Below are 57,671 nucleotides of genomic sequence, written 5' to 3'. Positions count from 1 at the left end.
TCATCGGCGGCGGCATGGCATTCACCTTCAAGAAGGTGATCGACAATATCGAAATCGGTTCTTCTCTGTTCGACGAAGAAGGCGCAAAGCTGGTTCCGGAACTGATGGCTAAGGCTAAGGCTGCTGGCAAGGAAATCATCCTCCCGGTTGACTACATCGCTGCTGACAAGTTCGCTGCTGACGCTGCTACCAAGGCTGTTTCTGACGCTGAAGGTATCCCCGCTGGCTGGATGGGTCTGGACGTTGGTGCAGAATCCACCAAGAAGTTCGTTGAAGCTATCAAGTCCTCCAAGACCATCGTTTGGAACGGTCCTGCAGGCGTGTTCGAATTCGAAGCATTCGAAAAGGCTACCAAGGCTATGGCTGACGCAATCGTCGAAGCTACCGCAGCTGGTGCAATCACCGTAATCGGTGGTGGCGATACCGCTACTGCAGCTAAGAAGTACGGCGCAGACAAGAAGGTCACCCACACCTCTACCGGTGGTGGCGCTTCTCTCGAACTCCTGGAAGGCAAGGTCCTGCCGGGCGTCGCAGCCCTGACCGACAAGTAACTTGCGATGATAAGCGGCGCATTGCCGCGTTGCTCGCCCCCTCACGTACGAAAGTACGCTACGGGGGTTCGCGCCTTGCACTGCTTGCTTCTAATCGCAAATTACATTTGCGTTTTAGAGAAATTGTGAATTGAAAAAATCCCGATGAAAGTCGGGATTTTTTTGTATTTGGGGGAGGTGGGCTTGCGCCTTGCGGACCACTACGGTTGAATTGAACGGAAATGACTTTGATAACCGTAGTCAAGCTCTAAGTCATTGTTGGCTGGCGTTGGGGTTGACGGTTTCGTCGTGCTCCTCGAATTGGCTCACTTTCTTGAACCAGTAGTCTTCACTGTTGATGGAGCTCATGTTGTTGATGATGGCGTCCAGATCCAATTCTTCATTGTTGTTGTTTTCGTTAGGCATGTGCTGAATATAGTATTATCTGTTTAATTTTGTATTTTTGCAGTCATGAACAAATTGATTTGGGGGTTAGTTTTGTTGATTTCTGTAGGGGCGGCTCAGGCTCAGCTTGTTCCCAAGGGTATGGCTATCTACGGCAGTGTGGACGGGACTGATGTTGTGCCGCAGGAGGAGTCTTCCTATGGGTCGGAAAATTCTGTGCCTGATTCGTTGCTGAACTGGAACGAAGACCGTGCCGTTTTTGCGGATAGTGTGTCCATTTACATGAAGGATTACAACTACAATATTGGCAATAAGCAGTTTGCCCGCTATGGTGGGATTTGTGGTAGGGCAGGGCTTGGTATCGCCCTTATCGGTATTGATATGCTGTCCGCGGGACTTGCCATGGATAAACGCAGTTTTGATAATGCGCTCAGTTATGGCGGTGTTGCAATGATTACGGGCGGAATTCTTTAAGCAGAAAAAGATTGATTACCAGCGGAGACATTCCGTTTTGCAGACAAATGACTATTAAAACGTGAGGTTTTTATGGCAGAAAAGATTTCTGAAATTTCAAAGGTGTATCACAAGGAACACGGCAACTGCGCTGTGTCTGTGACTTATGGTTATTGGCGTGCCCAGGGCAAGTCTGAAGCGGAAGCTCTGGAACTGGCCATGGCTGTAAAGCAGTTCAGTGGCGGTCGTGCTCCGGAGGGAACTTGCGGCGCCTTACATGCGGCAAAGCTGTTGGCTCCTGCCCAGTCTGATGCCATTGTGGAGTTCTTCAAGAACGGTGCCAAGGGCTGCACCCTGTGTAGTGAAATTCGCCCCAATGGGGTGATTCCCTGCAACCGCTGTGTGGAATTGGCGGGCGAGGCGCTGGACTCCTTGAATAAATAGGGCGGTCTGGGGTTTTATTTTGCGATTCCATTAAGTATCTTTGTGTCGGTGTTCGGGTATTTAGGAAAAGGAGACTTGATGAAGAATCGTTTTGGACTTTTGGCCCTTACGCTTTTTGTGGCGGGTTGTAGTTTTTTCGTGGCATGTGGCGAGTCAGCCTCTGAAGCAGAAAATTCGGATCCGGTTCCTCAGGCGGAATCTAGTTCTGCCATGGGAACGGCTGACCCCGCTGAAGTTTTTTCGTCGGCTGTAGTAGAAGTCCCCCAGACCTTGCCCTGCGCTCCCGAGGAGGAGGGCGGTTTTGTGTGGATCGAAACGGGTAAGAGTTATTACCGTTGCGAGTCCGGTTTGTGGACTGCGTATGACGTGGCGCCTCATAAGAGAGGTTTCGATCCGTGCCAGTTTAATTTTGGTGCGGCCTGGAGTACCGACAAGGAACGCGATTCTACGAATTACGCCGGCCTGGACTATATTGCGGTCTGGCTTGGTGATAACGATTTCTATAACGGCTTTGAAGAACGTATGGTAAAGATGAGCGTGGAAATTGGCGCGACTCCCATGATTTACGCTTACGTGATTGCCGAGTTCGACAAGGATCATGGAATTGACGACTGCAATATTTCCAAGGCAGAAAAGACCCATTGCTCCCATGGGGCCCAGATGATTCGCGAATATTTTGCGGACTCCATTTTGTATCGTTATGCGGCTTATGCCAACGGTATGCGTGAACAGCTGATTTACCGTCTGGAGGTGGATGCGGATACTTATGAATCCATCTGGCTGATTGAACCGGATTTTTATCAGTATTCCGAAACGGCTTCAAGGCAGAAGGAAAGATACGATGGAACTGTCCAGGAAGGAGGCGGCATTCCCGATTCCCTTATGGGCGTGTACTTCAAGCAGATCGTGGATACCATTCGTGCCTACTTGCCTGCGGCAAAGATTGCCATCGATATTTCACCCTGGATTGGCGATAAGGATACGGCCCTGTTTGCCCAGTGGTATTCCAACTTTGACATGAGTATCGTGGATTTTGCGGGAACTTCCGGCGGTTCGTCCCTGGCGACATCCGAGAAGATTGTGGCTGCCAATTCTGCCTCCTGGGCGAAGATTCATGAGGTGACGGGCAAGCCCATTCTTGCGGATGCGGGCTATGGTGCCGGTGGCGCAAGTAACGGCCACAAGAAGCCTTGGGATGATGTCCAGAACATCAAGGCCAGAATGGCCAACGGTGTTGTGGGTATTATGCAGATGAATGCCGCTAACGATTTCCCGGTAAGGGCTGATACCATCAGGCCGCAGCTGAATTATACGTTCCCCTGGTGCAATAACTAGGGCGGCACTTCGACGGTTTTAATCTTTTTTCTATCTTTGCGGTTGTAAAAACGAGGTTTCTATGTCTATTATCGTAGTTGACTACAACGCTGGCAACTTGACGTCTGTGATGAACGCTTTGGAACACATCGGTGCCGATGCTGTTTCTAGCCGCGATCCCGAAGTGATTGCCAAGGCTGATCGCCTGATTTTCCCTGGCGTTGGCGCTGCGGCTTCGGCTATGGAAACCTTGACTAGGACCGGAATCGGTGAGGCTATCAAGACGGTGGTGAAGGCCGGCAATCCAGTGCTTGGTATTTGTATCGGTTGCCAGATCATTCTGGAAGAATCCGAAGAAGATGGCGGTGTCAAGACTTTGGGTCTGATTCCCGGCAAGGCTGTGCGCTTTAAGGATGAACCGGGCCTGAAGATCCCTCACATGGGTTGGAACCAGGTGGAATTTACCCGCGAACACCCCATTATGAAGGGCATCGCCAGCGGTAGCGATTTCTACTACGTTCATTCCTATCACCCGGTGGTGCCTGCGGAGTATAGCTTTGCTGAAACTACTTACGGCACCCAGACCTTCCAGGGCCTTATTGGCAAGGATAACCTGATTGCTTCCCAGTTCCATCAGGAAAAGAGTGGTGATGTGGGGCTTGCCATGCTGAAGAACTTCTGCGACTGGAAAGTTTAATTCGCCTTAGCCAATTTTTTACTTTATAGTTAGACCGTGTTAATCCGCGGTCTTTTTTTATAATAAAAAAATATGGATTCTTGGTTAAGAGTCTGGTAGTTTACGTCTATTTTAATTGATAAAATAAATTTTGTATCATTGATTTATTGACGAATGATACAAAATAAATTATGTTTGCCTTCGCCGTCAAGGCAGGTAAATTTTTGAAGCCCATAACCGATTATCAAAGCTATCGCTGCTATATGCAGGAGTTTTATGAGGAGCGTAAGCGAACGGATTCGTTTACGTGGCGAGAATATGCCCGTCTGGCAGGGTTTTCTTCGCCTACCTACCTGAAGTTGGTTTGCGAGGGCAAAAGTAGCCTTAGCGAGGCGGGAATCGGCAAGGTGGCCGACGCCGTGGGGCTGAAGGGTTTTGATTACGTCTATTTCCGTTACCTGGTGCAGTTTAACCAGGCTAAAGATGACGAGTCCCGCAAGAAGGCGTTCGGTGCCATGCAGGAAGTGGCCAAGTCAAAAAAGATCCGCGTGCTGGATGGCGACGCCTACGCTTATTTTGAGTCCTGGAAGAATCCGGTGCTGCGTGAATTAGTGGCCATGATGCCGGGTGCCACTCCCGAGGCTATGGCAGCCATGTGCTGGCAGCCGGTAAGTGCCGACGAAGTCTGCGCTTCGCTTGATTTGATGGTAAAGTTGGGTTTGTTACAGAAGAAGGGCCGTAATGTTTATGTGCAGACGGATAAGGCTCTCGTGGGGAATTCCGATGCGATTCCCGTGGCTGTACGGACGATGCATCGGGAAATGGCTGCGCTTGCTCAAAAATCTATAGATGCGTTTGATGTGAATGATCGAAATATTATGGGTGTTACAATGAGTGTTGATCGTGAAGCTTACGAACAAATTGTGGAGGAACTGCTTTCGTGCCGACGAAAAATAGCCTCCATTGCCAATGCCAGCAGAAAGCCGGATCAGGTATATCGTTTGAACTTACAATTGTTTCCTTTGACAAAGAAAATCTAGAAAGCTGATTTGGGACGGCTAGGATGACTAAAAAAAATATTGCATTCTCTATTGTTTTAACTAACGCGTTTTTACTGGGTGGTTGCGGATCGGACCGCCACATGGTTTTTGACGAAGGATCCACCGAAGAAAACAATGCTTCTGTTGAAGTGGTCCACATTGAAGATGTAAACGTGGTGGACGTACCCGGAACATGGTCTATGTTGGATGGCGGTGAAGGGTCTGAAATTAAATGGGACGTTGACGGTGATAAAGTCTTTTCAAGGACTTGGCTGAAATCGGCTCAAAAGAAATGTGGCGGTTTCTGCGGAACGGTTGTTCTTGGAAAGAGCTCGTCTGACAAGGTGGCTTCCGTTGGGTTTAATCTGGATCTTTCCAAGGAACGGAATGATACGCTGGTTTTGGCGGATGTTTCGTCTTGGGGACAGTTGTGCGTGGAATATGCTTCTGGCCTGGATGTTCGCGTCGACCTGGAATCAATGGATTCGACAGGTGTTGTCGTTGAGGATTCTCCGACGGCCTTGTATAAAAAGACGTCTGGCGATTCGGTCGAAGTTCGTTGTGTTGGCTGGGAAAAATTCAAACCGAAAAAGTCCGGAAAAATTCCGGGTCTTGAAGCGGTGAAACGTCTGGTTTCCCTTTCGTTCTACTTTGAGGGGTCTCCTGGGATGAGTGGCTATTTTAACATCCGGAAGCTGGGGGCCCTGGTGGTCGGTAGTTTCAAGGAGACTCAAGAAGAAAAAATTGATGACCCTCCAGCAGATTCTCTAGCAGATTCACCAGTGGATGATTCTGTAAATGTTCCTGTAGATTCTTCTGGTGGAGATACGTTGCTTATTACGTCGGCGGAATCTAGCTCGGGAGAAATAGCGTCTTCGGCGGAGTCCAGCTCCGGAGAGATTGACTCATCAGCGGAAACTAGTTCGGCGGAATCGACCTCTTCGGCGGAATCAAGTTCGTCAGCGGACACAACCTCGTCAGCGGATTCAACTACGTCGTCGGAATCTAGTGTGGATGCGTTGATCACTCCTGCGAAACGGACGATTGATACAAATGATTTGGTGGAGTTATGGGATGGATCAATAAGTTATGAGGTAAAAACAGAATTTTGGGAAATGGATGAATACGGAGCTCCCTGGTATGCTTTTGATGATCATGTTTATGAAGGTTCTTCTACGATTACGTGGCCGGTCTCGTTAGGAGGCGGCTTTGATTCGGAATCTTTAGATGAAGTCATCGAAGAATGTCTGGGTATTTGTGGTACGATTGAATTTGGCGATGTGGCTAAAGGAAAACCACCGTTTGTGGGGGTTGGCTTTGACGTGAAGGGATCTTCTGATTTAATTGCGACGGCTAGGCCTGTTGATGTGACTCCCAAATGGGATGGCGTGTGCGTCGTGTACAAGTCCGACATGAGCGGAGCTATCGTTCTGGACCCGGGATTAGAAAAGGCGGGAACGATGAGCTTCCAATTGCCTGAGGCGGTTTTTGAAAGCTCTTCTGAAATTGTCCGTAAATGTGCTTTGTGGAGTGATTTTACCAAACCCGATTCAAAAGAACCTTCCGACGAAAACGTGGAAGAATCTTTGGCGTCCGTTAGAATCAAGTTTGACGGAAGCTCGGGTAGTGGTGGATCTTTCGCAGTCTATCGAGTGGAAGCTGTCAAAGTCACTGAATAATTACGGCAGTTCACCGCCAATCAGTTCCATCTGCTTTTTATAGATGTCCTTGCAGGCGTTTTCGCCCAGGTCAAGGAGGGTGTTCAGCATGGCGCGATCGAAGCTGGCGTGTTCGCCGGTGCCCTGGACTTCGATGAAGTTCTTGGCATCCTGCATCACCACGTTCATGTCGACGTCGGCTGCGGAGTCTTCTACATAGCAGAGGTCGCAGAGTGGCTTGCCGTTTACGACGCCGACGGAGATGGCGGTAATGGCGTGCTGGAGGATCTGTTCGGTGAGGCCCAGACGTTCCTTGATTTTCTTCAGGGCGATGGCCAGGGCTACAAATCCGCCGATAATGCTTGCGGTACGGGTGCCGCCGTCGGCTTCGATGACGTCACAGTCAATCACGATGGCGTTTTCGCCAAGGGCGGCCAGGTTTGCGGCTCCGCGGAGGGAACGACCTACGAGGCGCTGGATTTCCTGGGTGCGTCCGCTGGCACCTTTACGTTCGCGTTCGACGCGCTTGCCGGTACTCTGAGGCAGCAAGCTGTATTCTGCGGTAATCCAGCCAGTGCCGCGGCCAGCCAGCCAATCCGGAACCTTGGGGAGCAGGGTGGCGTTGCAGATCACGCGGGTGCGACCCATTTCGATAAGGACGGAACCGTCGGCGGAACTGATAAAGCCGGTGGTCATTTTCAGGTTTCTGTATTCGTCAAACTTTCTGTCGGTGCGTTCGTATGCCATAGAAAAATCCTTTTTCAATTATGATTTATGAATTATAAATTATGAGATTTAGTTTGGCGCCTACGGCGCGATTATTAATCTCGTACCTCGTAATTTGTAATTCGTAATTAGAACTTAAGCGTTTCTACCACGCCTTTCTTGAAGGTGCCAAGGATGTACACGAAGCTGGTGTAGTTTTTGAGTTCTGCCAAGGCGGCCTGAGCGTTCTCGTCCTTGATGTTTGCTTCAAAGGAAACGTGGAAGATGTAACCCCAGGGTTTATCGGGGTGGGGGCGGCTTTCGCAACGGGTCAAGTTCAGACCTCGCTTGGCGAAACAGCCCAGGGCGTTGTAGAGGGCGCCTACGGCCTTGTCGTCGGCCAGTTCGAAAAGGATGGTGGTCTTGGCGTTCTCGCTTTCGGTGAAGTCTGCGGGAGTTTTCTGGATAGCGTAGAAGCGGGTGAAGTTGGTTCCCTTCAGGTTTTCGAGGCCAGCCTTCAGAATGTCCAGATTGTAAATCTTGGCGGCGTATGCGCTGGCGATGGCGCCTTCGTCGCGGTTACCGCGGGCGGCCAGTTCTTCGGCAGAACCTGCGGTATCGAATGCAGGGATTGCCTTGATCTGGGGGTTTTCTGCAAAGAAGTGTGAGCACTGGGCCAGAGCCTGGGGGTGGCTGTAGACGCGCTTCAAGTCTTCAACTTTTACGCCGGGCATAACGCAAAGGGTGTGCTCGATGCGGAGCATGACTTCGCCAACGATGCGGTGACGCCACTTGTAAAGCAGGTCGTAGTTCGCTTCGATGGAACCTGCCGTAGAATTTTCGATAGGGATTGCACCGCCGTCGGCTTCACCAGTTTCAATGGCCTGGTAAATTTCTTCGAAAGTGTCCATGGGCAAAGTTTCGATGTCTTCGCCAAAAAGGTAGTGGGCTGCGCAATCGCTGTATGCGCCCTTGCGGCCTTGGAATGCAATTTTCTTCATGACGTTAAGTTAGAAAATTTGCGGTTCCTGTTGCGAACCCCCTATTTAAAACGCTTGGCTCCCTTGTACTTGGGACTCCAGTATTTGTCGTTCATGGGGCTGATCATTACGCCCTTGCTGGTGCTGGCGTGGGTAAACCGGTCGCCGCTCATGTAGATGCCAATGTGGCTGATGCCCCAGAAGTCTCCGAAGAAGACCAGGTCTCCTTCCTTCAGGTCGCCGCGGCTCACCTTCTTGCCGCGTTCATCCTTGTAGATGCCTTCGGCGTTATGTTTGAGGGCGATGCCGTAAAGCTCCTTGTAGATGACCATGACGTAGCCGGAACAGTCGATGCCCGATTTGCTGGTGCCGCCCAGTTTGTAGCGGGTTCCCAACCAGGGCTTGATGACCCCTTCTAGGGTGGTTGCCTTCTTGGGGGTGGCGCGTGCTACTTCTTTCTTGTTGATGGCGGCGTGGGCCTTGGCCGAGGAATTCTGACGAGGCGGTTTTACCGTGTCTTGGGGAGTTGTTGCTGCTGTTGCGACAGCTGCAGGTTCAGAGGTGGTCTGTGGGGCTGGCTGCTGAGCCTGCGCTGTTCTAGCGGGCTTGTAGCCTCCAATTCGCCGATCGTACCCAGTACGAACAGGAAAGGAGCAAGCCGAAAGGAATGCCAGGGTTAAAGCAAGAAATAGAATATTTCTCAGGAGAGCCATCAAGCGAAATCTAAATATTTTTCGCTAGTCCAGGAATCCGTGAGGTTCGAATCCGAGGCTCTTTACCAATTCGAAATCGGTGGCGCTGTTGACTCCGGCGGTGGTCAGCATGTCGTCGGTGATGGTGGCGTTGGCTCCGCTCTTGAATGCCTTTGTACCGTAATCGCCTAGAACGCCGCGGCCACCGGCCAAACGCAAATAGGCCTTGGGATTGATAAAGCGATAGATGGCGACGATTCTGCAGAATTCGTCGTTGGTCATCTTGGGCAGATTTTCGAAAGGAGTTCCCGGAATGGCGTTCAACACGTTGATGGGGGTGGACTTGGCACCCAGTTCGCGGATGTCGATGCACATGTCGATGCGGTCTTCCATGGTTTCGCCAAGGCCCATGATTCCGCCGCTGCAAATTTCAAGGCCTGCGGCTACGGCATTCTGCAACACTCCGATTTTGTCATCGTAAGTGTGGGTGGTGCAAACGTCAGGGAAATGACGGCGGTAAGTTTCCAGATTATTATGGAAACGGGAAAGGCCCGCTGCCTTCAATTGATCAAACTGCTCGCGGTTCAGAAGACCGCTGCTGAGGCAAACGCTAAGCCTGGTTTCTTTCTTGAGGCGACGAATGGTTTCGCAAATCTGTTCTACGTCATTCTTGGTGAGAGTTCTGCCGGAGGTGACGATAGAATAGCGGGGGATGCCTGCGGCTTCCTTCTTCTTTGCGTCGGCTACGATTTCGTCGGCGCTGAGCAACTTGTATTCCGGAGCGCCGGTGTGGTAGTAGCTGGACTGTGCGCAGTACTTGCAGTTTTCGGAACAGCGACCGCTGCGGGCGTTGACGATGGAGCAGAAGTCGAAATCGTTGCCGTGGAGTTTTTCGCGGATTTCGTTGGCGGCGGCGGTCAATTCTTCCAGGTCAGCGTCAAGTAGCTTGATGGCATCTTCACGGGTGGTAACGTAACCATCATTCAAAATCTTGTTTTTCAGTTCCTGGACGAAAGACATAAAAACTCCTTGGTTCGCGGCATGTCCCGACGGCTCAAAATATAGAAAAAGGCGAGTGTCGCGACAGAAAATTTATTTTCTGGCATGACCTAGCCGCACTATATGCACTGGAAGAGTGCCATATAGAAAAAGGCGAGCTGTGCCCGCCTATACTATTTCTAATGCACGGCGATAACCGCACTCTATTAGAAAGAAATTTCCTTTACACCATCCTCGATGAGGTAAGGCATTTCTTCGTGCATGGTGACGCCTTCTGCAATCTTGCTCATGTCCAGATGGATGTAGTTGATGTCGCCATCGGCAAGGACGGTTCCGCTCATATCCATGATGCTGGCGTGGGTGATAAAGAATCGGGGAGTGATCTTTACGATCTCGCCGCGGCCGATCAACTGTTCGCCATAGGGAACGGGTTTGCGGTACTTGGTTTCAAGGGACATGGTGACGCCCCAGATAGATTCGTCGCCGCCTTCCTTGGCCCACACTGCGCGAAGTCCCATTTCGTCTAGCATGGCGGTAATGAGGCCTCCATGAACGCGACCGGGATAACTCTGATGCTGTTCGCGATACTGGAACAGACTCATGACGCTTCCGTCTTCCATATTGTAGAACGGAGCGCGGACCCCGTATTCGTTGTCCAGTCCGCACATCATGCACATCTTGCTGTTGTGCTGCTTGCTAACCACTTTGATGATGTTACTCATTCTAAAACTCCGTATCCTGTTGCGATTACTTTTTGGCCAACATAAAATCCAGGATCTTTACCAGGGTGTCGTTGTTCTTGCCGATGTTTTCGGCGCATGTTTTTCGGATGTCCTCGACGCTCTGAACGTACTTGCAACCGGATGCCGATTCAATTTCTTCGGCCCCGTTTTTCAACATGCTTTCCATAGATTCCAAGGTGGTTTCCAGATGGAACTGCAATGCCAATGCGCTGCCCAGGCGGAATGCCTGACGGGGGCATGCTTCGCTACGGGCCAAGGCTACGGCCTGTTTGGGAATGTCAAACGTTTCGCCATGCCAATGGAATGCTGTCATAGATTCGGACATTCCGTTTTCCCATTCCACGGGGAACCAACCGATTTCCTTTTCGGGGCTTCTGCGGATGGCGGCACCGAAAGCGCTGGCAATCATCTGCGCGCCCAGACAGATGCCGAGAATGGGCTTGCCCAACTGAACCATGTCGCGACACAGTTCCTTTTCACGAACGAAATAAGGATAGTCGGCTTCGTCCAGGACGCTCATGGGACCGCCCATCATGATGGCGAAATCCACTTCGTCTTCGTGGGGAATCCTGTCACCGGCGTAGAGACGGACTACATGAACTTTATGACCCTTGGCCTGCAAATAGGGGAGAATGGCTCCCGGGCCTTCGTATTCCACATGCTGAAAAATATAGACGTCCATAAAAATACCTTTGACCGAAATATAATAAACGCCTGTAATGTCAAAAATTAAAAGCAGGATTCCGAATAGTTCAATTGCATTTGTCTGTTGGAGGAGTAGAGCGTGTCTATGGTACAAGAACCATTGGTGGAAACATTGACATTATTTTTTTTTCGGAGAGACTTGATTCGTATCTCTCCTGAATATCTTCGCAATAGTCTAAAATTGACTCTCTGATATAGCTCTTGATTTTGTTTAAGCTAAGCCCTGTTTGGAATTTCTGAATGAAAACCTGCTAACATGATTGACGAAGGGTAAAGGTAGTTAATGAAATGCAAAAAGTCCCCGAGGCGTAACCTCGAGGACTTTTTAATGTCAGAGTCGCGACGGATGCCGCGGCTTTCACTTGCGTTTGACTAGCGAACGACCTGGCGATCAGCTTCGGTCATAGCCAGGAATTCAGCGACGGTCATGGAACCCTTATCGCCTTCCTTACGCTTGTTGACGGAAACCTTGCCTTCGGCCATTTCCTTCTCGCCAACGATGATCTTGTACGGAACCTTCTGGAGTTCGCACTGACGGAACTTGTAGCCCAGCTTTTCGTTGGATTCGTCGATGTCGCAGCGGACGCCGGCGTTCACCAGTTCGCGTTCCACCTTGTGGGCGTATTCAGCGAACTTTTCGGAGATGGGGAGGACGCGTGCCTGGACCGGAGCGAGCCACAGCGGGAAATCGCCCATGAATTCTTCGATAAGAATGCCCAGGAAGCGTTCGATGGAACCCACGGCTGCGCGGTGCAGCATAACGGGGATGTGCTTCTGGTTGTCCTTACCCACATATTCAGCACCGAGACGCTGGGGCAGGTTGAAGTCCACCTGGATGGTACCGCACTGCCAATCACGGCCGAGAGAGTCCTTCAAGGTGAATTCAAGCTGGACGCCGATGGCGTCCGCTGCTGCCCTCGGTCATGCCGAAATGCAAGCATTTCGTCGCGACGCTCGGTTTGCAAGCTTTTCGGGCCGTAGAAGGCGCCTTCGCCCGGGTTCAAGATGTAGTCGAGGCCAGCAAGCTTGGTGGCTTCTTCGAGAGCGGCTTCAGCCTTGTCCCAAAGTTCGTCAGAACCCACGCGGCGTTCCGGACGGGTAGAGAACTTCACCACGATGGAATCGAAACCGAAGTCGTGGTAGATTTGACGCCTACGGCGTCCGCGGCGGCGCCTCGGTCATGCCAAAATAGCGTAGCGCAAGCATTTTGTCGCGACACTCGGCTTGCACGCTTTTCCTTCACGAGGGCGCAGAAGTCGGCCACTTCGCTGGCGATTATTTTGAGCGTTCCCCACTTCGTGGGTCGGGCTATATTCTGGGGGTGATCGGCTGCGCTTACGCTTGCCACTCACCTCCCAGAACCAAGCCTCGCTCCGCGAGTCTTGTCCCCAAGGGGTCACTATCCCTAACGCGAATGCGGATTTTTGCTATCTGTCGCCATATTTCTGACGGTTCAATTCATCTCGAATTACATATTTTAAACTTTCGAAGTATTCCGCATCGTCTTTTGCTTTAAAGCAAAAAGCAATTGCAATAGGAGCATAAACAAAAAAGAGTATTGCTATAATTCGTAAGAAAAAATAACGTCCCATTTCAGAAAACCCTGTGATGCATCCTGCTGCTATACATCCTGCGATGAACGCGATTGTGAAAGTTGTAACGTATTTGGACATTTTTTCCTCATTTAATATTGATTTTCTCGTTTAACTTTTTCATTATAGGCTTTGCATTGGAAAAAGCCCATTAATGCCCAAGCGGGTCCTGCTAACCAAACAAGGAATCCCAAATCGGCGTTTATGGCGACAGCATAAAGGATGATTACAGCAATCGCTCCAACCCATCCTCTACAATAAAGACTGCCGATTGGGGCGAAGAATAAATTCAGCAGACTTGCTGCAGCAACAGATTTTTCTTTCATAATATTTACTCCTGTATTTTTAGTGGTTTTAATTACATTCCATATTTTCTGCTCCTGTTTTCTGGACTTTTCCGTTTTTGGAAAAACATTTCTTTTCTGATACAGCGTCGCCGTTTTCGTATGTAATGGTACTCTTTAATTTACCATTAGGGTAAAACTCTTTGACCATCCCGTTCAAAATTCCGTTTTCGTAGGGGCTCTCCTTTGACTTTTTATTTAAGCCTATATGATTGCCGTCACTATCACAGGGTCCGTAGAAAAGTGTTTCAATACCTTGTTTTTTCCCGTTTTGGAACAAAGTCTGTTCAATAACAAAGGCTTTGCTTTCATATTTTTTTGCACAACGGCATTTCTTTTCTATTCGTTCATAGCAATCCGACAAACATCCGAATATTGGCACGTGCGCTGCAGCGCAACTCAGTCCCAAAACAGGCTTCGTCCAATCGGAATAGTTTCCATATTGCGTAGAACTTTCTATTTCTCCATTCTTATATAGCGACTCTTTTGTTTTATTACCTTGTTTGTCATATTCAGTAGCAGTTCCATTTAGTACATCATCAGAAAATAAAAATACTTGTTTCAATGAGCCGTCTTCAAAATATGTTTTTTCTTCTCCGTCTTGAATTCCATTTTTGTAGGAAACCGTCTTGACAAGTTTTTCATCGTAATCGTAAAATTTAGACAATCCATTCAATTTACCTTCAGAAAATGAACGAATTTCAGACAGCCTGTTGTGATCATAATTTCTTTCATTGCCATCACGCAAACCATTTTTGTACATAATGCTTTTTACAAGATTTCTATTTGAGTAAATTTCGGATATTCCGTTTAACAAACCCTCGCTAAAAGATCGGTTCATTTGCAATCGATGTGAATGTTTTCCATAATCATATGCAACTTGTCCATCCTTTGCAAACCATCTAGAACGAACTTTTGTTGTTATTTCTACGGCTTGGTAACCCTTGCCAGTCGCAATGCATGAATATTCCAATTTATCCGAATGCAATGGAGGGTTAGGCGACTTATTTTGTCCTGTAAAAGTATATTCAAAATAGAAATGACACGTATCCTGCAATAACGAATCCTTATTGTCTATTTTTTTTACAATCCAATTTTTTTGAGCGATAGAATCTAGTTCTGTTTGAGTAAAATTCTTGACCATAGAAGACATGTCCATATCGCAAGGATAAAAATCTAGGGGTATGCACTGCTGAGTTGCCGGTTTGTCATTAGCCATTGCAAAGATGCATAGACTTGCCAAAACGATAAGAATCTTTTTCATTTGTATTATCCTTTAAAAAAAATCGTCCTTTAGGGCAACCTCAAGCGGACTTGCGGCGACAATCAGCGCATAAAAAAAGGCGTGGTGTCGTTGGATCCGAAGCAGAGGCCCTAGACAAAGCCTGTTCATGAATCTACAAACGACCCACGCCCCAGTGGGGGCGTGAGCATCTGCATCTTATTCTCATGAACTAAAAGAAATTGTCTAGGTTTCTGCGTCAAGAACAAGAGCGTTGCTCTACTAAAATGTTATTTCGTTTTCTATGTGCTTATAAAAACTCCATTTATTATGTTTTTAAATATATATAAAATCATAAAGTTCAGTTTCTTTCATTGGCTGCAGAACCGTTCTTATTTTGCAATTTCCATTGAAAACTGTCGAAATACTGTAGCTGAATAGCCCTTTTAATTGAAAAAAGATGGTGAAAAAGGGCTTTTTATGGTGTTTCAAATCAATCAGCGGGGGGACATTGTTGGCGTTTTTGAAGAAAAAATGTATTTTAAGGGCGAGGATTTTTATGGAAGATCTTGTTCTGACAATTCCGACCCAGGATTTGGGTATCATGGAAACGCTAGCGAATCGCATGGGCTGGACCGTGCGGTCAAAGCGGAGCATTGTCCAGAAATTCGTCGATTCATGTCCCAAGACTCCGATGATGACTGATGAAGAAATCGCCGCTGAAGTCAACGCGGTCCGTTACGGGAAATGAAGGTCCTGTTCGACACAAATTTGTGGATATCATTCATGATCGGCAAGCGGCTTGCTTCGCTTGCCGATGTTTTATGCCGTAATGATGTTCAGGTTTATATGAGCGAGCTGTTGCTAGATGAAATTCAAACTGTGATAGCTCGTCCGAAATTTAACGTTATTATTTCTCAAGAATCTCGGCAAGCGTTTGTTGATATGGTAGATAATGTTTGTCATTGGACTCCAATCACAAAACAAGCTGAATCACCTATTAGGGACATTAAGGATCTCTTTATATTGTCAATGGCAGAAAGCGTTCCTGTTGATTTCATTATAAGTGGCGACAAGGATTTGACGGAACTAGAAAGCCATGCTGGAATACCAATTCTTTCGTATTCGGAGTTTTTGAATAAATTAGATTTATAAATGAAAAACGCAGGCTCGGGGAGTCTGCGTTTCAAATTTAAAAGGCGATGCCGGAACGGTGTCCGGCATGACATATTGGGCGATTAGCGAACAACCTTGCGGTCGTCTGCAGTCATAGCCAAGAACTCGGCGACGGTCATCTGACCCTTGTCACCTTCCTTACGCTTGTTGACGGAAACCTTGCCTTCGGCCATTTCCTTTTCGCCAACGATAATCTTGTACGGAACCTTCTGGAGTTCGCACTGACGGAACTTGTAGCCAAGCTTTTCGTTGGATTCGTCGATGTCGCAGCGGACGCCGGCGTTCACCAGTTCACGTTCCACCTTGTGGGCGTATTCAGCGAACTTTTCGGAGATGGGGAGGACGCGTGCCTGGACCGGAGCGAGCCACAGCGGGAAATCGCCCATGAATTCTTCGATAAGAATGCCCAGGAAGCGTTCGATGGAACCCACGGCTGCGCGGTGCAGCATAACGGGGATGTGCTTCTGGTTGTCCTTACCCACATATTCAGCACCGAGGCGCTGCGGGAGGTTGAAGTCCACCTGGATGGTACCGCACTGCCAATCACGGCCGAGGGAGTCCTTCAGGGTGAATTCAAGCTTCGGGCCGTAGAATGCGCCTTCGCCCGGGTTCAGGATGTAGTCGAGGCCTGCAAGCTTGGTGGCTTCTTCGAGAGCGGCTTCTGCCTTGTCCCAAAGTTCGTCAGAACCAACGCGGCGTTCCGGACGGGTGGAGAACTTCACCACGATGGAATCGAAACCGAAATCGTGGTAGATTTGACGCCTTCGGCGTCCGTGGCTGCGCTCGGTCCTGCCAGTCTGCAAGCAGCCTGTCGCGACACTCGCTTGCACACTTTTCCTTCACGAGAGCGCAGAAGTCAGCCACTTCGGAAGCGATCTGTTCTTCGGTACAGAAGATATGAGCGTCATCCTGAACAAAGCCGCGGACACGCATCAAACCGTGCATGGTACCGGCAGGTTCGTAACGGTGGCACTTACCGAATTCTGCAAGACGCATGGGGAGGTCGCGCCAGCTGCGGAGACCGGTGTTGAAGATCTGAATGTGGCAGGGGCAGTTCATGGGCTTCACAGCCATTTCAACGTCGCCAGCCATGGTCTTGAACATGTTTTCGTTGTACTTGTCAGCGTGACCGGACTTGATCCATAAAGTCTTGTGGCGACTTCGTCGCCTCCCGCATCGGCTCGGCTATGGGCAAACGCGTTTGCCCGCAGCACTCGCCTTGGGCGGTAGTCACGATTGGGATGCAAGCATCCCAGCTCTTCGGCTCGGCAATGGACAAACGAGTTTGTCCGCTGCTCTCGCCTTGCATCGCTGTCCGGCGTAATCACTTCCAGGTAGCCGCGATATCTGCTTATTATGGGCGTTCCCCACACTATCGTGTGGGGCGGGCTATATTGCAAGGCTACCCGTGCGCACCTGCGGCACGCCCGCGCGGCTCTTGCAACCAAGCCTCGCTTCGCGAGTCTTGTCCCCAAGGGGTCACTATCCCTAACGCAAAACATCTTCATGCTTAAATTGATTCTTTTGAAGAAATTATATTTTCAGCGGAAATGAAAAATTGTATATCGATAAAATTAGCGTTGATCATAACAGTCTTGGCCGCTTTTTGTCATGCCAGCGACGTATCTAATCGTTTTTTCAGGCTCGGTACTAGCATTGGCCTTTCCTACGATTTTTTGATCGGTAAAGAGGGAAATCTGATGGATTCCAAGGATTTCAATGGACCAGGTTTTCTGCTCGCAGTCAACACCATCTTTAATTTTCAGGATTTGCCGGCACTTCGCACAGGGCTAACATACAATGTTCGCTTACTCAAGAACGATGTTGGGTTCACAGACGAACTCCTTGACCGCGATACCTATGTAAAATACGAAACGGTCAGTTTAGGAATCCCCGTTCTTGCTCATTTCCAAACTCAAAGTCCATTTTACTTTGATGCAGGATTAACCTTCGCGTTCATCATAGACGCAAAGGAGGCTCATTATTGGACCAAAGGCAGCGCCTATGGCTTCGGAACAAAGTGGGATGGCGCGGGTCTTTCCTTTTGCGACATACAACTCACTGCAGGAACAGGAATCATACTCGGCAACCGCTTCGAATTGGGTTTGCAAACGTTATTCGGTTTAACAACTGTCTTGGATGCAAGCGAAATAAACGAGCGATATGATGACATCAGCGTGCATCTATTGTCATTTAGCGTAGCACTCGGCTACTATTTCATCTAGCGAAACCAGGAAAAAATTGTTTTGGCTTGACAAAACTGTCTTCTCGCTTTTGGGATTGAGCCATCTTTTTCTGAGCTTCTTCATCGGTGTCATAGGACCAGACTGAAGACAATCCGCAAATACTGCGGTTGCCCCGGTGGTTGCTTTCATGGGCAAAAGCTAGACCTGCAAGCAAAAGGATTACGGAAACAGGAAGCGACAGACATTTCATAAACGACTTTTTTATCAAATCATTTAAATTTCGTTGTCATGTCAAGTGTATCGCCACGGCCATATTCATCGCGATACACCAACTTCCAAGAAATAGTCGTATCGCGAAAAGACTTTGACGTATTGTTGTATAGAACATATTGTATTTGTTTGGGTTCATTAGGCAAACTATAATAGAAGCAGGCCCCCCGATCATAAGTAATACGCGTTTCAGCTTTTGAAATCCCGCATTTCTCGGTTCCCGTGGAGTCCCGGTATGCAAGCAAGCCAATAATTTTGCTGTAATCCGAGCGGTATGTTCCAAGCCTGTACTCATCTGTTTTCAACAAGGTTAAACTGTCGGGAAGCCCTACCGCTTCAAGAAAATAATTCGACGAATAACTAATCAGCAACTTGCAAGTTTCCCCTGACAATTCCGAGAAAAGACTCTTTACGGAATCGCGATTGAATTCTGAAATTTTGGCATAGGGTATGTAGTCCATTCGCGCATTCGGCCCAAAATTCAAATCCGCAACAGTCGTATCATATAAAGTATCTTTTTGCAAACAAGGAATTTCAACTTTATTAGAATCATAACAAATCTCTATATAGGACGTATGAAAAATGTAACAATCCACATTTGTCACTTGGGTACACGAGAAAGTCGAATCACCGACATGGCAATTAGACGCGTTCCACACAGAAGTATCCCCCTGTGGCCCAAGGATGCGATACATTTGAACATGCTTTAACACATAATCGTCTCCTTCTTCGACACTCTTTGCATCTGCACTACTAGATTCCGCCGAACATGCCGCCAGAACAGCAACCATACATAGCAGAAATAGGGTTTTATCAAAAGGACTTTTCATCAAAATAGCCTCCGAAGACCCACTCTCAGAAATATACCTAATTTGGCGGCGGCATGACGGAACCTCACAAAATCACGTTTATTGCTGTCGGACTTTTTATGAAACACATTTGTATCATATTTTAAAATCAGACGAAAAATTTGTAAAAAACGCCGTTTTTGTTACGTATTCGACATTTTTGTTTTATTTTTATAAGTATGAAGCCAATCACCGAATATCAGGATTACCGCAAATACATGCGAGACTTCTATGCCGAGCGCAAGAGGAGTTCGTATTTTACGTGGCGAAAATTTGCAAGCCTCGCAGGTTTCGCGTCGCCCGCATACTTGAAACTGGTAAGCGACGGGAAGACAACGCTCAGCAAACCGGGAATCGCAAAGGCCGCACGAGCCATGGGGCTTGAAGGATTTGACTACACCTATTTCGCTTTGCTTGTCAAATTCGGGAATGCAAAAAACGAGAGCGAGAAAGAAGCCGCACTCCAGGAAATTGAGCACGAAGCGCACATGAACAAGATTCGCGTCATCGACGCGGACGCATACCGCTATTACGAAACTCCCGACTGTCCCATCATTCGCGAGCTCGCGCCCCTCATGCCGGGTGCCACGCATGGCGAAATTGCATCCAAAGTAAGGCACGGCGTCACGGCTGCCGAAACCCAGGACATCCTGCAATTCCTCGTCAAGGCAAACTTGCTCATAAAAAACAGCGACGGAACCTACGAGCAGACTGAAAAAGTCGTCAAAGGATCCAAGGAGACCATTCCCCTTGTCATCCGCACGATGAACAAAAAGATGTCAGAACTCGCACTGCAATCCATTACAAAAGATTCCGTAGAAGAGCGCAACTTTTCCGGCATCACCATGGGTATAGACAAATTAACCTACGAGCGCATCATCAAAGAAACAGACGCATTCCGCAAAAGAATTATATCCATGGCAAGCGAATGTCAAAAAATAGACCAGGTCTACCAAATGAACTTGCAGATATTCCCTCTTACAGACAAGATAACACCAGAATCAAGGAAAGGAAAATGAACATGAACAAGGCAAAACTCCTAATCGCTTTATCAGCAACCCTATTCTGGGCTTGTTCAGAATCCACGAGCGAGGCAGGAATCACAGAAATCGAAAATACCATGGCACAAGGCGAAAGTTCCTCAAGCGGTAACGACTCGGAGAAAATTCCATCAAGTTCGTCACAACAGGAAGGCGCCGACATATCGTCGTCCAGCGAACAGATTACGAGTTCGTCAAAACCGGAAGAATCCGACATATCTTCATCTAGCGGCAAGCCCGCATCGTCCAGCCAACAGAGCGTAAGTTCAAGCAGCGAGTTTTCAAAAGCATTTGCCGCAGATACAAAGAACGGCTATAAGCTAGGCTCGTGCCTTGCAGGTTTGGGCGATGAACCGATTTTGGCAAGACCCGCCGCAAAAATCACAACACTTGCAGAAGCCACTCAGGAAGAAACGCCCGAAGCATACATGCTTAACGACGGCAACGGAAATTACCAGGTATTCGTCTTGAAAGTGATGGACCTCTGCTATGTCGAGGCGGATCTCCTGACAAAACGTTCAGGCGACACCTTGGAAATCGAATATGGCCCCGACCGTGTGGAATCGACATGCACGTGCTATAGCGACCACTGGTTCGATATTGCCCCCGAAAACAAGGACATCAGGTATTTCAAGTTCAGCGGAAAAATCTACGAAATTGACCCCGGCCCCGCTCCAGGACCTTCGAAAGAAGTAAAAAAAGCAGACGAAGGCCCTGAACTGACAGATGCCCGAGACGGACAAGTTTACAAGACGATTCAACTCGGCGAACAGACCTGGATGGCCGAAAATCTCAACTTTGAAATTGAAGATGGTGTCCAAAGTTGGTGCAACGGAAATAAAGGCGAAAACTGCGATAAGTACGGTCGTCTATACACACTCGCCGCCGCAAAGACAGCCTGCCCACCCGATTGGCACTTGCCTTCAGTTGATGAGTGGCCCACAAAGGGGAATGGTGGCTACTCGGCGTTTTACGCTTATGGCGTTGAGGGTTGGGGAAATGCAAAAGACGAATACGGGTTCGCAATTTTGCCCGCAGGGAACTATCAAGCAGAATTCCAAAATTTTCTTGAGCCGGGCCTTTTAGCATTCTTTTGGACATCCACAATAGACAAACTCAATCATAATTGTCCTAAAATGATTCATGTTGGCGACGGTTCCGAAGGAATGGTAAGCGTCTGTAGCGACAACGAAAACGACGGATTATCAGTCCGCTGCGTAAAGGACTAGATTTACAATATTATATTTATAGCCATGAACATAAGGCTGCGTAAAATTCTGGGAAAAATATTCCTTTCTTCTACCGCGTTTCTATGGTTCGGATGCGATAACGGCTCTACTGATGATGGTCTTTCCTTCAAGTATGACACTTCCATCAATTACGACGAAAATTTCTTCGCATTGGATTCCATTTCGGACTGTGCCAAGACCCAAGTCGATGTCGAGGAAATCGAAAGTCAAGATACCGTATTCATCGAAAATGACAATGGGCAAAACAGAATCTTTTTTCCTACGCAAATATACTATTCAAAGGATAATGTGAAATCCATTGGTGTCCATATCAACGAAGACACCTTGACTGTTGCTCTGATTGAAAAAGAAAAGACCCCAAATATTAGCCTTGATTGTCCCGTTAGAGTCTATGCAACTCAAATAAACGATGCAGACCTGAATGGCAAGATTCTTAAAATACAATATACCGGAAAATTGCCGCTCGTTTATCGCAAAAACGCATTGTATGGTAGTTCAACGGAATGCCATAGTGAAATTCAATGTGAAAATATGGATGAATCGGACATCAGCACATGGGCATTCACTGTAAAAGATTCCGTCGGCAACGATATAAAATACATCACCGACACAAGATATGTTGAAAAGAACAGTTGGGGACAAGGCGACTATACAACGACAGAAACATTCACAGTCAGAAAAGACGGTTCAAGAAAAGTCAGACACGCGATGCAATACTCGAATGGAGACACACTATGGAGAAAAGAATTTTTTGAGGCAACTGTTTCAATTTGCAAGGAAATGGTCGAAAATCAATGTTGTAGAAATCCCGAAAGATGCATTATACATGAAGAAGATGCTTTGAAGATAAACTGTTACGCCACATTCTTACCCCTTGAAACAGGCGATTCTTTGAAGATTGCTGAATGCGAAAATGGGCAGATGTTCCTTTATGAACCTGATGATATTTTTTGGAGAGATGACAAGGATATTCCCGAAGGGGTCGAACGTAATTTCACGCCAAAAGAAAATGTTGGTGTAAATTGTGAAAGGGAACTATCGTGCTATGATGGATATGACGCGCAAGGAAATCCGTTTGGGGATTGCGCTTACACACCATTTTGTCCGCCGAAGCCTGTGATAGTAGAAAAGGCAGAAAACAAGGTTTCGAACAATGTCTTATGGTAGATTGTTTGTGGTTTCTTCATGTTAAAAACGCATAAGAGGATTTGAGAAATGAATAAGAGCCTAATTTACCTGATAGCCGTTTCTCTGTGGCTTCTGGCCTGTAGCGATTCGTCGTCGGAACCGCAAAAAGAAGAATACGATATAAGCGGATGCTGCTCCGGGGAATTGACTATCGAAAGAATCATTTCGATCAATAGTCTTGGAGATACCATAAACATACGAAATGGAGATTCCACATATACAAATAAGGGCGTGTGCAATCCACCGCCTCCGAGTGTAATGACTTTCATGTGTGCGGAAACTCCGTTTAGATTTGTTGATTCTGTCGTTATAGATTCAAGCATTTCATCTTCTAGCGCCCCACTTTCTTCATCTTCGCTTCATAATTCCGATTCTATCCAAACACTGGAAGCATTTCTCGAAAAATACGACATAACAGACTATTCCTTTGATAAAAATGTTCTCGCTTACAACGAGACTTCCGGCTACTGCGATGCGTTGCAGAACACCTGCTTCGAAGCACCGGGCATAAGCGAGTTCAGAACATTAGGGCTGCACAGGTTCGAGGCAAACGACATCACTGCATTGACGACAATTTTTCCGCACGCTGCGGCAGCGATGAACAATAAAATCGAGGGGTGTCCGCTTTATGTGCTGAACATCAGCGACACTTCGCCCGCAATCCACATTCTCACCAACATCACGAAAGACACCATCACCATCGTAAATATCAGCGACGAGTGCGCCTATGAGCCGAGACCCTTCGACATGAATGTCGGATTCTTGTTCACCTATTGCGACGAACTTTCCGAAAATCCCGAAGTCGTCACCACACAAGTGTTTGACGACAAAATGGAATGCGGAACAATTGAATACGCGGAATGCATAAGCGAAAGACTCTAAAAATCAACCTAATCTATGGCGGGGGGCAAAATATAAATGGATGCACAGCCCTCATGATAATAAGCCAAAAGATTTTTTGCTGCGAAACAGAGCCAACTAACTTTAGTCCTTCAGACACCGAACAGACCTGGCTGAGTCCAGAACCAAACCTCGTTTAGCGAGTCTTGTCCCCAAGGGGTCACTATCCCTAACGCAAAAAGGCGAAACCCGACTTGGATTTCGCCTGCTAAAAAGAGAATTCGATTCCTATTCCGAATAAGTCCACTTAACAAGAGTCGTGTCCGCACCGGCCTTGATAAGAATGTCAGTGAACTTCTTTTGAAGATCCGTTTGATTCCAATGACCAAAATTACAATAGTCCAATTCTACCATATCGCTTGATTTTTGATTTACGGAATAACCACGATCAATTAAATCTTGGAAATAAAACAATTGATCTTCTTCCGACAAAAATGTAAGAGCATTACTCATCTGGCTGCATAATTCGTGTAAAATGGAATAATCCCCGTTCACGTTATACCGAACACTATCTATATCGGAAATTAAAGGGAGTAGTTCGTAATACCATTTTCTTGCGACTTGGCTACCAAATTTTCCATCCATTCCATTTGCAATGGTGCGATAAACCGTTTCTCCACTAATTGGATAACCATTGTTCATTGCGTATCGGACAAGGTTTGTATCACCAGCCCACATAGCTTCTGTCGTAAATCCATTGCCAAGATTCCTGGCCACAGAATCCATACCATTATCTATTAGATAATAGATAATGGAATCCGCGTCAGTTGTCCAAATCAAATCTAAAATGACAATTTGGTCTGCATGGGCGTTTGTGTCATATAGGCTCATATCTAATGAAGCACAATTCTCTATACTTTTTTTTAATTCAGTTAAATTAGAATCTTGAATAGCCCTCCACAAGGACGAATCTTTGACAAATTCATCACAATTCTCATTCAATTGCAATGGATACTGCTTTTCGTTGTTTGCACTTGAGGAATCATCGGAACATGCGGTAAATAAGGCTATCAAACCAAATAAAAGAATGAACTTTTTCATTTGCAATTTCCAATTTTCGTGAATTGATCGTAATCAATTTTTTGAGTTTGCCTATCCTTCAAATAATTTTAGGGACAAGAATTCTTTCATCAACGAAAAATGCTTGTCAAGGGAATACAGCGCCAAATCGTTCTGTATGGCATTTTGGGCAATCATTAAATCGGGAATGCCGACTCGATTTACGCCATGTTTCAAGTTTTCGGTTTGCATGGAAATTAGGCTTGTCCAATCTATGCTCATTGAAACCTTGGGAACTTGCAAGAGCAAATGTTCCAGTTCTGTCTCTTTTCTATGACGAATGGATGGGACTAGTTCCGTGAGAATCAAATCATTTACACAGACTTTTCCTGAATCAATTAGTGAGTCTAGATGCGTGGAATTGATTCCGTTGTGAAAATAATCTATCCATACAGAAGTATCGACAAGAACCATTAAATTCGTCCTCGCATAGAATCCATATCAATGTCGAGGTCAACTTTCCCTTTAAACTTTTTTAATCCTGCGATGGATTTTGTTTTCAGCAGATTTTCCAAAGCGAAAACAACCACATCATCTTTTGATGTGATTTTGGTAACGACCATAGCTTCTTCAAGAAGTTTCTCGGGAATTTCTAGAGTGGCAACCATAAGTACCTCGCTTTCTTTCGCTTTAATATACATATATAGGACACAAAAGTCAAATGATGAAGGTTTGGCTTTCACGGACAAATCAAAAAAGCAGGCTCTTTCGAGTCTGCCTTTTGTAAAGTTCATACCGGTCTTCGCCGATACGACTGTTTCTGCGAACCGTCAGAAAGTAAATTTCAGGAATTTCTTGATTTCAGCAAAGCAGGTCCGGTGCGTTTCGATGTTTATGCCCATGGATGGATGATGCATGCACCAGATGGGAACGGAGGGGAATCCGTCAAGCGTAAACAGATGCAGATGAATCCCTGCGCAATCCTTGCTAATCACAGTTTGCTGTCGTGCCCCGGGCAGATATTTCCATTCCAGGTTGTCCCAGCCCCAGCCGACAATCAAGTCCGGCTTTAAAATCTGCATCACCTCGCGCAAAGCCTCTGCGGATAATTTCTTCAATTCTGCGGTCAGGTAACGCTTGTCGGCATGGTTGCCTTCTCCAACGCTTTTTTGGAAAAAGTTGTAGAAAGCAATCTTGTCATAAGCCGCATGAGGATTGTCATTGCGGTTTGCTGTCAGAACGTTCGCCGTATTGCGATGGCAATGAGCCCAGTCGGGAAGAACCTTCCCTGCATCAAGAGCACCAAGAAAATCATTCTCAACCACGTCACGTGTCCATTCGTGATAAGCATTGTTTGACTGCGGTCCATAATGCGATTCGCCTAGCACAAGGATCCTGAACGGGCTTGCAACATAACCTTTACCGACGTAAGGGTAAAAGTTGATGTATTTGGACGCGGAAAAAGAAGAATCAAAAGAAGCGCTCATAAAACTACATGGCAAAATACATTAAGGACGCTGATGCTGCTATGAATGCAATTGCGAAAAAAAGCACTGGTAAGGAAGCGAAGAAGAATATCCTTTTAATATAATTTTTGGCTTTGCCAATGTACTTCTCTGTTCCATCCTTGATTTTGGGCAACCATGTAGACTCGATGAAATTTAATGGACGTTCTGCGACATTTTTTACTTTGGAAAATTGTCCGTTGATAGCATCATCTATTTGCTTGTCTACTTTTGCAAAGAAAACAGAAGACATTTTCAAAAGTCCGGTTGTTATAGTTGAATAAATTTTAAAGATTAGTTTTCCTATTAAAGGGAGCTTATTTTCAAAGCAATTTTTTACGGCAGGATTTATTACATCCAATAAAACTCCGCTGACAATTTCGTTTCCACCTGGCAAGGTTATTCTGCAATTTTCCGTGCTGGATTTTACCATATCGATAGACTGGCTAACGTCTTGGATAACTTGGTGAACAACATTGTTTGTGTAATCCAAAACATTTTGCATGGAATGATTTAATTGTCTAAAGTAAGCGTGCGTTCCCAGCAAAACACCGGAAAAAATCATCAGAAATAGTAATATCACTGATGTTAAGGCGTGGATAATTACTTCCTGATCAGAACTTTTGATTAAGAGAATATCTGCGATTATTCCGATGATTGTGAAAATTCCTCCCCATATCGCTAATTTAACGAAGAAACAGGATGGGTCCATTATATCGGAAATGTTGGTTATAATTTCAGGATTACGGTATTTTTTGAAATCGATCATTTTTTCTCCGCTTTATTTGTTCGTTTTCATAATTGTTCTCATGGATCATCGCGTTTCCCGTTGGTTTTGCCGACCATTTTTAATTTAATTCAGGAGCGCGACGGTTGGTGTCGTTTGCAGAAAACTCCGCATTTTTTGTACAAAAAAAAAGCGTGGAGTTCGTGCAACTTACTCATTCAAGGTTCGGCAAAACCATCACAGAATAAACGCAAAAACCCACGCCATAGGGCGCGAGTCAATGCTGCTTAGTCTTCTGTGAATACAAAATTTTGCCGATTTTGAATGAAAGCCAAGAGCAATGCTCTCAATATGTCAGAAAATTCTACTCTATAATCAGTCCTCTCGGAAATTTACCCATTGAACATAACTTTTTAGGGGGCGAATGTCAACACGTTCCCGTAGATTTCCTTGAAAAACCGGAAAAAGTATTGAGTACGACAATTAGTGTCGCTCTTTTTGCCTATATTAAAATGGAAAAACGGAGTATTTATGGAAAAGATGGCTCGCGGCGAACGGATGATCCGGATATTTGTTTATCTGATGACCCACCACACCTACCGTTATTCTGTCGCTGAAATTATGGAAAACCTGGGAATTCCCAAAGGGGAACTTCGCAGCGTCCAGCGCGATATGGTTTCGTTGTTAGACATGCCCGGGGATTATGTCTCGCGTAGTCAGGAACGGGCAATCACATATTACCAGGCGAATGTCGCCAGGGCTTCGAAGTTCATTCTGTCGGATTTTGACGACATACTTTTGCAGTTCGTTTTTTTGCAGCGTATTTCGAGTATTTACCCGGCTACGTCTTCGTTAATCACCGAACTTGTGGATAAAATAAAGGGAAGCCTTCCTGCAAAATTGAAAGACAATGTTGACTATTCTGGCAAATCGCTAAACGGGCGAATTCTGTTTATGGGAACTCCACCGGAATATGACAGCGATATCGGAAAAAAGCTGACGGTCGTCTTGAAGGCCATTGAGAAAAATCGAAAGATTATGGTTGAATACGAGGATAATTTTGGGCGCACGACGAAAAAAATGCGAACGCCGTTAGCGCTTGTCATTGACCGCGGTGAACTCTACGTGGCCTGCGTCTCTGAAAGCCTTCCTGGAAATACATACACCCTGAAACTTCGCCGCATGAAATCGGTGCAGCTTACCAAAGTTGGCTTTGAACCAAAAGCAGTCGATCTTGAAAATGTCAGAAATCGAGTACGTTCCGGCGGAATGTTTTTTGGCGAGCAAAATCCGAACTGCGAAGATATCTCCATTTATTTCCCGAGCTACATGCAGAATGTTCTCATGGAAGGTCCGTACAATCGCTCCATGAAAATTTCAAAATCCGATGAGTACACGGTTCGCGTCACGATGAAAGCCGAGGTGAACGATTCTCTCAAACAATGGGTGCTGTGCCACGGAGTGAATGCCGAGGTAGAAAAGCCCGAGTCCCTGAGACGCTTGATTATCGATTCCGCAAAAGCGATTGTCAATCTTTATCGAAGGTGAATTTTGTGTAAAGTAATCAAAAAAGCAGGCTTCAAAAGAAGCCTGCTTTTAAGAACCTAAGATTGATTTAGACTAGCGAACAACCTTGCGGTCTTCTGCAGTCATTTCCAGGAACTGAGCGACGGTCATAGAACCCTTGTCACCTTCTTTTCTCTTGTTCACAGAGACAACGCCTTCGTTCATTTCCTTTTCGCCAACGATGATCTTGTACGGAACCTTCTGGAGTTCGCACTGACGGAACTTGTAACCAAGCTTTTCGTTGGATTCGTCGATGTCGCAGCGGACGCCGGCGTTCACCAGTTCACGTTCCACCTTGTGGGCGTATTCAGCGAACTTTTCGGAGATGGGGAGGACGCGTGCCTGGACCGGAGCGAGCCACAGCGGGAAATCGCCCATGAATTCTTCGATGAGGATGCCCAGGAAGCGTTCGATGGAACCCACGGCTGCGCGGTGAAGCATCACAGGAATATGCTTCTGGTTGTCCTTACCGACATATTCTGCACCGAGGCGCTGCGGCAGGTTGAAGTCCACCTGGATGGTACCGCACTGCCAATCACGGCCGAGGGAATCCTTCAAGGTAAATTCAAGCTTCGGGCCGTAGAAGGCGCCTTCGCCCGGGTTCAAGATGTAGTCGAGGCCAGCAAGCTTGGTGGCTTCTTCGAGAGCGGCTTCAGCCTTGTCCCAAAGTTCGTCAGAACCCACGCGGCGTTCCGGACGGGTGGAGAACTTCACCACGATGGAATCGAAACCGAAGTCGTGGTAGATTTCCTTCACGAGAGCGCAGAAGTCAGCCACTTCGGAAGCGATCTGTTCTTCGGTACAGAAGATATGAGCGTCATCCTGCACGAAGCCGCGGACACGCATCAAACCGTGCATGGTGCCGGCAGGTTCGTAACGATGGCACTTACCGAATTCAGCAAGACGCATCGGAAGGTCACGCCAGCTGCGGAGGCCAGTGTTGAAGATCTGAATGTGGCAGGGGCAGTTCATGGGCTTCACAGCCATTTCAACGTCGCCAGCCATGGTCTTGAACATGTTTTCGTTGTACTTGTCGGCGTGACCGGACTTAATCCACAAAGTCTTGTTCACGATTTCCGGAGTGATCACTTCCAGGTAACCGCGACGGTCGATCTTGCCACGGATGTAGTCCTTGAGGGCGTTCACCATCTTGGTGCCGTTGGGGTGCCAGAACACCATGCCAGGAGAATGGTCTTCGATGTGGTACAGATCCATTTCCTTACCGATGCGGCGATGGTCGCGCTTTTCGGCTTCTTCAAGGAACTTCAAATAGGTTTCCAGGCCTTCCTTGTCGGCAAAGCAGGTGCCGTACACGCGGGTCAGCTGGTCGCTGTTCTGATCGCCGTGCCAGTATGCACCTGCGAGGGAGAGCAGCTTGAAGGACTTCAGCTTGCCAGTGCTGGGAACGTGAGGACCTGCACAGAGGTCTTCCCAGTTCTTGCCCGGTTCGCCGTTTGCATAGAAACTCAGGGTGCCGTCGGCGCCTTCGCGAGCCAGTGCGCGCTGGGCGTTCCCCACACTATCGTGTGGGTCGGGCTATATTGCAAGGCCACCCGTGCGCACCTGCGGCACGCCCGTGCGGCTCTTGCAACCAAGCCCCGCTGCGCGGGTCTTGTCCCCAAGGGGGCACTATCCCTAACGCATCTCGCCTTGATTTGGCTGAGATGCAGCCGAATCCGGTTCATTCAAAATATCCCGAATAATCTTGAATCCGGTCACGATATCATCTGAAGGGCTTCCCGAAGACGGATTCGTATCCTCATCTTCTAGAGCTTTGAAAACATTACTCAATTTATTCTGCTTGGCTTCCAAACGGTAATCCGTCGTCACCCTGTTGATTGCATCTAATAAAGCATCGGGGTTGACATCGGACATTTGTAGTGTATTGTCTATGCCCAAATGCTTTAAACGCAGCGCGTTGTCTATCTGGTCTTTGCCCATGGGGCAAACGATAAACTTTCGGTTGAAATAGATGCATTCCTTGATAGATGCAAGGCCGCCATGGATGATTGCACAAGAAACACAGCCTTCTTTGGCAAGCAAGTCCCTTTGCGGCACCCAGTTAACGACACGGATTTTCGATTTGTCGTAATCGTCCCATTCATCGCTGTTTACCAATTTGGAACCCACAGCGAGCAGCAATGTATAATCTGCCATTTGCGGAGCCTGCATCGCCTTGCACATGGAATGGAACAGATTCTTCGCTTTGTCTTCATAGTCGAGGACCTGTGAACCGGCAGATACAAAAATGACATTCTGCAAAGAATTAAGGAGACCTGGAATAGGATTGTGATTTTCGTCTTCTTCATCCTTCCAAATAACTGTTTCGCCATCAGAGTCGATAGAATGCGGCAGGGTAGGCTGTTCGCTCAAGATGCAGGGGTCCACATAGTGCACCAATTCTCCATGTTCGTAATGGTCATAGTCATACGCCCTAGGGCATGGAATCAGCTCGTTAAATGATTCTAGCGGAGCGACAAAATCGTCCAAGGTAATATTAGGCTCTCTTGTTGAAATCTTTCCCCTTGTTGCCATATTTATAATCTTGTACAATTCCGGCTTCGAGAACGCCAACAAGTTCAACTTGGCACGAACGGCAGGGTCATCTTGGGGATGCCTCAAATAAGTGGTCGAGATGACAAAATTCAAATCGCTCCGACGAATCCGAGTTTCTTCGTAGTCATCATCATCTTCTTCATAGTCCTCAGAATCTATTACGTTTTCATTACCATCATTTTGAGTTTCATTATCTTGATTTTCGACGTCATTTCCACCGTTTTCTTCGGATTCTTCTTCAATTTTTTCAAAACCATAAATCCAATAGAAGAGCAAAGTTTCTAACGAAGTGAAGTAACCACCCACAAGCATATTAGGGTCGGCCAAAGTCCAGGCTTTCCAAATGGATTTGGCATCTTCTATCAGATCCTTGCTGGGAAGCCTTGCTCCATCCGGGAGATTGAATTCAATATTAGAATCAACCACCTCTCCATTTTCGTCTATCAAATTAAAAAACTGACTATAGAGAATTGCCCAGATGTGCCATGTTTTCCAACGTTCATTGGGGCTAGAATGGCTTGCAGTAGTATAGCCTTCCGGGTACATATTTTCTAGAATTGTATGGAAGGGGAAGCAATCGCCGCCATTATCGTAGCTGTTTATAATCGACGCACAGTCAGGAATGCCCATATAGTTTACGGAATAGGCGTGTGCCTGATTATCCATTTGATTGTGCAGGACCTGCGCCCATTTCAGCGTGGGCAACCAGTGTCCCTGTTCTTTATAGACATCGGGCCAGAAAAGAATGGATTTGGGCGTATTGGGCATAGCTCGTTCCTTTTTATAGTCGTCAAAATAGTTTTAGAATAAATATATACTTTTTTCTTATGTAATTCTTAAAAAAAATCAAAACAATCAATATTTCTGTAAGAAAAAAAGTATATATTATGAACAACATCGGTTCTGATATTTTCTAAAAGGAGTCCCTATGTCTCAAGACCCCAACCTTTGGTTTGTTCGCGGCACGATTCACAATGCAGACGGAACCGTGTTCCACAATCAAGGTCGCATTTTGGCATACCATATGTTTCCCCAAGGTGGTTGGCAATGGATTGCTGAATCGGACATAGACTCCAATACGGGTGCATTTGAACTTGTCTTTCATAAGGACCGTTTTCAAGAGGTTGGCTCCCCTGAAGCTGATTACCCTACACTGCAAATCCGTGTGACTGATTACGAATACAATCCCTTGTGGGTGTCTGATATTTACACTGCACCGCCAAACGAACTGTACATGGGCGATATCGTTATTAACGGAGACATAAACGAGAACTGGACCGTTTGCGGCAATGTTTATTATTCGTCCAAGAAACCATTTACAAACGGCTATGTCAAGGTTTTCGATGTCCGCAATGGTGCTCCGCGGGATTTAGGCTTTTGCCAACTCAATGCTGTTGGTTTTTATTCCGTAAGCTACACTAAGGCCCAATTCCAACAGGGTGACGCATCCATAACCAGTCCAAACCTTTTAGTTCGAGTCTATTCTGCCGACGGAGTGAATGTCGCGAACCAGACGGGGACTGCAATTGCTTCTGCCCGTGAATTCATTAACATAAAGGTCGAATCGGGCGATGTCGTTATTCCGAATGGTTCTTGCAGAATTTATGGCTCTGTAGTAAACAAGCTGGGCCGCCCCGTTTCGGGTGTAAAAATTACGGCGTACTGTCTGCATTACGACATCACAGGTGTTGGGGACAATGCAAACGGAACATTCGTTCATCGGAAGTTAGGCATTTGTCAATCAACCGACGAAATCGGAGAATACTCGATTTCCTACTGTCCAGAAAGATTGCCGCAGGGACTCCTGTTGGATGCTACGGAAACATTCGGAAAAGACAAGGTTTCTTTGTATGCAAAGCTGGAAATCTATGAAGACGGGGCGCCGACTCCCAAAATGACCGTTTTCAAGCCCTTGGTTTTCAATGGCAAACGTGAGCAGCGTATTGATTTTGAACTAGATGTTTCGTCTAACACAAACAAACTCACTCGTTTTAGAGAGCTGGATGATCTGCTTGCCATTTATCGGAATACAATTATCCAGGGGGCGGTTTATGGCTACGAAAAGAAAAACAAGATAAACGAATTCCTGCAAAATGTAGATGAATTTCCGTTGGTGGTCGGACGTGAAAATCTTACGGATAAAGATGTCCGCGCGTACTTCCTAGCCTATAGCCTGTATTATGCTTTGCTTGAAAAACTGGGTAAAACCGAAAGTGATGAAAATGCAAGTAAGTACATTCAGGGCGTATTTGCCCTTACCTATCAGGGACTTGTTTCAAATCTAGATGACCTTGTAAATATCGAAGCGCCTGCCGTTCAAAAGGCTGTTTACGACGGTGTGGCACAGAACCAAATTTCGGCATCCGTTACAGCAGGCATGGTTTTATCTCTTTGGAATGCGGCTACACAATCATCTGCTGTCGTCAGTGAAATGGACGACCAATTTTCGCCGTACCATGTATTTTTCTTGTTCGTGAAAAATGACTTGGCGTTAGTGGATGTCGAAGACGAAGTGACTCATAAACCCATATCGGCCCGTGTTGACTTTGATGAATTGGATAAAGATGAACATGGCGACCCATTGCCTGCTAATGACGATAGATATCGGGAGCGAATCCAGCAATTGATGGACGAATATTACAATGCCGGTAGCAACTACCGCGAAATGCTCTCGAACCTAAGAGAAAATAGTTCAGGAATATGCACCAGCGAAGAACTGGATAGGCTTGAACTCCTGATAGACTTGTGCGATTTTGGAGAATGGTATGGCGACTTTGTTGTAGCGGCCTATAAATACGCCAGATTACATTCAGAAAGCATATATGGATTAAGAGACTTTCTCTTATTAGATAAAGGTCAATGGGCTCTCATTGTAGATGAAATTTCGCAAAGGTACAACAAGTATAATCCTCATGACCCTCTTGCCTTGCCGCATGAATTTACCGGAACTGCGGGAGCAGAACAAAAAGCCTTGTATGTAACAAAGTTGATGGACTTGATTGTTTCATGGTTCCCGCAGCAAAAACTGTATAATGTTCTAAAGGTGGAACTTGCTGATTTTGAAGCCGAGTATTCCGAACCGGAAGAAAATACCGTGATTACGAAAGGACCGCAGGAACCCGAAAACAACGAGAATGACGGAGAAGAGTCCGGTGCGGAACAAAATGACACCTGGTCTGATTTATTGGACATCCTGTCGCCTGCCAATCTGGAGACGAAAAATGGGTGGGAAAAGTTTGACCTTTTGACCTGCGATGCGAAAGCATATCAAATTGACCATGAAGTTACAAGAAATATTGATGGCAAACTTCTGCAAAAGCTCCATGTCTTGCAGCGAGTCTATCGCTTGACGGAGGATGCTGATGCCGTTGCATACTTAATTAAGAACGGATTTATTTCAGCAACATCGATAGCTGGATATGACGAGGATTATTTTGTCGCCGAGCATTCCCTTGGAATCGGGACCAAAGAGTTGGCGACGCAGATACACAGAGTCGCCAAGAGCTTTGTAACCGAAGCGACGTTCAAGATTGGTCAATTCCACAGCAGTCTCAATGAAACCGACATGACCTTGCCGGCGACATCGCGTGGAGTTTCTGATAATCTCAGGATGAAGGCGGTGAGGGCGCTGAAAAAGGGTGGACAAAAGGCGAGCAATGTCGCTCCGCCCAGGATTCCTGCGTCAGTCTGCCCGACATGGAAAAATCTTTTCGGGAACATCAACAGGAATGGAGCCACCGAAGGCCAATCGGTGTTGAGCGCTTCAGCGTATTTTGTAGACTTGCTGAATTTCTTCAAGGCTAACGAGGAACCCTACAATAAGTTCCGCGAACGCCGCCCAGATCTTTTGCAACTGGAATTGACCAAGGCGAATGCCGAGGTCGCGATGCCAACCATAGACCTTGTAAACGAACTGCTTGAGTGCCTTGCGGGCGCTGAAGATAATAAACGTGCTAAGATTATTGCGAACCAGACCCCTGCAAATGCTACGGTTGAAAGTCTGCGAGCAGAACCCTTAGAATGGGGTGCGGAAAGCGAAGGCGAAAATCGCCAAAAGAGAGCCAATCTAAAAATGATGGGTCACGCCTATCCGGCAATTCTCCCCTTGAATATTTATCGGGAAAAAGCGACCAAGATTCTTTCGAATATCCCGTTGTCTTTATATGGTTTGGCGGAATCTCTCGGCAATGCGGGAAATGGGAAAACTTGTCTGTTTGTCGATGAACCCCTGCACGAAATTCTGTTCAAGGAAAATTTCGAGGAGCCTTGGACCTCTTGGGGACTAAGCGAAAATAACAATAATGTCTATTTTCCGGACAAGTCAGAATACAAGATGGATGACCCGAAACATCCGACATCGTATCTAAAGAATAAGTCGTGGATTACGGTTCTGAGTCATGTAGCCATCTTGCTGGATAGGGCGGGAATAACCTTCAAAGAACTCAAGGAAATTATAGCCCTGCCGCTTTTCTCCAAATATAATGTGGAAGTTCGGTGTCCCGACGCCTTGCAATATCAATTGGCGGACATTAACGGTTATATCCTTATAGACACATCTACAATCGTTTATTATAAAGATTCAAAAATAATAAAGTCTGTCAGTTACCCCTCTTCGGGCTTTTTCATGGAGCTGGCCGCATTTATCCGTTTCCGCCGGTTGCTAGGATGGAGCTTTGCGGAAATTGCCTTGCGTTATGATGAACTTAATCTCAAGGCTAGTAGCGAAAATCTTCCTGAAGATTTGGCTTTTGCGTATACGGCAGACCCACTTTCTAATTGGGACCACATTCAGGAAATGGTGCTGCGTTTTGAAATCACTCCGCTAAATTCCCTTGCCTGGCATGGATTTTTGCTGACCGAAGATGAACTTGCGACCGTCTTTGATGTGCCTGTTCTTTTTAATCGCTATTGTGAAGGTAGCGAAGCCATTGACCAGTATGATGATGAGTTCATCAGGAAAGATATCGCAAAAGTTGTTGTAAGTACCCTTTCCATAAAAGAATCTGAAACACAGCTGTTCTTAGAAAATTGCCCTAACTTCTCCGGCTCGCAACACGAAAAGTTCTTAAACGGATTGAACTATGTTTACCGCTATGGCACATTTGCGCAAAAGCACAATCTGACTGCGGATGAACTTTATCTGCTACAAGATGCAGGCCTCGGCTCATTGGCCGACGATATTCGCGCTTTTTCGATGGCTATCCGCAAATGGCAGAGCACGTCGCTGCCCATGTCGGTACTGGAAGATTTGCTCCGCAATCCGGACGATTCCGTCACGAAAAAAGCGGAAGCGTTTATGGGGGTCGCCCTAAATGCAGAAAATGGAGAATATGTCCTTGGTTCATTGTATACCACAATTTTGGACTCATGGAATGCCGTTAAAGTTGACGAAGAAAAAGAATTAAATAGCTATCCGGTTGAAAATGATAGTGGTGAGGGTGAACCTCAGGAACCGGGAAGAGATGAAACACCCCAAGAGGGAGATGGCGACGAGCAGGACGAAGAGCCTGTTGTAGATGAGTTTGTGGACAATGTCATTGCATACAAGGATGCTTGCAGCAAGATTTTGCAGTCTTTGGGTTTTGCTGACAACCCCTATGTGGACCAGTTGGCACAAGAAGAATTACCCCATTCAACGTCTCTAACAGCTCTAGAAAATTGGCTCAGAAAAATCCTTAACGAAGAAGAACCTCAGCCGGAAGAACCGCAGAGAAATCTCCGCGATGTTCAGGAACCGGAAAATCATGTCGCGGATATTCTTGATGATGATAAATTGCCCATCCAGAGACTCTATTTATTCTATGGTCGCTTGAAATCCATCTGGTTGGAGGAGCAAGTTTATAAAATGCTTTCTCAGGAATTTGGCATAGCCGCAGAACAAAAGGCGCAAAATGCGTTTAAGGCTTTGCTTGTCAAGATTCCTGCGGCAGCCATAGAGCAATGGGTTGGTTTTGTCGAAAATGCTATTTGGCGGCAGCCTCCGATGGAGACAACATCTAACGACATTATTGCCTACTATGCTTTGTATAAGGCGAACATCCTATATTCGTATGTTTCCAATTATGTAATTAATTCGGTAGATATGGAAAACGGTCTAGCGCTGGGCTTTGGATGGGATGGTTGGAGCAATTTGTGTAGTACTCAGGCTATTGACAAAGATGAAAATATTTACATCATTCCTGTTCTAACCCCTCATTCGGTATTGGAACCTCTTGTTGATGCGTTTGCAGTTTCCGATGCTTGTGGTAACTCTGAATATTCGTATGCAGTAATTCCTCCTGTAGACGAGGATTCGCCAAGTACCGCTATAAGAACTTTGAGGGATTTAAAGCTGTTGTTGCTCATCCCGCAGAAGGTTTTTGAACGATGCTATGCCTATGCATTTAGTGACAGCAATTTAATTACAACCGAACAAAATGGTGAATCTATACAAGTTTTTGATTGGGGTAAGTTGTGTGGTTGGGATGATACGGATAACTGGCTCAAATTCTTTAAGGTTTACCAACTCTATCTGAAAACATTTACCGCACCGGATGTTCTGGAAAATCTCTTTATAGAATTGACTAGAAATGAAATTGAAAACGAAAACTCGACAGGCACAACAAACCTTATCGGTGCCGTCGATGCGTTGAATAAAAATTTGTATGATAATTACGATAAGCCGACATGGTACAAGTTTATACAAAGCGTAAGCGATGAAATCCGCAGGGAGCGCAGGGATGCGCTTGCTGGACTTGTTTGTTGGGAATCACAAAACGAAGGTAAACCATATAGATACCCGCGCTCGTTCTTGAACGCGAACGACTTGTATGCCTACTACATGATCGACATTCTCATGGAACCCGACATGTCCATGTCAAGAATTGTTCAGGCGAATGCATGTCTACAGCTTTTTGTTCAGCGTTGCCAGCTTGGGCTTGAAGGTCAGGGGGCTGACTGTTCGAATCTGTTTAGCGATTCTGCACTCGCCCAATGGGAATGGATGAAAAACTATCAGGTGTGGGTGGCGAACCGCAAAGTGTTCCTGTATCCAGAAAACTGGCTCGATGTGAGCTTGCGTGATGACAAAAGTTCGTTCTTCACCGAACTGGAAGAACGCCTGCAAGAAGTGGGTGGCGACAGCGACGATATGGAGCGCATCTACGCAGAATACCTGGAGAAGATGCGGGAAACCGCCAACCTTGAAATAGTGGGCTGTTGCAAGGAAGATGGCGATCCGAACGGGGAAACCGTCTATACGCTGCATATTATTGGGCGCACTCGAGGAGAACCGCACCGTTATTACTACCGCAAGTATTTCGCAAAGAAAGACCCTCCGGGAATGTGGTCTCCGTGGGAACTCATCGAAGCCGATATTACGGGTGATGTTGTCTTTCCGCAAATAATGAACGGTCGTCTGTATTTGGCTTGGCCTCAGTTTGTTCAGGGGCAGCGACAGCTAAATTCGGGTGTTGCCGATACAAGTAAGGGCGTCAGTTCTCCGCAAATTGAGTTCTATGTGGAAATCAAGATGACTTGGACCTGCTTTAACGGCAAGAAATGGACGGGTGTAAAAACGACCAAGAATGCCTTGTATGATTCGTCCCTGAATCCTCTTGATTTTCAATTGGATCAGGATGAACAAATAGGAGACAGGTATCATTTCAAGACATCGTTAGATGACAGAGGGGTGAATTTCCAATTATATAGGACCTTGCTTGATATTCAAGAAGATGATGATTTGGCTGGATTCTTTAAATCGAAGGCTGATGAATTTTTAGAGAAGTTTAAAAATCAGCACATATTCCATTACTTACTGATGTCTCGCCATTATTTAATGATGTCTAAGGTTGCGGAAAATCAAAAGCGAAAGACTATTACGGTTACAGGTGATACAAAAGTTAATCAGTTTGTTGAAACAAGATGCTACAAGGGGGTTGAAACACAACGGTTGTCTCCCATAGGACAAATTGTTTTTTATGCAGACGGAAAAGATGAATGTAGAGCGAACGGCGTTGATACGGTTACAATTTCAGAAGAAAATTCAAAAAAGATTGTCGATAGAAAAAGACTAGAAGATCTTGCACCAAAAGGCGATGAACGCGGAATACTGGTCAAATATTTCTCTCCAGATGGAACTTTCCTCAAGCGAAACTATTGGGTTTCGGAAGGAACGCAATCCCTTGTTTATAAAAATCGAGATATTCTTTACAAGGATTGCGAATTCCGCATATTGCCCGTGAATATGGATTTTTATAATCCTGACGACATAGAAGGGCATATTAGCAATTTGCCTTTCTTCTACATGGATTCTACGAATACTTTCTTTGTCTATCCGAAATCGGACAGAAAGAACAATGTGACCTATGAATTTGTCCTGATGTCGCATCCGCTGGTTGATGAATTCTTCAACCAGTATCGCAACGGCGGAAAGAAGGAACTCCATAGTCGTGGAATTCAGGCGCTGGAACGCGTAGATAGTTATTACACTATGTATTCTGGCTATAACTACTACTTTGGTTCCGCAATCGGCTACCACATTGCCGGTGACTGGGCCGCTTGGGACATGGGACAGACTTTCTTTGAAAATCAATATGAACCTTCCGCTTGGGTTTCATCTCCATATCCCGCACCTTATGTGGATTTCCACTGGAATACTCCTAACGGAATCTACAACTGGGAATTGTTCTTCTATGTCCCTGTGCGGATTGCTGACAAGTTGATTTCCGAGGAAAAATATGAAGCTGCGTTAGAATGGCTCCAGCTTGTGTTTGATCCGCAAGCTAAAAAGGAGGGCCCCGAAAGAATTGCTCGCTGGGCCGATGATTTGCCATCCGGTTCTCAATACTGGAGATTTCTTCCGTTCTATGCGAATCCGGATGCCGACAAGACTATTCTTGAAACATTGTCTGTGCTTACCAAATCGAGTGACACGAAAAAGAAACAGGAATTGCAATGCCTTATTGACCAATGGAAGTTTAATCCGTTCGAACCTCACCTAATTGCCAAGATGCGCTATGTCGCCTATCAGAAATTCGTGATAATGAAGTATCTGAATGTTCTTATTGCTCGGGGCGATGAACTGTTTACGCAAGATACTACAGAATCCGTTAACCTCGCTATACAGTTCTACATCATGGCGGCAGATATTCTCGGCCCCAAGAGCGCCGAAGCACCCGATCCATCGGTAGAAGAAGTCTGGACTGCGGCAAAAATGCTTTGCGTTGCCAAGGATGAAGACAAGAATAAAAATCATGATTGGGCAAATTCGCTTATTGAATATGAAGACTCTATGCTGATTGGTCGAGTCCGCGACCGTTCTACGCAACAGAGCATGATTTCGCCGCGGACATCCATGATTTCGGATATTTCCAAACAGACGTTCTACTTCAATGTTCCGCGTAACGAGAACCTGATGGCGTTCTGGGATACCGTTGCCGATAGGCTCTACAAGATCCGAAATAGCCTGAACATCGAAGGCGTCAAGAGAACACTTGCGCTGTTTGCTCCGCCCATTGACCCGGGAATGCTTGTAAAGGCTAGGGCCGCAGGGCTTTCCATCAGTGACATTCTCGCTGATGCCGGTGCAGCATTGCCGCACTATCGATTCAAGGTTATTGTGGCAAAGGCCCTGGAAATTGCCCGTGATTTGCGCAACATGCAAGAAACCTTGTTGCAGGCGTTGAAGGACAAGGATTCCGAGGCTTTGGCTCAGTTGCGTATGCAGCACCGCATCACGGCAAAAAAACTCTCGCAGAATATCTTTGAAATTCAAATGAAGGAGCTGGAAACCGAAGCGGCTTCACTGGAAATTGAAAAGGAGAAAAAGACCAAGAAACAGGAACACCACAAGTCGAGACTCGAAAAAATTGCGACCGACTTTGAAAACGGTTACGCTAAGACCATGCAGAAGGTTGCCGATTTGCGGGAAAAGACTGAGGCCGCAAAACGAATTGCTTCTGCCATGTTCAGTATTCCTGACATGGATGCCGGTGGCATTGTGAATGCGTTCGGTGGCATTGACTTCCATGTCGCTTCGTATGGTGGCCGAAAGTTGGGCGAAGCCGCATTGACAATGGCTGAAAGCTACCTTTCCAAGGCGCTAGAAAGGGAAGCTGCCGCCTTGCAGCAGAAGGCCAAGGGCGAAGAAAAGAAAGCTACGGAAGAAGAAACCTTCGAGGAATCTATTGCAAGCAATGAAATAGACCAGACGCAAAAGCAAATTCTTATCAATGCGATTCGTCAGCAACGCAACGAAAAGAAACAGGAACTCTTTGAGAAGGAACTTGAACGTGACGAGGAAGAATACGAATTCCTTTGCGACAAGTTCACGAACAAGGATCTGCACGAATGGCTTGTAAAGCAGATGACCAAGCTTTCCAAGACCATGTGTAAGCTTACAACGAAGGTGGCTAAGATGGCTGAAAAATGTTACCACTTCGAAATAGGCGACACCGACATGGGCAACGCAAAGACATTCATTAGCAACAGCTATTGGGATGGTGCCTATAGTGGCCTGCTCTCTGCCGATAGGCTTATCGCAGATTTGCATGCCATGGAAGTTGCTTATTTGGAGAATGACAAGAATGAACATCTGATAACGTGCCCGATTAGCCTTAAAACTTTGATGATTGCAGAGCAAAAACTAGATAGTACTGCCAACGAAGCCAAAATATTTGAAACTTTGAAAAGTTGTACATTCGCCATTAGTTCTAATGAGATTTGTTCGGGGCTTGATCTTGAATTCTGTCGTATTCGTGATGTTCGCTTACAGGTTTTAACTCAGGAATACGATAGTGTTTCTTTAAATGTAAAACTATCGTTGGAAAGCAATTTTCTTGTTGCAGGGAAAAATATTGTTGAAAACAGGATAGGTGTAAAAAAAATGGCAACAAGCATGGCTAATTCTGATTTTGGGAAATTTGACTTTAGTTTTAAAGATGACAAATATTCTATTTTCGAAGGTGCTGGGCTTGATTCGTCTTGGAGGTTGTCTATTAGTGACAATTTAGGTCTAGAAAAGATTAGCGATGTAATCTTATATGTAAGTTTCACGGCAAGAAATTCATAAGGAGTTGTTATGAAAAAAAATGTTTGCTCTGTTGTTTTAGGAGTGTCTATGCTTCTTTTTTGGGGGTGTTCCTCTGATTCTGCTGGTAGCGTAAATCCTGAAAATCCTATCAATTCTAAAACGTCAACATGTGCTTTGGTGAATAATTATTTGCCAGCATCTTCGATTTTATATAGTGATGATGGGAGGGGGGGGTGTATTGCGTCAGGACAAAGTTTTTCTAATGATGAATATATGGCCTATGATGCAGCTTTGGTTGCCATGGGATTTAATAAATCTGATGTATCTGTGGGCTCTGCGAGTTATACTAAATCCGTCGAAGATGCTAGTATTGTGACTGTAGATTTGTCCTACGTGAGTGAATCGCAGATTCTTTCTGTGGTGGTGACAAAACAAGATCGAATATATGTTTTGGGGGATGTGGAAAAAGTTGCAAAATTGTATATAGAGCCTGTTGTGCAGCATTTTTATAATTTGGATCTTGTTTGGAATGGATCTCTTGATAGTATTAAAACAACATATGATCAAGGAAATATTGAAAATTTGAAGGTTTTTTGTAGTCAAATTGAACAGGTGTTAACTGAGAACGGATGGACTAATGTAAATATTGATTATTATGCGGGTAATCTGACATATATTTATGCTTATATGTTATATGAAAATAAATCTTATTCCTTGAATGTGGAATTATTTGGGCGGAACAATTATAACCCTCATTACGAACAAACTCAAGTGACGATAAAATTAATGAAACTTTAATCATAGAAGTGACTGTTGAAAAATATTCTTCTTGTGTTTTTTATTTTTGACAAAAAATTAAATGGATTATGTATTAAGGGGCTAGGTTAAAAGATTGTAAAGTCAACAGTCGTTTTTATTATAGATTCTATAAAAAACGCAGACTCAATCGAGTCTGCGTTTTCAAAATGTCATCCCCGCGAAGGCGGGGGATCTTTCGTGTATGGCGGTTAGCGAACAACCTTGCGATCGTCAGCGGTCATATTGAGGAATTCAGGAACCGTCTTAAAGTTTTCCAAAATATCTTGGAAATTTTTATTTCCGCCCTGTTTACGTTTACGAATTGTGATTGAATTGAATTGTTGCTCTTTTTCGCCTACAATAATCATGTATGGCACTTTCTGCATTTCACATTGACGGATTTTATAGCCCAATTTTTCATTTGACTCGTCAATTTCAACGCGCATGCCGGCGTTCACCAGTTCGCGTTCCACCTTGTGGGCGTATTCAGCGAACTTTTCGGAGATGGGGAGGACGCGTGCCTGGACCGGAGCGAGCCACAGCGGGAAATCGCCCATGAATTCTTCGATAAGAATGCCCAGGAAGCGTTCGATGGAACCCACGGCTGCGCGGTGCAGCATAACGGGGATGTGCTTCTGGTTGTCCTTACCCACATATTCAGCACCAAGGCGCTGCGGCAAGTTGAAGTCAACCTGGATAGTACCGCACTGCCAATCACGGCCGAGGGAATCCTTCAGGGTGAATTCAAGCTTCGGGCCGTAGAAGGCGCCTTCGCCCGGGTTCAAGATGTAGTCGAGGCCAGCAAGCTTGGTGGCTTCTTCGAGAGCGGCTTCAGCCTTGTCCCAAAGTTCGTCAGAACCCACGCGGCGTTCCGGACGGGTAGAGAACTTCACCACGATGGAATCGAAACCGAAGTCGTGGTAGATTTCCTTTACGAGAGCGCAGAAGTCAGCCACTTCGGAAGCGATCTGTTCTTCAGTACAGAAGATGTGGGCGTCATCCTGAACGAAGCCGCGGACGCGCATCAAACCGTGCATGGTGCCGGCGGGTTCGTAACGGTGGCACTTGCCGAATTCAGCAAGACGCATCGGAAGATCACGCCAGCTGCGGAGGCCAGTGTTGAAGATCTGAATGTGGCAGGGGCAGTTCATGGGCTTCACAGCCATTTCAACGTCGCCAGCCATGGTCTTGAACATGTTTTCGTTGTACTTGTCGGCGTGACCGGACTTAATCCACAAAGTCTTGTTCACGATTTCCGGAGTGATCACTTCCAGGTAACCGCGACGGTCGATCTTGCCACGGATGTAGTCCTTGAGGGCGTTCACCATCTTGGTGCCGTTGGGGTGCCAGAACACCATGCCAGGAGAATGGTCTTCGATGTGGTACAGATCCATTTCCTTACCGATGCGGCGATGGTCGCGCTTTTCGGCTTCTTCAAGGAACTTCAAATAGGTTTCCAGGCCTTCCTTGTCGGCAAAGCAGGTGCCGTACACGCGGGTCAGCTGGTCGCTGTTCTGATCGCCGTGCCAGTATGCACCTGCGAGGGAGAGCAGCTTGAAGGACTTCAGCTTGCCAGTGCTGGGAACGTGAGGACCTGCACAGAGGTCTTCCCAGTTCTTGCCCGGTTCGCCGTTTGCATAGAAACTCAGGGTGCCGTCGGCGCCTTCACGAGCCAGAGCGCGTTCGGCGTTGTCGGTCTTGTACTTGTCGCCAGCGGTGCGCTTCAGGCCTTCTTCACCGGAAACAACCACGCGAGTGAACGGGCGGTCTTCCTTGATGATTTCCTTCATGCGCTTTTCGATCTTTTCGAAATCGGACTGCTGAAGCGGGGTCGGTGTCATCAAATCGTAGTAGAAACCCTTTTCAACTGCGGGACCGTAAGCCAGCTTTGTGCCCGGGAAAAGGTCGCAGATGGCTTCTGCCATCACGTGGCTGCAGGAGTGGCGGAGCAGCATCAAGCAATCCGGATCGTCATTGTTCGGAGTGATGATCTTGAAAGCGCCATCTTCAGTAAGGGGGCGGGAGAGATCCAGGACCTTGTCGCCCAGCTTTACGCCGAGAGCCTTGCGTGCGAGGCCTTCAGAAATGCTCTTTGCTACATCGAGGCCGGTGGTGCCAGATTCAACGGTACGTACGCTGCCATCGGGCATGGTGAGGTTGATTTGAGACATAATAATTTCCTTTTTTGGGCAGTTCTTGCCCGGTTCCCTAGAAATACGACATCTAGCGGTGAGGGCAAACATAGAATTTGGAGAGCGTCGTGGCTACCGGATTTGCCTGGTTGACATGACTGAGCCGTGCTAAATGCACTCGAAGAGTGCCAATTAGGAATTATGAATTATGAGAGAAAAAGAGGGTGGAGAATGTGTGTTTTTGCGAGTTGTTTTTTGTATTTTCTCCACTGACATGCGATGGTTGCAGAACTGTTCTGTAACAAGCCGTATTTTCTACATGATTCCTTATGGGATTTTTATGGAAATGCGGCTTTTTTTTGTTATGTCGGAATGAATTGTAATGATAAAGAATTGATTTGTAATGACAAATAATGTAACTTTAAGCTGTAGAACAAAAATAAAGGATATTTCTATGGCTACTTTGCAACTGCGCGTGGATGACGAACTGAAGGAAAAGTCTGATAAGCTTTTCCAGTCTTTGGGAATGGATACATCCACCGCGATCCGCGTTTTTTTGAAGTTCGCTGTAGAGTATAATGGTATTCCGTTTGAGGTCCGCCACAAGCCGGACCTTTCCTTGGAACGTGCTGTTGCCGATAGTCGAAATGGTGAAAATCTTCATGGACCGTTCGCAACCGCCGAGGAGGCCGTTGCATCGATGCTGGAGGATTAGTGTACTGCATCGTCTATACGAACCGCATGAAACATGACGCCAAATTGATGAAAAAACGAGGCAAGGACATGGGCAAACTGGTTGCAGTGCTAAATAAGTTGGCTGCAGGAGAAACTCTGCCGGAGTCAAATCGCGACCATCAGTTGACAGGATCCTTGAAAGATTTCCGTGAATGCCATATAGAACCTGACTGGCTGCTGATGTATCAAATCATTGAAAACCAGCTGGTGTTATCCGCGACCGCAACAGGCTCCCATTCGGATCTATTTGGAAGATAGCGTATTCTCAATGCTGTCTCCCTGCAGGAAAATGTCGTGGGGACTGTTGAGGGCCAATTCATTCATTCCCCCTAAATTAGGCACGAAAAAGGCGCCCCCCAATGGAGCGCCAAATTATACCAAAAGACACCAAAATTTATTTTTTTTAAGACAAACCCTAACTAGGTGCTTATAAAATGATTTTGGAAGAAATTATCAGCTCGGACAAGTTTATTCAATGGACTTTAAAAACGGGTTATAATATTGGGATGATGATTCCGACGGGCTTTTGGATTGATCGCAATATTGGGAAAGGTAAAGAGTCTCTGGAATTGCGTGAAGAGGTGAAGTTTGACGATTTCTTAAATGCTTTGAATTAATCTGTTTTGGAAGGAAATGATCAAATAGCAACCTTTTTAATAAAACAGAGAAAAAGACATAAAGATCAAGATGGGCTTGTCCTGTAATTGTTTTTTGTGAGGAATGCGTAATGAAAAACGGAAAAGAGCCAAATCCGAATACCGTGCATCCTATCGCCGGTTATGAGAAAGAAATATATGTGAGACCAACAATTAAGAATCCGAATATTATTGTTGGCGAGTTTTCTTATATTGCTGATTCTGAATTTGAGAGTCATGTGACGAACTTCTACCCGTGGAGTAGAGACAAACTGATTATCGGCAAGTTCTGCCAAATTGCATCAGGTGCAGAGTTTATGATGAATGACGCAAACCACCAGATGAGTGCGATATCTACTTTTCCGTTTTATACACTTGAAGGCTGGGACATGGAGGCTCCAAATCCGAATGATATGCCGTTTAAGGGAGATACTGTTATAGGGAATGATGTCTGGATCGGGCAGGATGCGACCATCCTTCCGGGAGTACATATCGGTGATGGTGCCATCATCGGCGCAAAGAGCGTAGTTGGAAGCAATGTGGAACCTTATACGATTGTTGCAGGAAATCCGGCGAAACCTATACGTAAGAGATTTGATGATGAATTGATTCATCTGTTGCTTGAATGGAAATGGTGGGATAAAACCATTGAAGAAATTAACAGTCTGATTCCGATACTGACATGTTGCGACCTTGATAAAGTTAAAACAGAAATAAAATCAAAACTGAAATAAGAACATGCCCTCCCGGTCATCAGAAATGGTGACCAGGAGGGCTTCTTCGTGCCGGTATTCAGTTTTATATGGGCTATTTTGATGCCCGGATAAATCTTAGATGACATAAAATAAAAAAACGAGTTTTTCAGGGGAAACTCGTCAAAAAACCAGCCGCCCAAGTCCTTTCGAACCCCGACTTTATAGAATTCCCTTACGGGCCTATACGTTGCAGCACTGCATTTAAAGTGCCACGTCATTCCATAATATAGTAAAAAAAGCTAGGGCTTCGGCGGCGAATATCAAGGAAGCATCGTTGCCCCCCCCCTTGTTTCCCGTGACAGATTGTCTTACCTTTAGTAAGTAAATGTAAGGAATTAAGATTTTGTCGGCTAAAATAACCACAAAAGATCAAAATATCATGTCTGTGAATGCTCAAATGGAACTTGGGTTTTAGGAGGGGGCCTTGATTAACGCTTTTCTTGGAAAATCTTTTGCAGATGAACTGAAAGAATGGCGTCGTGATTTCGATGTGGTTGACGATGGAGTCATCAAGATTTTGAATAACAAACCTCAAACTGCCTAATATCAAAAAGGTTTCAAAAATTTGGGGATGATGTGTGGGGGCGAACTGGCAATTTTTGAAATTGTAGCGATTTCCGTACCAAAAATCAAAACACAGTATCCAACTTCTTGTAGTTGAAAATTCTGTGCTCCATGTAAGAATCCATTTCGTCACCGGAATAAATCAGGCCGCCTTGTTTTCCTTCAAAATTTGGGACAAAGCTTTCGGCTTTGGTGAAGTTCTTGAAAAATTCCTGCACAATGGAATCGCTGGCTTTGATTTCGTACGGAACGACGGATCCGCCTCTAACATCAAGCAAGTCGATTTCAATGCCTGATTCTGTTCGTAAAAAGTAAAGGTCAGTTTTTTTGCCAGCATTCAGTCGAGCCTTCATGGCTTCGAGTATAACCATGTTTTCAAACAGGTTGCCGAATAAGCCATCTTTTTCAACACGTTCTGCATTTGTCAGGGAGAGCAGCGAACACGGAATACCCGTATCTACAAAGAATACCTTTGGCGATTTTGTCAAGCGCTTGGTAACATTGCCAAACCACGGCTGCAATGTAAATACAATGTGGCTTGCTACCAAAACGGAAAGCCATTCCTTGAGAGTTGTAGAACTTACGCCGACATCGCCTGCCAAGCTGGAGTAATTGATAATTTGCCCAACTCTGCCTGCCAGTAATGTGAGAAACAGCTCAAACTTGCGAAGATCCTTGACATTAATTAAGGTTCGGACATCTCGTTCAATGTATGTTTGGATATAGTCGCGATAGTAACTCTCTGCTTCAAGATTTTTTTCGTAGAGGCGTGGCATGCCTCCGTTTAAAATGAATTCGCCCCGAGAAAACTCTTTGTTGTAGTTTGAAATTTCAGAAATGGAATAAGGCAGCAGAGTAAAGATGCTTGTTCGTCCGGCGAGGCTCTGGGAAATCGCTTGGCTCAATAAGAGCTGCTGGCTACCCGTGATTACAAACTGTGCGTCCAGTCCTGTTCGATCTACCTCCACTTGTACCTGGCTCAGCAGTTCCGGACAATTCTGGATTTCGTCTAGGATGATGGGGGGCTTATGGGATGCCAAAAATCCCTTGGGGTCTCTGTGGGCAAAATCTCTCAAATCTCGTTGTTCCAAGTTTACATACTTGTAATTAGGAAACAGTTTTTTTGCCAAAGTAGTTTTGCCGGATTGCCTTGGCCCGACAATCGTTATGACTGGGTATTTTATTCCTTCTGAAAGAATTTTTTCTTCAATTTTCCTAGAAACCATGCCTAGAATATAACTAATACATTGTGGAAATTTCAAGTTAAATTTGATATTTCCACAATAATCAATGTCAGAACGGATGATTGAAAATACACAAACCTTACTTTGTGTAATGGTTTGTATTATATTTTGATAAAATTGCTTCGGCTCGGAAATACCCAAATGTGAACATTTGGGTGCTTCGCTCGCCTTGCATATTTTTGTAATGTATTGAACTTGTAATGCGAGGCGTTTATGGCAACTACTGTGCTACAGATTCGTATGGATGAAGACCTCAAGAACGAGGCCGCGGATCTTTTTGACAAGATGGGGATGGACCTTCCCACTGCAATCCGCGTTTTCTTAAAGCGAGCTGTGGCTGAAAAGGCGATTCCCTTTGAAGTTCGCGAACCTCGCGCTACTTACTCTGCCAATAAAGGTTGGAATGCGTTTATGGAGTTGCGCAATCAGGCCCAGCAAGGCCCTGCCGCAGGGATGAGTGAAGAAGAAATCGAAGCAGAAATTTCAGCCTACCGCGCGGGAAAGTAACAACGGCGGAGGAGCTCGTGGTGTACGCTGTTATTGACACTAACGTCATTGTGTCATCTTTGTTGACGAAGAATCCTTTGTCTCCTGTGATGTTGGTGATGCACGAACTTTTTGCTGGGAAAGTGCAATTGCTTGTTAATGACGCTATTCTTGCGGAATACAAAGAAGTCCTTTCTAGACCTAAGTTTGAGCTTGACGAAAAAGCGGTTTGCGAAACTTTGGAAAATATCAAAAGCCTTTGTATAAACGTTGATGCTCCAGAAAGCGGAGTTGTACTTCCCGATCCCAAGGACATTGTGTTCTATGATGTTGCTCTTGCTTGCCGTGACAAGGACGCGTCGCTTGTAATGGGGAATACCAAACATTTTCCAGGAGTTTCTTTTGTTGTAACTCCTCGGGAGTTTCTAGAAATTCTTGTGAAGGAGGGGGTGTGAAGAACGAACATGAAAAGTCGTTTCTTGAGGAACTTGAAAAATGGCGCAAGGATTACAATGTGACTGACGATAGTGTTGCTAAAGTCCTGAATAGAAAATCCAGGGAACTATCCAATGCGAAAAAGAATCCCAAAATTTGGGATTCTTCTTTCGTGTTCTGAAGTTCAGATTACTTCACCACGTAGATGCTGTTTCGAGGCGTTCCTGGGATTGAAATCTTTTTGCCTTCTTCTATATAGACTTGGCGGATGGCGATTCTTTGTCCCATGGGATTGAAAACGTGGACGGTGGCCATACCGCTCTTACGGGCGATTTGCATATCCTTTGCTATTGCAGTGGGGTCCGTACTGTCTGCAGGATTCTTTTCTACTTCAGAACTGTCAGCAGGAATTTCCCCTATTTCGGTACTATCCGCGGGCGTTTCAATATCGGGGACCTTGGTGGAGTCATCCTCAACGGGTTTTGTGTATCCGTCCACTAATCCGTTCAGGTAGATTTCCATATTCAGGTAGCCGGATGCATCCTTTTTCAAGGCGTCGCTGGGATCGTTCTTATTCAAACCCATTTTCTCTTCCCATTCATCGGGAATGCCATCCTTGTCGGTGTCGGTCTTGGTGCCGTCTTTAAAGTTGCCAACCACATTGGCGAGGCTTAAGCTTGCTTCGTCAGAAATGATAGCACCCTTTTTCCCCAGAGAAGTCAATTCGTCAATCATGTATTTGTCAACGTCATCGCGTGCGGGGTAAGAGGCTCCTACTTCTTTCACGATAATGTCGTAGGCTTCCTTGGCGGATGTTTGCTGGGTGATGGCTGCAAAGGCTACGGGCAAGTTTTCGAAACTATCGTGCGATGCTACCGTTTTAGACCCGTAGAAAGATCCGTCGGATTCTGTGGTCGCCAGGGATCCGCCCAGCTGTCCGTTTCCATCGGCATCGATGTAGTTGCCTTTCTGGTAAATCTGGAACGTTTGTGTGCCGCGGGTAAAGGCGGATGTGCCGCTGGAATTGGGGCCGCCAATAAAGTAGTTGTCTTCTACTGCGGCCCAGGAGTTTCCTTCGGAATCACCCATAATGTAGCCGCCGCCTCCGCCCCAGTTATAAACCACGTTGTTTACAAACTGGTTCAGACCCTTCACCTTCGGGTTACGAGTCTTGTTATCAATGTACAAATTGCGGAATAAGGTTACACCGCCATCAGTTTGTATCAGGCCTCCGCAGGAATGGTCGTGCAGTCCTTGGCCGATAATGGAATTCTGGATGGTAATGTTTGCGGGTTTGCTACCCTTGTTGTCCCAGCTAATGGAGAAGGTTTCATCGCGGCCCCAGCTAATGGACAGATGGTCAAAAATCATATCGGTGCCGTTAGCCACACCGGCGGCATCCTTCTTGCCGCTAGGCGCACTTTTACCCATGCGGAAACGCATGTGGCGAATAATCAAGTTCTTGGCGCCAGAAAAGGAAACGCGATCACCGTAAACCACAACGCCATCCCCTGGGGCCGTTTGCCCGGCAATGATGGAGTTGCCCTTGAAAACCAAGGTACTCTTCAGCTTGATAATGCCACTGACGTCGAAGACCACAATACGTCCGTCTTTACTGACGGCGTCTCTCAAGGAGCCTGTGCCGGAGTCGTCTAAGTTGGTGACGTGATAAACTTCAGGAGCGCTGGCGGCGCGAACGCCCAAAGTGAAGCGGCCAAATCCCTCGGCAGAGGGGAATGCCAACAGAGGTTCAGCGGCAGATGCTGCGGAGATCCCGAAGGACAAAATCAGAGCTGAGCTTAGAAAATTTTTCATACAAACAATCCCTTTTTAACACCAGCTGTAAATCTAATGTTTTTCAGGAAAAATACGATGAAAAAGTCTAGGAAGCGTTCAAAAACCGTTGTCTTTGGACAATTCTACTTTTTGGGGGCTGTATTGAGGAGAATTAGCAACTCACCCAAACAGTTTTTGGTTAAACTCTATCTCAAAGCCTGCGTAATGGGGTGTCAGCTTGCGGAGGGTGGTGCAGAGTCCGTCGGTTTTTCCTTGGTAGGGAAAGTTTTTACGAACTTTCAGTTCTGGTGCCCTAGCGTGAATTTCGCTGATGATTACGTTTGCAATCATGTTTTCTTGCGGGCGGCTCGGGTCAAAGAGAATGCCGATGTCGGCGTCCCTTTCCTTGCCGTTCAGTACCGGCGTAAAACTGTGGATCGCCAGATGTAGAACGGGTGTTGTTGCTGCGGTGGTGCTGACGTATTCTTCTACGGCATTGCGGTAACCCAGATAGTAGGCGAAGGCTCTCTTTCTTAGGGCGAAATATTTTGCGTCCCCCTGATTGTCCTTGATGGAATCCCAGAATTCGCTGAACACGCTATGGTTCCATAGGCTTCGATTCAGGTCGATAAAAAGTCTGCTGTATTTTCCAGCGCAGTAGAAATCGGGCTTTTCCTGTTTGACAAGACGTTTATAGATGTCATAAACACCATAGTCGTAACCCCGATGGGATTCCAAAATTTCGCAGGGAATGTTTAGATTCCTGGCGAATGAGGGAACTGCGTTATGGGCATGTTCGCAGGAGAGGAGTAGTTTGAAATCGTTGAACATAGAATGGCTCTTGTTGTGCGGTTTGATTGGATTACTCTTCCACTCCATAGAGGGTATTTTCGGCTAGGCAGTGAGCCAAGCGTCCGTATTCACAAACAAAGTCGTCATGGCCGGGGTTGGCACCTACATTTTTTACTAGAGCACTTGCCAGGGTTCCGCGCTTAAACATTTTGCGGAGAAGCTCCAGGGAATGTACGGAAATTTTGGCTTGAACCTTAGAAGTGATTTTCTGAATCAGTTCGCCGGCGGTGATTTCGCTAGCCTCGATGCCAAAGACGGTAAGGAAGTTTCTGTCGCGGATGATGGTCTTTTCTGCAAAGCGGGTGGTGTCCATCAGGATCTTTGCTAAGGCCTCCGTTTCCAAAGCTTTTACGCGTTTCAGGGCGCAGCTGGAATTGATGCCGTTGAAGGCGCCTTCAGTAAGGCCCTTCAAGACTGCTACTTCCCATTCGGCGATGGCGATGTCTGCATCGGGGCATTCCTGAATATCCACCAGGCGGATTTCTACGGCGCCGCGATCAAAGCGGGCGATGGCTCCGCGACTGTTTAGGAAGAAATGGTTCAGCAGGTGTTCCGGATCGTGGGGGGCGATGTCCTTCTTTACTTTCTCGAAAATCTGCTTGTTATAGTCTTCGTAGGTAAAGACGGCTTCCGGAATCACGAGCCCTGCAATGCTAGGGACTCTATCCTGATTGTGGCGGTAGGTTTCAATACGGCCGTCCAGGAAACCGCAGTATTTCCCATCCAGGAAGGGGCTGGAGGCGGCGATGGCGGGAATCAGGGGCAACAGCGCGCGAATAGCGGCGTGCAGTTTTCCAAATTCTTCGTCACCATTGAAGCTCAGGTTGATGTGGGTGCTCTGCAGGTTTGCCCAGCCGTGACCCTTGCAGTTGAAAATGCGGTCATAGGTCTCGTAGATTTCGTTGCAGTCATAGGGCCACAACTGCATTTCTGCCGGATCCATAAAGGGGTGGGCTGCGCTAGGCAGGAGCATGGCGTTTATGGATTTCAGCTTTTCGTTGGCAAGGAGAATTTCCTTGTGGAAGGTGGCTCCCAGATTCTTTAGGTGGTCCACCGGTTCGGCGCATTTCAGTTCCAGAACATGGCTAACCAGTTCGTTGGAAAGGCCAATGGGGCCGTGCTCCACGTCGGAAAGTTGTTCGCCGTTCTTGTCATGACCCAGGGGCACATCAGCACGAGGGAGAACATTGAGATTGTCACGGTCAACGATCATGTATTCCATCTCGATGCCGTATTTTTGCCAAAGTTTGTATGCGTTCATAATTATTCTCCACTCGTCATTCTGAGCGCAATGCCGAAGAATCCATAAAGCATTTCACTGGATCCTTCATTTCGCTGCGCTCCATTCAGGATGACGTATTCAGTGCACCCTTATTCCTACAGGTAAAACTCTCTTTCGTGTTGAAGGATCTTTTGCTGTGCTGCGTTCAAGCGGTCTTCAATTCGGTGACGCAAAGATCGCATAATGGCTGAATAAATTTTCTTTTTGCCCACTTGGTCTTCGATGCCGGCGTCAATGCTGGGGTTGTCATTGACTTCCATCACGATGGGGTGGCCGTTCCATTCCTTAAGATCTACACCGTACAATCCGTTTCCGATCATGCTGCAAATCTTTAGGGCGGTTTTCACAACGCCATGGGGCACGCTTTCGATGGGGAGGCAATCGAACATGCCGCAGATTTCGTCCTTGTCTTCGCTGGCCCAGTTGTAAATCTGCCAATGGTCCTTGGCCATATAGTACTTGCAAGCGTAAAGGGGCTTTCCGTCCAGAACGCCAATGCGCCAGTCAAATTCCGTGGGGGTGAATTCCTGGGCGATAAGCAGGTCGCTATGTTCGAACATCTGGTCCAGAGTCTTTTCCAGTTCTTCCTTGTTGGAGACTTTCTTGACGCCTAAGGAGAAACTGGAATCCGGGGACTTGAGCACCATAGGGAACCCGATTTCCTTGGCCAAAGTATGGCGGTTTTCGGAATGGGCGATGATGGTTCTGGGGGTATGGATTTTGGCGGCCTGCATCAGTTCCTGCAGGTAGACCTTGTTGGAACAGCGGAGGATACTGTCCGGATCGTCGATGACGGCAATGCCCAGAGATTGGGCGCGGCGGGCGAAACTGTAAGTGTAATGATTGACGTTTGTAGTTTCGCGGATGAACAAGGCGTCAAATTCGCCTACTCGGGCGTAGTCCTTCTTGGTAATCAGTTCTACGCGGAAACCTGTTTCTTCGGCAGCCTTGATGAAATTCTGGATGGCCTGCGCGTTGCTGGGAGGTTCCTTTTCATCGGGGTTGGTGAGGATGGCCAGGTCGTAAAGGTAATCCTCTTCCTTGCTTGCCACGTAGCGGTTCTTTTCGAAGTATTCCTGGGCGAACTTGTTCACCATTTCCATATGGGTTTCGGGAATTTCGTCGACGCAAATGGGGCGGATACTCTGGATAAACCATTTCTGCTTGAAAATGAACTTTGCACGAAGCAAGGGCGCCTGGAAAAGGCGGTAAAGTTCCTGGGAAAGTTCCAGATATTGGGGGCTGACATTCTGACCGAAATAAATGCTCAGTACGAATTCCGTGCCGGTCAGCTTGTGAAGATTTTTTTGAATCAGGTTGTCGATTTCGTCGGAGATATGCTTGATGACCGCAGTGGTCTTGAAGTCGCGAATGTTCTTGACGCAAGGAATTACCTTGTGTCCGCGGGCTTCTGCCAAAAGGGATACGTAGTAGCCCTTGCTCTGGTAACTGTAATCGCGGCAGAGGTTGAATACGCGGGTATTCTTTTCGCCGGTGTATTTGTGGGAGATCAGGTAATCCTGTGCGGATACGATTTCAATTCCTGGAACATTTAGTTTCCAGTTCTTCGGGTTATTCACCACGATGATTTTTTTCATGATTGTCTTCTGTTGAAGTTTTTCCCTACTTCTTTTCTACTACAAGAACGTTGCCGTCGTAGGTCATGACGCCAAGTAAAATGCTGTGGATCAATCTGAACTTATCCACCTTGTAGTAAGGTCCTTTGCAAAGGGGATTTGTGCAATCCGGGTCTGCCACCAGAAAGTTTTTCTTTTCGTCTAGGCCGTAGAGTACCACGAAGTGTCCGCAGGGGTCACCCTTGATATCGTCAGAGACGGAACGATCGTTTTCGTCGGTGTATTCCCGCTTGCATCTGTAGAGATAGGTGGCCGAGAGACCGCAAAGGACAGGGGTGCCCTTCTTAAAGAATTTCTCGAACATGCTAGCCCGCAAATCGGCGGTTGCGATGGTTCCTCCAAGGTCAATGAAGCGGATGTAGGCTTCGATGGCCTTCTTCAGCTTGGGGGCGTGTTTTGCCTTGTGCAGCGCGCAAAGTCTTTCGCGCAGTTCCGGCATTTTCAAGTCGCTCCAGCTGGGATCGAAAATCTTGAGATTGTAAGAGTAGATGGTGGCATTGAATCCTCTTTTTAAAGCGTCTATGCCCAAGAACACCCCGAGGGTGCCGCCTTCTTCAAGAGATTCAATTTCTGAGATGAGTTGGTGGAGGGGAACGTTTAAGCCAAGATGCGCGTAAACCGCATGAAGGCTCGTGGGGCCGCAGGTTACATCGTTAGGCTGCGGCAGGATTCTGATGTCCATCTTTGCCTCTGTCGAACGCCCTGGTCAACATGACCTAGGCCCTAAACTTGGCGGAGTCAGGTTGCCATCCTGGACCGTCGATTGGACATGTATAAAACTACCAATAAAAAGGTAGGAAAACAAGGGGGTCAAAAAAATTATTTTTTATACACTCTAATGTAGTCCACCAGCATTTCGTTGGGGAATTGAGAGTCGTCGATTTCGAAGCCCGGCCAGGTACCGCCAACAGCCACGTTTAGGATGAAGAAAAAGTCCTTGTGGAAGGTTCCCATTTCGCCGGCGGCGTCCTCAATCCCGATTTCCTGGTACTTGAAATCGTCCACGTACATGGTGATGGCGCTCTTGTCCCAGGTCATTTTGTAGTTGTGGAACTGGGTGATGTCCATGGGGTAGGAGGTACCGTAGTATTCCTTGGTGTTGTTGCCGTATTCGGCGTGTTGACCTTCGTGGTCCCAGTGGTGGGTGCCATAGACTACGCTTTCGTCATTGACGGCTTCAATAATGTCGATTTCGCCGCAGGTGGGCCAGCTGACCTGATCAATGTTCTTGCCTAGCATCCAGAAGGCGGGCCAGATTCCCTTGCCGGAGGGCAGGGCGATGCGGGCCTCGATGGTGCCGTAGGTAAATTCGAACTTGCCCTTGGTAATGATTCGGGCGGAGGTGTACTTGGCGGTTCCGAAGTCTTCCTTCTTGGCGGCAATGTGGAGGATGCCGTCCATCACGTAGGTGTTTTCGGTACGGTCGGTGTAGTATTGGAGTTCGTTATTGCCCCAGCCGGAATTTCCTGTTTCGTAGGTCCATTTGGTAAGGTCCAGGGCGGTGCCGTTAAATTCGTCGGACCAGAAGGCTGTGGGGTCGGCGGGGGTGTCTGTGGGGAGTCCTGCGGATTCGCTGCTGGCAGGGTCGTCTGCGGAACTTGACTGCGCAACGTCTGCAACAGAGCTACTAGAAATAGACTCGTTGCTGCTACTAGATTCCTCGGCTACGCTCGGAATGACATTCTGGGAACTGCTAGAAGGTTCCGCGGCGGAACTTAACGGATTCTCCACGGCAGAACTTGCCAGCGTTGCGTCACCGGAGCTTACTTGCGCTACATCTGCGGAACTTTCCAGAACGTCACTCACGGAACTTGATTCGGGAGCATTGTTGTCAGTACCTGCTGGACTGTCTGATGAACACGCAAAAAAGTTAGCGCTTGCCAACAGGAGTGCAAAAAAGTAGCGTTGAACGTTTGCCAGTTGCATAATTCAAAATTTAATCTCTTTTGTGTCGAGTTCTCATTGAACTTTTGTATATTCTCGCTTGCATTAGCGAATGCAACATAGTTTATTAGATCACTTTCCTGCCTTGTGGCGGAGGTGGTCTTTTTTTTATGCTGACAAAAAATGACCTGTGAAAATGAGTGTATTTACAAAGTGTAATACGTTTTGTATATTAAATTCTGATCGGGGGCGTGTGTGAATATTACGGACCATGCGGCCGATCAGATGAAAAAAAGAGGCTTCACAGTAGAAATGCTGGGGCAGCTTTTGAAAGGACGATACTGGTTGAAACCATCGCCTCAACGACAGAATTGTTGTTTGATGACGGGCTTTGTTGATGGAAAATGGTGGACTGTGGTTACCGAAAGTGATTTGTATACTATGGTAACAGTAAGGAGAGCTCATGCGTCGGAAATTGAAAGTGATTAGAAGGATAAATGACGATTTTACCTTGGTAGAGGATTGGCATACTAAGGAAGAATTGGAAGAGATAGAAAACGAAGTGGGGGTGGGCGAAGGTATTGTAATCCCTGCTGGCGAACCTGGCGAGTCCGTTGACCAAGCTTTGGTACGTGCACGCAAGGCCATAAGAGAATATGAAAAACAGCAAAAGAAAGTGAGGCATCATCAACATGTGTGGAAGCATTTAGGCTGCCTTGCTAGATGATTCTC

General features: G+C 46.5%; 53 protein-coding genes and 2 pseudogenes (1 of these 55 running past the window's edge). 25 read left to right on the top strand and 30 right to left on the bottom strand.

Annotated elements, in window-relative coordinates; translation table 11 throughout:
• Positions 1-551: the end of a phosphoglycerate kinase gene (gene pgk, locus B7992_RS06935; RefSeq protein WP_073159565.1), read on the top strand. It extends 694 nt beyond the left edge of the window; 551 of the gene's 1,245 nt are visible here — the last part of the coding sequence; its start codon lies off the left edge, out of view; the stop codon is at positions 549-551.
• 252 nt (positions 552-803) lie between these two features.
• Here the strand turns inward: pgk and B7992_RS16610 are convergent, their stop codons facing one another.
• Positions 804-956, bottom strand: a complete 153-nt coding sequence (locus tag B7992_RS16610) for a hypothetical protein (RefSeq protein WP_175547660.1) — start codon at positions 954-956, stop codon at positions 804-806.
• 45 nt (positions 957-1,001) lie between these two features.
• Between B7992_RS16610 and B7992_RS06930 the strand changes: the two genes are divergently transcribed.
• The 6 genes from B7992_RS06930 to B7992_RS06905 all read left to right on the top strand — a co-directional run bounded on the left by B7992_RS06930 (position 1,002) and on the right by B7992_RS06905 (position 6,541).
• Positions 1,002-1,409 carry a hypothetical protein gene (locus B7992_RS06930; RefSeq protein ID WP_141100397.1) on the top strand — a complete coding sequence of 136 codons (408 nt, stop codon included), beginning with the start codon at positions 1,002-1,004 and terminating at the stop codon, positions 1,407-1,409.
• Between the two features lie 72 nt (positions 1,410-1,481).
• Positions 1,482-1,832 carry a hypothetical protein gene (locus B7992_RS06925; protein WP_073159569.1) on the top strand — a complete coding sequence of 117 codons (351 nt, stop codon included), beginning with the start codon at positions 1,482-1,484 and terminating at the stop codon, positions 1,830-1,832.
• 78 nt (positions 1,833-1,910) lie between these two features.
• Positions 1,911-3,167: a hypothetical protein gene (locus B7992_RS06920; RefSeq protein ID WP_088665887.1), complete on the top strand. Its 1,257-nt coding sequence runs from the start codon at positions 1,911-1,913 to the stop codon at positions 3,165-3,167.
• Positions 3,168-3,228: 61 nt separating this feature from the next.
• Positions 3,229-3,843: an imidazole glycerol phosphate synthase subunit HisH gene (hisH, locus tag B7992_RS06915; protein ID WP_073159573.1), complete on the top strand. Its 615-nt coding sequence runs from the start codon at positions 3,229-3,231 to the stop codon at positions 3,841-3,843.
• A 170-nt stretch (positions 3,844-4,013) separates the two neighbouring features.
• Positions 4,014-4,862: a TIGR02147 family protein gene (locus B7992_RS06910; protein WP_369680976.1), complete on the top strand. Its 849-nt coding sequence runs from the start codon at positions 4,014-4,016 to the stop codon at positions 4,860-4,862.
• Between the two features lie 101 nt (positions 4,863-4,963).
• A complete protein-coding gene (locus B7992_RS06905; RefSeq protein ID WP_176421874.1) occupies positions 4,964-6,541 on the top strand; it encodes a hypothetical protein in 1,578 nt (525 codons plus the stop codon).
• Here B7992_RS06905 and rph read toward each other — a convergent pair whose 3' ends face one another.
• The 11 genes from rph to B7992_RS06855 all read right to left on the bottom strand — a co-directional run bounded on the left by rph (position 6,542) and on the right by B7992_RS06855 (position 14,544).
• Positions 6,542-7,267, bottom strand: a complete 726-nt coding sequence (gene rph / locus B7992_RS06900; protein WP_073159577.1) for a ribonuclease PH — start codon at positions 7,265-7,267, stop codon at positions 6,542-6,544. It abuts the gene before it with no gap.
• Between the two features lie 107 nt (positions 7,268-7,374).
• Positions 7,375-8,226 (bottom strand): prephenate dehydratase, encoded by an 852-nt coding sequence (locus B7992_RS06895; RefSeq protein ID WP_073159579.1) that lies wholly within the window; start codon positions 8,224-8,226, stop codon positions 7,375-7,377.
• 41 nt (positions 8,227-8,267) lie between these two features.
• Positions 8,268-8,918, bottom strand: coding sequence for a C40 family peptidase (locus B7992_RS06890; protein ID WP_088665885.1), 651 nt, complete (start codon positions 8,916-8,918; stop codon positions 8,268-8,270).
• Between the two features lie 24 nt (positions 8,919-8,942).
• Entirely contained in the window at positions 8,943-9,917 is a 975-nt protein-coding gene (bioB, locus tag B7992_RS06885) for a biotin synthase BioB (protein ID WP_073159583.1), read from the bottom strand.
• A 185-nt stretch (positions 9,918-10,102) separates the two neighbouring features.
• A complete protein-coding gene (locus B7992_RS06880) occupies positions 10,103-10,618 on the bottom strand; it encodes a PaaI family thioesterase (RefSeq protein WP_073159585.1) in 516 nt (171 codons plus the stop codon).
• A 25-nt stretch (positions 10,619-10,643) separates the two neighbouring features.
• A complete protein-coding gene (locus B7992_RS06875) occupies positions 10,644-11,321 on the bottom strand; it encodes a type 1 glutamine amidotransferase (RefSeq protein ID WP_073286153.1) in 678 nt (225 codons plus the stop codon).
• Positions 11,322-11,716: 395 nt separating this feature from the next.
• The gene (locus B7992_RS17140; RefSeq protein WP_254917645.1) at positions 11,717-12,220 is read right to left on the bottom strand and encodes a His/Gly/Thr/Pro-type tRNA ligase C-terminal domain-containing protein; all 504 of its coding nucleotides are present in this window, start codon (positions 12,218-12,220) and stop codon (positions 11,717-11,719) included.
• Entirely contained in the window at positions 12,217-12,459 is a 243-nt protein-coding gene (locus B7992_RS17135) for a hypothetical protein (RefSeq protein WP_254917644.1), read from the bottom strand. The genes B7992_RS17140 and B7992_RS17135 overlap by 4 nt, the downstream gene beginning before the upstream one ends.
• A 312-nt stretch (positions 12,460-12,771) precedes the next feature.
• Positions 12,772-13,017, bottom strand: a complete 246-nt coding sequence (locus B7992_RS06865) for a hypothetical protein (RefSeq protein ID WP_088665884.1) — start codon at positions 13,015-13,017, stop codon at positions 12,772-12,774.
• 11 nt (positions 13,018-13,028) lie between these two features.
• Complete coding sequence (locus tag B7992_RS06860) at positions 13,029-13,262, bottom strand: hypothetical protein (RefSeq protein ID WP_088665883.1); 234 nt, start codon at positions 13,260-13,262, stop codon at positions 13,029-13,031.
• 28 nt (positions 13,263-13,290) lie between these two features.
• Entirely contained in the window at positions 13,291-14,544 is a 1,254-nt protein-coding gene (locus tag B7992_RS06855; RefSeq protein WP_088665882.1) for a toxin-antitoxin system YwqK family antitoxin, read from the bottom strand.
• A gap of 517 nt (positions 14,545-15,061) precedes the next feature.
• Between B7992_RS06855 and B7992_RS06850 the strand changes: the two genes are divergently transcribed.
• Both B7992_RS06850 and B7992_RS06845 read left to right on the top strand, forming a co-directional pair.
• Positions 15,062-15,253: a hypothetical protein gene (locus B7992_RS06850; RefSeq protein ID WP_141100396.1), complete on the top strand. Its 192-nt coding sequence runs from the start codon at positions 15,062-15,064 to the stop codon at positions 15,251-15,253.
• Entirely contained in the window at positions 15,250-15,657 is a 408-nt protein-coding gene (locus tag B7992_RS06845; protein ID WP_088665881.1) for a putative toxin-antitoxin system toxin component, PIN family, read from the top strand. The genes B7992_RS06850 and B7992_RS06845 overlap by 4 nt, the downstream gene beginning before the upstream one ends.
• A gap of 83 nt (positions 15,658-15,740) precedes the next feature.
• Here the strand turns inward: B7992_RS06845 and B7992_RS17375 are convergent.
• A pseudogene (locus B7992_RS17375) lies at positions 15,741-16,824 on the bottom strand (aminoacyl--tRNA ligase-related protein); the annotation flags it as partial.
• 404 nt (positions 16,825-17,228) lie between these two features.
• On the opposite strand from B7992_RS17375, the gene B7992_RS06835 reads away from it, so the two are divergent.
• Positions 17,229-17,903, top strand: a complete 675-nt coding sequence (locus B7992_RS06835; protein ID WP_088665880.1) for an outer membrane beta-barrel protein — start codon at positions 17,229-17,231, stop codon at positions 17,901-17,903.
• Between the two features lie 230 nt (positions 17,904-18,133).
• On the opposite strand, the gene B7992_RS06825 is transcribed toward B7992_RS06835, so the two are convergent.
• Positions 18,134-18,964: a hypothetical protein gene (locus tag B7992_RS06825; protein ID WP_141100395.1), complete on the bottom strand. Its 831-nt coding sequence runs from the start codon at positions 18,962-18,964 to the stop codon at positions 18,134-18,136.
• 197 nt (positions 18,965-19,161) lie between these two features.
• Between B7992_RS06825 and B7992_RS06820 the strand changes: the two genes are divergently transcribed.
• Positions 19,162-20,001: a TIGR02147 family protein gene (locus tag B7992_RS06820; protein ID WP_088665907.1), complete on the top strand. Its 840-nt coding sequence runs from the start codon at positions 19,162-19,164 to the stop codon at positions 19,999-20,001.
• Positions 19,998-21,251 carry an FISUMP domain-containing protein gene (locus B7992_RS06815; protein ID WP_176421872.1) on the top strand — a complete coding sequence of 418 codons (1,254 nt, stop codon included), beginning with the start codon at positions 19,998-20,000 and terminating at the stop codon, positions 21,249-21,251. Before B7992_RS06820 ends, B7992_RS06815 begins: the two co-directional genes overlap by 4 nt.
• Before the next feature lie 81 nt (positions 21,252-21,332).
• Here B7992_RS06815 and B7992_RS16605 read toward each other — a convergent pair whose 3' ends face one another.
• Positions 21,333-21,515 (bottom strand): hypothetical protein, encoded by a 183-nt coding sequence (locus B7992_RS16605; protein ID WP_176421871.1) that lies wholly within the window; start codon positions 21,513-21,515, stop codon positions 21,333-21,335.
• A 45-nt stretch (positions 21,516-21,560) separates the two neighbouring features.
• On the opposite strand from B7992_RS16605, the gene B7992_RS06810 reads away from it, so the two are divergent.
• Together B7992_RS06810 and B7992_RS06805 are read left to right on the top strand one after the other, a co-directional pair.
• On the top strand, positions 21,561-22,439 hold the full coding sequence (locus B7992_RS06810; RefSeq protein ID WP_176421870.1) for a hypothetical protein: 879 nt from the start codon (positions 21,561-21,563) through the stop codon (positions 22,437-22,439).
• A 48-nt stretch (positions 22,440-22,487) separates the two neighbouring features.
• Complete coding sequence (locus tag B7992_RS06805) at positions 22,488-23,342, top strand: hypothetical protein (protein ID WP_088665875.1); 855 nt, start codon at positions 22,488-22,490, stop codon at positions 23,340-23,342.
• 246 nt (positions 23,343-23,588) lie between these two features.
• On the opposite strand, the gene B7992_RS06800 is transcribed toward B7992_RS06805, so the two are convergent.
• The 5 genes from B7992_RS06800 to B7992_RS06780 are packed head-to-tail and all read right to left on the bottom strand — an operon-like array spanning position 23,589 to position 26,633.
• Entirely contained in the window at positions 23,589-24,401 is an 813-nt protein-coding gene (locus tag B7992_RS06800; RefSeq protein ID WP_088665874.1) for a hypothetical protein, read from the bottom strand.
• 51 nt (positions 24,402-24,452) lie between these two features.
• Entirely contained in the window at positions 24,453-24,833 is a 381-nt protein-coding gene (locus tag B7992_RS06795) for a PIN domain-containing protein (protein WP_088665873.1), read from the bottom strand.
• Entirely contained in the window at positions 24,833-25,153 is a 321-nt protein-coding gene (locus B7992_RS16950) for a type II toxin-antitoxin system VapB family antitoxin (RefSeq protein WP_217897584.1), read from the bottom strand. The genes B7992_RS06795 and B7992_RS16950 overlap by 1 nt, the downstream gene beginning before the upstream one ends.
• Before the next feature lie 36 nt (positions 25,154-25,189).
• The gene (locus B7992_RS06785) at positions 25,190-25,846 is read right to left on the bottom strand and encodes a hypothetical protein (protein WP_088665872.1); all 657 of its coding nucleotides are present in this window, start codon (positions 25,844-25,846) and stop codon (positions 25,190-25,192) included.
• 4 nt (positions 25,847-25,850) lie between these two features.
• Positions 25,851-26,633 (bottom strand): hypothetical protein, encoded by a 783-nt coding sequence (locus tag B7992_RS06780; RefSeq protein WP_088665871.1) that lies wholly within the window; start codon positions 26,631-26,633, stop codon positions 25,851-25,853.
• A gap of 489 nt (positions 26,634-27,122) precedes the next feature.
• Here B7992_RS06780 and B7992_RS06775 point away from each other — a divergent pair, with 489 nt between their 5' ends.
• Positions 27,123-28,139: a YafY family protein gene (locus B7992_RS06775; protein ID WP_088665870.1), complete on the top strand. Its 1,017-nt coding sequence runs from the start codon at positions 27,123-27,125 to the stop codon at positions 28,137-28,139.
• Between the two features lie 72 nt (positions 28,140-28,211).
• Here B7992_RS06775 and thrS (B7992_RS06770) read toward each other — a convergent pair.
• Both thrS (B7992_RS06770) and B7992_RS06765 read right to left on the bottom strand, forming a co-directional pair.
• Positions 28,212-29,669, bottom strand: a pseudogene (gene thrS, locus B7992_RS06770) (threonine--tRNA ligase); the annotation flags it as partial.
• A 123-nt stretch (positions 29,670-29,792) separates the two neighbouring features.
• Entirely contained in the window at positions 29,793-31,481 is a 1,689-nt protein-coding gene (locus tag B7992_RS06765) for a glycosyltransferase (RefSeq protein WP_088665869.1), read from the bottom strand.
• Positions 31,482-31,641: 160 nt separating this feature from the next.
• On the opposite strand from B7992_RS06765, the gene B7992_RS06760 reads away from it, so the two are divergent.
• Both B7992_RS06760 and B7992_RS06755 read left to right on the top strand, forming a co-directional pair.
• Complete coding sequence (locus B7992_RS06760; protein ID WP_088665868.1) at positions 31,642-41,763, top strand: neuraminidase-like domain-containing protein; 10,122 nt, start codon at positions 31,642-31,644, stop codon at positions 41,761-41,763.
• Between the two features lie 9 nt (positions 41,764-41,772).
• Positions 41,773-42,522, top strand: a complete 750-nt coding sequence (locus tag B7992_RS06755; RefSeq protein WP_141100394.1) for a hypothetical protein — start codon at positions 41,773-41,775, stop codon at positions 42,520-42,522.
• Positions 42,523-42,731: 209 nt separating this feature from the next.
• On the opposite strand, the gene thrS (B7992_RS06750) is transcribed toward B7992_RS06755, so the two are convergent.
• On the bottom strand, positions 42,732-44,693 hold the full coding sequence (gene thrS, locus B7992_RS06750) for a threonine--tRNA ligase (RefSeq protein ID WP_088665866.1): 1,962 nt from the start codon (positions 44,691-44,693) through the stop codon (positions 42,732-42,734).
• A 415-nt stretch (positions 44,694-45,108) separates the two neighbouring features.
• On the opposite strand from thrS (B7992_RS06750), the gene B7992_RS06745 reads away from it, so the two are divergent.
• The 4 genes from B7992_RS06745 to B7992_RS06730 all read left to right on the top strand — a co-directional run bounded on the left by B7992_RS06745 (position 45,109) and on the right by B7992_RS06730 (position 46,758).
• Complete coding sequence (locus tag B7992_RS06745; protein ID WP_073159591.1) at positions 45,109-45,369, top strand: type II toxin-antitoxin system RelB/DinJ family antitoxin; 261 nt, start codon at positions 45,109-45,111, stop codon at positions 45,367-45,369.
• Positions 45,369-45,647: a type II toxin-antitoxin system YafQ family toxin gene (locus B7992_RS06740; RefSeq protein WP_088665865.1), complete on the top strand. Its 279-nt coding sequence runs from the start codon at positions 45,369-45,371 to the stop codon at positions 45,645-45,647. Before B7992_RS06745 ends, B7992_RS06740 begins: the two co-directional genes overlap by 1 nt.
• A gap of 176 nt (positions 45,648-45,823) precedes the next feature.
• Complete coding sequence (locus B7992_RS06735; RefSeq protein ID WP_088665864.1) at positions 45,824-46,006, top strand: hypothetical protein; 183 nt, start codon at positions 45,824-45,826, stop codon at positions 46,004-46,006.
• 110 nt (positions 46,007-46,116) lie between these two features.
• Positions 46,117-46,758, top strand: coding sequence for a CatB-related O-acetyltransferase (locus B7992_RS06730; RefSeq protein WP_073159596.1), 642 nt, complete (start codon positions 46,117-46,119; stop codon positions 46,756-46,758).
• A 650-nt stretch (positions 46,759-47,408) separates the two neighbouring features.
• Here the strand turns inward: B7992_RS06730 and B7992_RS06725 are convergent.
• A complete protein-coding gene (locus B7992_RS06725) occupies positions 47,409-48,728 on the bottom strand; it encodes an ATP-binding protein (protein WP_139258348.1) in 1,320 nt (439 codons plus the stop codon).
• A 72-nt stretch (positions 48,729-48,800) separates the two neighbouring features.
• Between B7992_RS06725 and B7992_RS06720 the strand changes: the two genes are divergently transcribed.
• Genes B7992_RS06720 through B7992_RS16600 form a run of 3 tightly spaced genes read left to right on the top strand, consistent with a single transcriptional unit; the run spans position 48,801 to position 49,689 of the window.
• Positions 48,801-49,094: a type II toxin-antitoxin system RelB/DinJ family antitoxin gene (locus B7992_RS06720; protein ID WP_073159599.1), complete on the top strand. Its 294-nt coding sequence runs from the start codon at positions 48,801-48,803 to the stop codon at positions 49,092-49,094.
• Positions 49,095-49,114: 20 nt separating this feature from the next.
• Positions 49,115-49,528, top strand: a complete 414-nt coding sequence (locus B7992_RS06715) for a putative toxin-antitoxin system toxin component, PIN family (protein WP_249269455.1) — start codon at positions 49,115-49,117, stop codon at positions 49,526-49,528.
• Positions 49,525-49,689: a hypothetical protein gene (locus B7992_RS16600; protein ID WP_158236684.1), complete on the top strand. Its 165-nt coding sequence runs from the start codon at positions 49,525-49,527 to the stop codon at positions 49,687-49,689. Before B7992_RS06715 ends, B7992_RS16600 begins: the two co-directional genes overlap by 4 nt.
• 8 nt (positions 49,690-49,697) lie before the next feature.
• On the opposite strand, the gene B7992_RS06710 is transcribed toward B7992_RS16600, so the two are convergent.
• The 6 genes from B7992_RS06710 to B7992_RS06685 all read right to left on the bottom strand — a co-directional run bounded on the left by B7992_RS06710 (position 49,698) and on the right by B7992_RS06685 (position 56,981).
• Entirely contained in the window at positions 49,698-51,323 is a 1,626-nt protein-coding gene (locus B7992_RS06710; protein ID WP_088665863.1) for a polysaccharide lyase family 1 protein, read from the bottom strand.
• A gap of 141 nt (positions 51,324-51,464) precedes the next feature.
• Entirely contained in the window at positions 51,465-52,115 is a 651-nt protein-coding gene (locus tag B7992_RS06705) for an N-formylglutamate amidohydrolase (RefSeq protein ID WP_176421869.1), read from the bottom strand.
• Between the two features lie 31 nt (positions 52,116-52,146).
• A complete protein-coding gene (locus B7992_RS06700) occupies positions 52,147-53,397 on the bottom strand; it encodes a glutamate-cysteine ligase family protein (RefSeq protein ID WP_073238342.1) in 1,251 nt (416 codons plus the stop codon).
• A gap of 116 nt (positions 53,398-53,513) precedes the next feature.
• Entirely contained in the window at positions 53,514-55,016 is a 1,503-nt protein-coding gene (locus B7992_RS06695; protein WP_073238345.1) for a RimK family protein, read from the bottom strand.
• 25 nt (positions 55,017-55,041) lie between these two features.
• Positions 55,042-55,737, bottom strand: coding sequence for a peptidase-C39 like family protein (locus tag B7992_RS06690; protein ID WP_073238348.1), 696 nt, complete (start codon positions 55,735-55,737; stop codon positions 55,042-55,044).
• Between the two features lie 137 nt (positions 55,738-55,874).
• Positions 55,875-56,981 (bottom strand): glycoside hydrolase family 16 protein, encoded by a 1,107-nt coding sequence (locus tag B7992_RS06685; protein ID WP_088665861.1) that lies wholly within the window; start codon positions 56,979-56,981, stop codon positions 55,875-55,877.
• Positions 56,982-57,402: 421 nt separating this feature from the next.
• Between B7992_RS06685 and B7992_RS06680 the strand changes: the two genes are divergently transcribed.
• Positions 57,403-57,666 carry a hypothetical protein gene (locus tag B7992_RS06680; RefSeq protein WP_088665860.1) on the top strand — a complete coding sequence of 88 codons (264 nt, stop codon included), beginning with the start codon at positions 57,403-57,405 and terminating at the stop codon, positions 57,664-57,666.
• The last annotated feature ends 5 nt before the right edge of the window (positions 57,667-57,671 follow it).

The organism is Fibrobacter sp. UWH1, assembly GCF_002210365.1.
GTDB lineage: Bacteria > Fibrobacterota > Fibrobacteria > Fibrobacterales > Fibrobacteraceae > Fibrobacter.
Note: the sequence above shows the minus strand (reverse complement) of the source record. Positions and strands in the feature narration are given on the sequence as shown.

Excerpts from the sequence above, each read along its gene's own strand:
- B7992_RS16610 (WP_175547660.1), bottom strand. The coding sequence starts at position 956 with ATGCCTAACGAAAACAACAACAATGAAGAATTGGATCTGGACGCCATC.
- B7992_RS06930 (WP_141100397.1), top strand. The coding sequence starts at position 1,002 with ATGAACAAATTGATTTGGGGGTTAGTTTTGTTGATTTCTGTAGGGGCG.
- B7992_RS06925 (WP_073159569.1), top strand. The coding sequence starts at position 1,482 with ATGGCAGAAAAGATTTCTGAAATTTCAAAGGTGTATCACAAGGAACAC.
- B7992_RS06920 (WP_088665887.1), top strand. The coding sequence starts at position 1,911 with ATGAAGAATCGTTTTGGACTTTTGGCCCTTACGCTTTTTGTGGCGGGT.
- hisH (WP_073159573.1), top strand. The coding sequence starts at position 3,229 with ATGTCTATTATCGTAGTTGACTACAACGCTGGCAACTTGACGTCTGTG.
- B7992_RS06910 (WP_369680976.1), top strand. The coding sequence starts at position 4,014 with ATGTTTGCCTTCGCCGTCAAGGCAGGTAAATTTTTGAAGCCCATAACC.
- B7992_RS06905 (WP_176421874.1), top strand. The coding sequence starts at position 4,964 with ATGGTTTTTGACGAAGGATCCACCGAAGAAAACAATGCTTCTGTTGAA.
- rph (WP_073159577.1), bottom strand. The coding sequence starts at position 7,267 with ATGGCATACGAACGCACCGACAGAAAGTTTGACGAATACAGAAACCTG.
- B7992_RS06895 (WP_073159579.1), bottom strand. The coding sequence starts at position 8,226 with ATGAAGAAAATTGCATTCCAAGGCCGCAAGGGCGCATACAGCGATTGC.
- B7992_RS06890 (WP_088665885.1), bottom strand. The coding sequence starts at position 8,918 with ATGGCTCTCCTGAGAAATATTCTATTTCTTGCTTTAACCCTGGCATTC.
- bioB (WP_073159583.1), bottom strand. The coding sequence starts at position 9,917 with ATGTCTTTCGTCCAGGAACTGAAAAACAAGATTTTGAATGATGGTTAC.
- B7992_RS06880 (WP_073159585.1), bottom strand. The coding sequence starts at position 10,618 with ATGAGTAACATCATCAAAGTGGTTAGCAAGCAGCACAACAGCAAGATG.
- B7992_RS06875 (WP_073286153.1), bottom strand. The coding sequence starts at position 11,321 with ATGGACGTCTATATTTTTCAGCATGTGGAATACGAAGGCCCGGGAGCC.
- B7992_RS06865 (WP_088665884.1), bottom strand. The coding sequence starts at position 13,017 with ATGTCCAAATACGTTACAACTTTCACAATCGCGTTCATCGCAGGATGT.
- B7992_RS06860 (WP_088665883.1), bottom strand. The coding sequence starts at position 13,262 with ATGAAAGAAAAATCTGTTGCTGCAGCAAGTCTGCTGAATTTATTCTTC.
- B7992_RS06855 (WP_088665882.1), bottom strand. The coding sequence starts at position 14,544 with ATGAAAAAGATTCTTATCGTTTTGGCAAGTCTATGCATCTTTGCAATG.
- B7992_RS06850 (WP_141100396.1), top strand. The coding sequence starts at position 15,062 with ATGGAAGATCTTGTTCTGACAATTCCGACCCAGGATTTGGGTATCATG.
- B7992_RS06845 (WP_088665881.1), top strand. The coding sequence starts at position 15,250 with ATGAAGGTCCTGTTCGACACAAATTTGTGGATATCATTCATGATCGGC.
- B7992_RS06835 (WP_088665880.1), top strand. The coding sequence starts at position 17,229 with ATGAAAAATTGTATATCGATAAAATTAGCGTTGATCATAACAGTCTTG.
- B7992_RS06825 (WP_141100395.1), bottom strand. The coding sequence starts at position 18,964 with ATGAAAAGTCCTTTTGATAAAACCCTATTTCTGCTATGTATGGTTGCT.
- B7992_RS06820 (WP_088665907.1), top strand. The coding sequence starts at position 19,162 with ATGAAGCCAATCACCGAATATCAGGATTACCGCAAATACATGCGAGAC.
- B7992_RS06815 (WP_176421872.1), top strand. The coding sequence starts at position 19,998 with ATGAACATGAACAAGGCAAAACTCCTAATCGCTTTATCAGCAACCCTA.
- B7992_RS06805 (WP_088665875.1), top strand. The coding sequence starts at position 22,488 with ATGAATAAGAGCCTAATTTACCTGATAGCCGTTTCTCTGTGGCTTCTG.
- B7992_RS06800 (WP_088665874.1), bottom strand. The coding sequence starts at position 24,401 with ATGAAAAAGTTCATTCTTTTATTTGGTTTGATAGCCTTATTTACCGCA.
- B7992_RS06795 (WP_088665873.1), bottom strand. The coding sequence starts at position 24,833 with ATGGTTCTTGTCGATACTTCTGTATGGATAGATTATTTTCACAACGGA.
- B7992_RS16950 (WP_217897584.1), bottom strand. The coding sequence starts at position 25,153 with ATGAACTTTACAAAAGGCAGACTCGAAAGAGCCTGCTTTTTTGATTTG.
- B7992_RS06785 (WP_088665872.1), bottom strand. The coding sequence starts at position 25,846 with ATGAGCGCTTCTTTTGATTCTTCTTTTTCCGCGTCCAAATACATCAAC.
- B7992_RS06780 (WP_088665871.1), bottom strand. The coding sequence starts at position 26,633 with ATGATCGATTTCAAAAAATACCGTAATCCTGAAATTATAACCAACATT.
- B7992_RS06775 (WP_088665870.1), top strand. The coding sequence starts at position 27,123 with ATGGAAAAGATGGCTCGCGGCGAACGGATGATCCGGATATTTGTTTAT.
- B7992_RS06765 (WP_088665869.1), bottom strand. The coding sequence starts at position 31,481 with ATGCCCAATACGCCCAAATCCATTCTTTTCTGGCCCGATGTCTATAAA.
- B7992_RS06760 (WP_088665868.1), top strand. The coding sequence starts at position 31,642 with ATGTCTCAAGACCCCAACCTTTGGTTTGTTCGCGGCACGATTCACAAT.
- B7992_RS06755 (WP_141100394.1), top strand. The coding sequence starts at position 41,773 with ATGAAAAAAAATGTTTGCTCTGTTGTTTTAGGAGTGTCTATGCTTCTT.
- thrS (WP_088665866.1), bottom strand. The coding sequence starts at position 44,693 with ATGTCTCAAATCAACCTCACCATGCCCGATGGCAGCGTACGTACCGTT.
- B7992_RS06745 (WP_073159591.1), top strand. The coding sequence starts at position 45,109 with ATGGCTACTTTGCAACTGCGCGTGGATGACGAACTGAAGGAAAAGTCT.
- B7992_RS06735 (WP_088665864.1), top strand. The coding sequence starts at position 45,824 with ATGATTTTGGAAGAAATTATCAGCTCGGACAAGTTTATTCAATGGACT.
- B7992_RS06730 (WP_073159596.1), top strand. The coding sequence starts at position 46,117 with ATGAAAAACGGAAAAGAGCCAAATCCGAATACCGTGCATCCTATCGCC.
- B7992_RS06720 (WP_073159599.1), top strand. The coding sequence starts at position 48,801 with ATGGCAACTACTGTGCTACAGATTCGTATGGATGAAGACCTCAAGAAC.
- B7992_RS06710 (WP_088665863.1), bottom strand. The coding sequence starts at position 51,323 with ATGAAAAATTTTCTAAGCTCAGCTCTGATTTTGTCCTTCGGGATCTCC.
- B7992_RS06705 (WP_176421869.1), bottom strand. The coding sequence starts at position 52,115 with ATGTTCAACGATTTCAAACTACTCCTCTCCTGCGAACATGCCCATAAC.
- B7992_RS06700 (WP_073238342.1), bottom strand. The coding sequence starts at position 53,397 with ATGAACGCATACAAACTTTGGCAAAAATACGGCATCGAGATGGAATAC.
- B7992_RS06695 (WP_073238345.1), bottom strand. The coding sequence starts at position 55,016 with ATGAAAAAAATCATCGTGGTGAATAACCCGAAGAACTGGAAACTAAAT.
- B7992_RS06690 (WP_073238348.1), bottom strand. The coding sequence starts at position 55,737 with ATGGACATCAGAATCCTGCCGCAGCCTAACGATGTAACCTGCGGCCCC.
- B7992_RS06685 (WP_088665861.1), bottom strand. The coding sequence starts at position 56,981 with ATGCAACTGGCAAACGTTCAACGCTACTTTTTTGCACTCCTGTTGGCA.
- B7992_RS06680 (WP_088665860.1), top strand. The coding sequence starts at position 57,403 with ATGCGTCGGAAATTGAAAGTGATTAGAAGGATAAATGACGATTTTACC.